General features: G+C 37.6%; 55 protein-coding genes (2 of these 55 running past the window's edge). 39 read left to right on the forward strand and 16 right to left on the reverse strand.

What is annotated here, in order from left to right; translation table 11 throughout:
• Positions 1-292 carry the beginning of a hypothetical protein gene (locus NYP54_RS10840; protein WP_283156514.1) on the reverse strand. The gene continues 380 nt to the left of window position 1, outside the view, so 292 of the gene's 672 nt are visible here — the first part of the coding sequence; it begins with the start codon at positions 290-292; its stop codon lies off the left edge, out of view.
• Positions 293-572: 280 nt separating this feature from the next.
• Between NYP54_RS10840 and tssC the strand changes: the two genes are divergently transcribed.
• The 25 genes from tssC to NYP54_RS10965 all read left to right on the forward strand — a co-directional run bounded on the left by tssC (position 573) and on the right by NYP54_RS10965 (position 31858).
• Positions 573-2159 (forward strand): type VI secretion system contractile sheath large subunit, encoded by a 1587-nt coding sequence (gene tssC / locus NYP54_RS10845; RefSeq protein WP_283156515.1) that lies wholly within the window; start codon positions 573-575, stop codon positions 2157-2159.
• Positions 2160-2222: 63 nt separating this feature from the next.
• Positions 2223-2837, forward strand: coding sequence for a hypothetical protein (locus NYP54_RS10850; RefSeq protein WP_283156516.1), 615 nt, complete (start codon positions 2223-2225; stop codon positions 2835-2837).
• A gap of 21 nt (positions 2838-2858) precedes the next feature.
• The gene (tssB, locus tag NYP54_RS10855; RefSeq protein ID WP_117001627.1) at positions 2859-3383 is read left to right on the forward strand and encodes a type VI secretion system contractile sheath small subunit; all 525 of its coding nucleotides are present in this window, start codon (positions 2859-2861) and stop codon (positions 3381-3383) included.
• Between the two features lie 191 nt (positions 3384-3574).
• On the forward strand, positions 3575-4267 hold the full coding sequence (locus NYP54_RS10860; protein WP_283156517.1) for a DotU family type IV/VI secretion system protein: 693 nt from the start codon (positions 3575-3577) through the stop codon (positions 4265-4267).
• A gap of 1 nt (position 4268) precedes the next feature.
• Positions 4269-6143 (forward strand): hypothetical protein, encoded by a 1875-nt coding sequence (locus NYP54_RS10865; protein ID WP_283156518.1) that lies wholly within the window; start codon positions 4269-4271, stop codon positions 6141-6143.
• Positions 6144-6154: 11 nt separating this feature from the next.
• On the forward strand, positions 6155-9400 hold the full coding sequence (locus NYP54_RS10870) for a hypothetical protein (protein WP_283156519.1): 3246 nt from the start codon (positions 6155-6157) through the stop codon (positions 9398-9400).
• Between the two features lie 8 nt (positions 9401-9408).
• A complete protein-coding gene (locus tag NYP54_RS10875) occupies positions 9409-9861 on the forward strand; it encodes a hypothetical protein (RefSeq protein WP_117001623.1) in 453 nt (150 codons plus the stop codon).
• Positions 9858-12185, forward strand: a complete 2328-nt coding sequence (locus NYP54_RS10880) for a PAAR-like protein (RefSeq protein WP_283156520.1) — start codon at positions 9858-9860, stop codon at positions 12183-12185. The genes NYP54_RS10875 and NYP54_RS10880 overlap by 4 nt, the downstream gene beginning before the upstream one ends.
• A gap of 4 nt (positions 12186-12189) precedes the next feature.
• Positions 12190-12642: a hypothetical protein gene (locus NYP54_RS10885; protein ID WP_283156521.1), complete on the forward strand. Its 453-nt coding sequence runs from the start codon at positions 12190-12192 to the stop codon at positions 12640-12642.
• 30 nt (positions 12643-12672) lie between these two features.
• A complete protein-coding gene (locus tag NYP54_RS10890; RefSeq protein WP_283156522.1) occupies positions 12673-13779 on the forward strand; it encodes a type VI secretion system protein IglI family protein in 1107 nt (368 codons plus the stop codon).
• A 20-nt stretch (positions 13780-13799) separates the two neighbouring features.
• Complete coding sequence (locus tag NYP54_RS10895; protein ID WP_283156523.1) at positions 13800-14273, forward strand: hypothetical protein; 474 nt, start codon at positions 13800-13802, stop codon at positions 14271-14273.
• Entirely contained in the window at positions 14213-14761 is a 549-nt protein-coding gene (locus NYP54_RS10900) for a hypothetical protein (protein WP_283156524.1), read from the forward strand. The genes NYP54_RS10895 and NYP54_RS10900 overlap by 61 nt, the downstream gene beginning before the upstream one ends.
• A gap of 10 nt (positions 14762-14771) precedes the next feature.
• Positions 14772-16262: a hypothetical protein gene (locus tag NYP54_RS10905; protein WP_283156525.1), complete on the forward strand. Its 1491-nt coding sequence runs from the start codon at positions 14772-14774 to the stop codon at positions 16260-16262.
• Positions 16259-17911, forward strand: coding sequence for a hypothetical protein (locus NYP54_RS10910; RefSeq protein WP_283156526.1), 1653 nt, complete (start codon positions 16259-16261; stop codon positions 17909-17911). The genes NYP54_RS10905 and NYP54_RS10910 overlap by 4 nt, the downstream gene beginning before the upstream one ends.
• A gap of 42 nt (positions 17912-17953) precedes the next feature.
• Entirely contained in the window at positions 17954-19507 is a 1554-nt protein-coding gene (locus NYP54_RS10915) for a hypothetical protein (protein WP_283156527.1), read from the forward strand.
• Positions 19497-20774: a type VI secretion system baseplate subunit TssK gene (tssK, locus tag NYP54_RS10920; RefSeq protein ID WP_157968170.1), complete on the forward strand. Its 1278-nt coding sequence runs from the start codon at positions 19497-19499 to the stop codon at positions 20772-20774. The genes NYP54_RS10915 and tssK overlap by 11 nt, the downstream gene beginning before the upstream one ends.
• Position 20775: 1 nt before the next feature.
• Positions 20776-22230, forward strand: coding sequence for a type VI secretion system baseplate subunit TssF/IglH (iglH, locus tag NYP54_RS10925; RefSeq protein ID WP_117001614.1), 1455 nt, complete (start codon positions 20776-20778; stop codon positions 22228-22230).
• 3 nt (positions 22231-22233) lie between these two features.
• Positions 22234-23001, forward strand: a complete 768-nt coding sequence (locus NYP54_RS10930; protein WP_283156528.1) for a hypothetical protein — start codon at positions 22234-22236, stop codon at positions 22999-23001.
• A gap of 30 nt (positions 23002-23031) precedes the next feature.
• Positions 23032-24081 (forward strand): hypothetical protein, encoded by a 1050-nt coding sequence (locus NYP54_RS10935; protein WP_283156529.1) that lies wholly within the window; start codon positions 23032-23034, stop codon positions 24079-24081.
• A 66-nt stretch (positions 24082-24147) separates the two neighbouring features.
• Complete coding sequence (locus tag NYP54_RS10940) at positions 24148-24864, forward strand: hypothetical protein (RefSeq protein ID WP_283156530.1); 717 nt, start codon at positions 24148-24150, stop codon at positions 24862-24864.
• A 287-nt stretch (positions 24865-25151) separates the two neighbouring features.
• On the forward strand, positions 25152-25862 hold the full coding sequence (locus NYP54_RS10945) for a response regulator transcription factor (protein WP_283156531.1): 711 nt from the start codon (positions 25152-25154) through the stop codon (positions 25860-25862).
• Entirely contained in the window at positions 25856-27442 is a 1587-nt protein-coding gene (locus NYP54_RS10950; protein WP_283156532.1) for a HAMP domain-containing sensor histidine kinase, read from the forward strand. Before NYP54_RS10945 ends, NYP54_RS10950 begins: the two co-directional genes overlap by 7 nt.
• A gap of 287 nt (positions 27443-27729) precedes the next feature.
• The gene (locus NYP54_RS10955) at positions 27730-29130 is read left to right on the forward strand and encodes a S41 family peptidase (RefSeq protein WP_283156533.1); all 1401 of its coding nucleotides are present in this window, start codon (positions 27730-27732) and stop codon (positions 29128-29130) included.
• A gap of 293 nt (positions 29131-29423) precedes the next feature.
• On the forward strand, positions 29424-30689 hold the full coding sequence (locus NYP54_RS10960) for an FAD-dependent monooxygenase (RefSeq protein ID WP_283156534.1): 1266 nt from the start codon (positions 29424-29426) through the stop codon (positions 30687-30689).
• Positions 30686-31858 carry a UbiH/UbiF/VisC/COQ6 family ubiquinone biosynthesis hydroxylase gene (locus NYP54_RS10965; protein ID WP_283156535.1) on the forward strand — a complete coding sequence of 391 codons (1173 nt, stop codon included), beginning with the start codon at positions 30686-30688 and terminating at the stop codon, positions 31856-31858. The genes NYP54_RS10960 and NYP54_RS10965 overlap by 4 nt, the downstream gene beginning before the upstream one ends.
• Here NYP54_RS10965 and fabG read toward each other — a convergent pair whose 3' ends face one another.
• The 3 genes from fabG to NYP54_RS10980 all read right to left on the reverse strand — a co-directional run bounded on the left by fabG (position 31859) and on the right by NYP54_RS10980 (position 34797).
• On the reverse strand, positions 31859-32599 hold the full coding sequence (gene fabG, locus NYP54_RS10970) for a 3-oxoacyl-ACP reductase FabG (RefSeq protein WP_283156536.1): 741 nt from the start codon (positions 32597-32599) through the stop codon (positions 31859-31861). It abuts the gene before it with no gap.
• Between the two features lie 217 nt (positions 32600-32816).
• Positions 32817-33752, reverse strand: a complete 936-nt coding sequence (gene fabD, locus NYP54_RS10975; RefSeq protein WP_283156537.1) for an ACP S-malonyltransferase — start codon at positions 33750-33752, stop codon at positions 32817-32819.
• A gap of 187 nt (positions 33753-33939) precedes the next feature.
• Positions 33940-34797 (reverse strand): universal stress protein, encoded by an 858-nt coding sequence (locus tag NYP54_RS10980; protein ID WP_170137170.1) that lies wholly within the window; start codon positions 34795-34797, stop codon positions 33940-33942.
• A gap of 233 nt (positions 34798-35030) precedes the next feature.
• On the opposite strand from NYP54_RS10980, the gene NYP54_RS10985 reads away from it, so the two are divergent.
• On the forward strand, positions 35031-35165 hold the full coding sequence (locus NYP54_RS10985) for a hypothetical protein (protein WP_263479618.1): 135 nt from the start codon (positions 35031-35033) through the stop codon (positions 35163-35165).
• A gap of 12 nt (positions 35166-35177) precedes the next feature.
• On the opposite strand, the gene NYP54_RS10990 is transcribed toward NYP54_RS10985, so the two are convergent.
• The 3 genes from NYP54_RS10990 to mnmG all read right to left on the reverse strand — a co-directional run bounded on the left by NYP54_RS10990 (position 35178) and on the right by mnmG (position 38015).
• Positions 35178-35444 carry an oxidative damage protection protein gene (locus tag NYP54_RS10990; RefSeq protein ID WP_117001601.1) on the reverse strand — a complete coding sequence of 89 codons (267 nt, stop codon included), beginning with the start codon at positions 35442-35444 and terminating at the stop codon, positions 35178-35180.
• A gap of 237 nt (positions 35445-35681) precedes the next feature.
• Complete coding sequence (locus NYP54_RS10995; RefSeq protein WP_283156538.1) at positions 35682-36101, reverse strand: hypothetical protein; 420 nt, start codon at positions 36099-36101, stop codon at positions 35682-35684.
• A gap of 9 nt (positions 36102-36110) precedes the next feature.
• Positions 36111-38015 carry a tRNA uridine-5-carboxymethylaminomethyl(34) synthesis enzyme MnmG gene (gene mnmG / locus NYP54_RS11000; RefSeq protein ID WP_283157537.1) on the reverse strand — a complete coding sequence of 635 codons (1905 nt, stop codon included), beginning with the start codon at positions 38013-38015 and terminating at the stop codon, positions 36111-36113.
• Positions 38016-38377: 362 nt separating this feature from the next.
• On the opposite strand from mnmG, the gene NYP54_RS11005 reads away from it, so the two are divergent.
• The 3 genes from NYP54_RS11005 (at position 38378) to NYP54_RS11015 (ending at position 39422) form a co-directional block, all read left to right on the forward strand.
• Entirely contained in the window at positions 38378-38707 is a 330-nt protein-coding gene (locus tag NYP54_RS11005) for a hypothetical protein (RefSeq protein ID WP_283156539.1), read from the forward strand.
• A gap of 80 nt (positions 38708-38787) precedes the next feature.
• Complete coding sequence (locus tag NYP54_RS11010; protein ID WP_283156540.1) at positions 38788-39192, forward strand: hypothetical protein; 405 nt, start codon at positions 38788-38790, stop codon at positions 39190-39192.
• 68 nt (positions 39193-39260) lie between these two features.
• A complete protein-coding gene (locus tag NYP54_RS11015) occupies positions 39261-39422 on the forward strand; it encodes a hypothetical protein (protein WP_283156541.1) in 162 nt (53 codons plus the stop codon).
• On the opposite strand, the gene NYP54_RS11020 is transcribed toward NYP54_RS11015, so the two are convergent.
• Together NYP54_RS11020 and NYP54_RS11025 are read right to left on the reverse strand one after the other, a co-directional pair.
• Positions 39403-40662, reverse strand: a complete 1260-nt coding sequence (locus NYP54_RS11020; RefSeq protein ID WP_283156542.1) for a type II toxin-antitoxin system HipA family toxin — start codon at positions 40660-40662, stop codon at positions 39403-39405. The genes NYP54_RS11015 and NYP54_RS11020 overlap by 20 nt on opposite strands.
• A 2-nt stretch (positions 40663-40664) precedes the next feature.
• On the reverse strand, positions 40665-40886 hold the full coding sequence (locus NYP54_RS11025; RefSeq protein ID WP_119329321.1) for a helix-turn-helix transcriptional regulator: 222 nt from the start codon (positions 40884-40886) through the stop codon (positions 40665-40667).
• A 360-nt stretch (positions 40887-41246) separates the two neighbouring features.
• On the opposite strand from NYP54_RS11025, the gene tnpA reads away from it, so the two are divergent.
• The gene (gene tnpA / locus NYP54_RS11030; RefSeq protein ID WP_283156543.1) at positions 41247-41678 is read left to right on the forward strand and encodes an IS200/IS605 family transposase; all 432 of its coding nucleotides are present in this window, start codon (positions 41247-41249) and stop codon (positions 41676-41678) included.
• 141 nt (positions 41679-41819) lie between these two features.
• Here the strand turns inward: tnpA and NYP54_RS11035 are convergent, their stop codons facing one another.
• The 3 genes from NYP54_RS11035 to NYP54_RS11045 form a co-directional block, all read right to left on the reverse strand.
• Complete coding sequence (locus NYP54_RS11035) at positions 41820-42293, reverse strand: IS1595 family transposase (RefSeq protein WP_283156281.1); 474 nt, start codon at positions 42291-42293, stop codon at positions 41820-41822.
• Positions 42290-42778 carry a transposase gene (locus NYP54_RS11040; protein WP_224728298.1) on the reverse strand — a complete coding sequence of 163 codons (489 nt, stop codon included), beginning with the start codon at positions 42776-42778 and terminating at the stop codon, positions 42290-42292. The genes NYP54_RS11035 and NYP54_RS11040 overlap by 4 nt, the downstream gene beginning before the upstream one ends.
• 190 nt (positions 42779-42968) lie before the next feature.
• A complete protein-coding gene (locus NYP54_RS11045; protein ID WP_283155771.1) occupies positions 42969-44378 on the reverse strand; it encodes an IS66 family transposase in 1410 nt (469 codons plus the stop codon).
• Between the two features lie 29 nt (positions 44379-44407).
• Here NYP54_RS11045 and NYP54_RS11050 point away from each other — a divergent pair, with 29 nt between their 5' ends.
• The 7 genes from NYP54_RS11050 (at position 44408) to ald (ending at position 52929) form a co-directional block, all read left to right on the forward strand.
• Complete coding sequence (locus tag NYP54_RS11050; RefSeq protein WP_283156544.1) at positions 44408-46534, forward strand: N-6 DNA methylase; 2127 nt, start codon at positions 44408-44410, stop codon at positions 46532-46534.
• Positions 46531-47751, forward strand: a complete 1221-nt coding sequence (locus tag NYP54_RS11055) for a restriction endonuclease subunit S (RefSeq protein ID WP_283156545.1) — start codon at positions 46531-46533, stop codon at positions 47749-47751. The genes NYP54_RS11050 and NYP54_RS11055 overlap by 4 nt, the downstream gene beginning before the upstream one ends.
• A gap of 153 nt (positions 47752-47904) precedes the next feature.
• Complete coding sequence (gene lptB, locus NYP54_RS11060) at positions 47905-48642, forward strand: LPS export ABC transporter ATP-binding protein (RefSeq protein ID WP_117001598.1); 738 nt, start codon at positions 47905-47907, stop codon at positions 48640-48642.
• A gap of 14 nt (positions 48643-48656) precedes the next feature.
• A complete protein-coding gene (gene rsmH / locus NYP54_RS11065) occupies positions 48657-49583 on the forward strand; it encodes a 16S rRNA (cytosine(1402)-N(4))-methyltransferase RsmH (protein ID WP_283156546.1) in 927 nt (308 codons plus the stop codon).
• A 1-nt stretch (position 49584) separates the two neighbouring features.
• Complete coding sequence (gene ftsL, locus NYP54_RS11070) at positions 49585-49911, forward strand: cell division protein FtsL (RefSeq protein WP_283156547.1); 327 nt, start codon at positions 49585-49587, stop codon at positions 49909-49911.
• Complete coding sequence (locus NYP54_RS11075) at positions 49904-51592, forward strand: penicillin-binding protein 2 (RefSeq protein WP_283156548.1); 1689 nt, start codon at positions 49904-49906, stop codon at positions 51590-51592. Before ftsL ends, NYP54_RS11075 begins: the two co-directional genes overlap by 8 nt.
• Before the next feature lie 197 nt (positions 51593-51789).
• On the forward strand, positions 51790-52929 hold the full coding sequence (gene ald / locus NYP54_RS11080; RefSeq protein ID WP_151192687.1) for an alanine dehydrogenase: 1140 nt from the start codon (positions 51790-51792) through the stop codon (positions 52927-52929).
• Here ald and NYP54_RS11085 read toward each other — a convergent pair.
• The 4 genes from NYP54_RS11085 to NYP54_RS11100 are packed head-to-tail and all read right to left on the reverse strand — an operon-like array spanning position 52897 to position 55900.
• Positions 52897-53376, reverse strand: a complete 480-nt coding sequence (locus NYP54_RS11085; protein WP_283156549.1) for a Fur family transcriptional regulator — start codon at positions 53374-53376, stop codon at positions 52897-52899. The two genes, ald and NYP54_RS11085, sit on opposite strands and share 33 nt — an antisense overlap.
• A gap of 2 nt (positions 53377-53378) precedes the next feature.
• Complete coding sequence (locus NYP54_RS11090; protein WP_151192750.1) at positions 53379-54155, reverse strand: metal ABC transporter permease; 777 nt, start codon at positions 54153-54155, stop codon at positions 53379-53381.
• 4 nt (positions 54156-54159) lie between these two features.
• On the reverse strand, positions 54160-54855 hold the full coding sequence (locus NYP54_RS11095; RefSeq protein ID WP_349293388.1) for an ATP-binding cassette domain-containing protein: 696 nt from the start codon (positions 54853-54855) through the stop codon (positions 54160-54162).
• Positions 54856-54871: 16 nt separating this feature from the next.
• A complete protein-coding gene (locus NYP54_RS11100; protein ID WP_283156551.1) occupies positions 54872-55900 on the reverse strand; it encodes a zinc ABC transporter substrate-binding protein in 1029 nt (342 codons plus the stop codon).
• A gap of 306 nt (positions 55901-56206) precedes the next feature.
• Between NYP54_RS11100 and rpsB the strand changes: the two genes are divergently transcribed.
• Both rpsB and tsf read left to right on the forward strand, forming a co-directional pair.
• Entirely contained in the window at positions 56207-56932 is a 726-nt protein-coding gene (gene rpsB / locus NYP54_RS11105) for a 30S ribosomal protein S2 (RefSeq protein WP_283156552.1), read from the forward strand.
• Positions 56933-57162: 230 nt separating this feature from the next.
• Positions 57163-57671, forward strand: partial view of a translation elongation factor Ts gene (gene tsf, locus NYP54_RS11110; protein WP_283156553.1) — the 5' portion only. It continues 364 nt past the right edge of the window; 509 of the gene's 873 nt are visible here — the first part of the coding sequence; its start codon is at positions 57163-57165; its stop codon lies off the right edge, out of view.

A 57671-nucleotide genomic window follows, 5' to 3' on the forward strand; every position in this document is an offset into this window, starting at 1 on the left:
GTTGATAATACTCCATATTTAAGAATATATGTCCGTAATAGAATTTATAATGTGGTAACTTGTCTTGTTCTTCACATTCCTTTTCAAGGATAGCTATGTGATCGTCAGTTATTTTTTTAAATTTTTTTGATACTTGCCTCATTCGAATATAATCACTTGTAAAATATAAATAGCTAATAACACGCTCTCTTATATTGTCATTCGGGAGTAGATCTTTACTGGATCCTATATCATGTGGGTTTAAATTAAGTTGACTTTGTTTGTTTTTTGATGAGATTTCGAATAAAAACATAAAAAATATCTTATTTCCTTCTATTGCTTTCCTTATTATATTTTGCCTATAGTCTCACTTGAATTTCTATTGCAAAAATGTAAATTAAATGATTGGGGATGTTTGTTATATAACCATATTGTTGTTGAATTGTAACTTGTAATGTTGGGCTATTGCATTGACTTGGAAATACATTCATTATGCGCCCCATCGATTTGAAGAGTTTGTTATGAGTCAATAAAAGACTTTAATTTGATCTTTATCGGTTATCTTCTGGAATAATAGGTAATGGAGAATAAATGTGAGTCAGGTTTTAACGCAATTAGTTGGATTAGTAAATGATAGTAATGCTGAGCAAATCAATGCATTAATGGCGCAATCTGGTGTCAATGAAATTGCGATAACGCGTAATATGGATTCCGCAGAGCAAGAGCTAAAAGAATTTTTGGTTTCGATGACAGCAGTGATGGCAGAAATGCAAGGGCCTGAAAATTTCTCCAAAGAAATTACAGCTCGTATTAAAGCTAAAATTGATGATGTGATTGATAAGCAGCTAAATGAAGTTATCAGTAATGAGGATTTTAAATATCTTGAGTCAATGTGGTTGTCTCTGAATGATGTTTTTGAGGAAGTAGGTGATCATGATGAGGTTGAGGTTGTACTGCACGAAGTATCAAAAGATGAGTTGATTGATGACTTTGAGCTTAATAGTGCTGACTACACTGGATCAGATTTATTTAAGCGAGTGTATACCAGCGAATATGATCAATATGGTGGTGAGCCTTATTCCTTAGTCGTTGGGATGTTTGATATTGGGCGTCAGCATGAAGATTTATTATTGCTTTCAAATATTGGTAAAGTTTGTGCGGCAGCTCATGCGCCGTTTATCACTAACATTGGTCCGCAGTTTTTTGGTTATGATAGCTTTGAATCATTTGATGAGGTGCGCGATCTTAATGGGCTGTTGAATAGCTCTAAATATGCTGCATGGAATCGCTTTAGGCAAACGGAAGAGGCTGCCTACGTTGGATTAACATTCCCGCGCTATTTGTTGCGTCGACCTTATGCGGAAGATTCGCCTGAGCTTTATGCGAGCAATGCAAGACAAAACTATTCGGTGACTTTTTTTAAAGAGCGCCTACATAATTTGTTTGATAATAAATCCTACCTCTGGGGGGGTGCTTCAGTCCTGTTTGCAAAAAATGTGATTAAATCATTTAAGAAAACAGGCTGGAGCCAATATATTCGTGGACCATTGGGTGGTGGTTTGATAGATGACCTATCCAGTTATGAATTTAATATTTCAGGGTATACGCAAAAAACAGGTAGTGTTGAGTATTTTGTCTCAGATTCTCAAGAGTATGAGTTTTCAAGAGCAGGTTTTATTCCTTTTGTTGGTGATAAGCGTGCTGAAGGCGGGTGCTTTTTTAGTGCGCAATCAGCGCGTGCAGTGCTTGAGGATGAAGATAATCCTGATTTGAGTGAAACCGCACAAGCTAATGCAAATTTAGCTTATACTTTATCGGTCTGTCGGATCGCGCATTATGTCAAGTCAATTGTTCGTGATCGTGTTGGATCAAACTATGATCATAACCATGTGCAAAAATTCTTAAGTGATTGGATTGGTAACTTCGTCACCATTGCGGCTAATCCAAGTGATGTCACCTTGGCTTATTATCCATTCAAAGAGGCCAATGTTGCTGTATTGCCACAAACAGGGCGTCTTGGATGGTATAAGTGTCAGATTGATTTGGTGCCACACGTTCAGTTAGAGGGTATCGATGTCTCAATGCGCCTTGCCACAAAGTTACCAATTACCTTGGATGGCTCAGCTAATGAGGCGGAAAGTGATTCAGCAGAGGCTGAAAATGAGGGTGTTGCGGAATAAGAAATTCTGCGGGGGAGTGTAAATAAAAAAAAGAAAGATCAATTATAACTAAGGAGTTAATTTATGGGTACCAGTGCAAATAGTGTGTCAATAGAGAATAGTCATGTGCAAGTACGAGTGGATAGCAGTGTATTTTTTGATGGACATTCTGGCAGTAATAATAATGCCCATGCCGCTAGAGCGTATATCAAAAGCATGAGCTTTGATGGTGAGTCAGTCTCAGAAAAATTAAAAGGCTATAACGGTGGAAGTGAATTAGGTAATACTGAAGAAGCTGCTATGGTCATTGATTATTTAGAGTTGCCGTTATATAAAATTCTTGCTTACGGTCAGGTTACGTTAAACGGTGTGATGACTTATGCTGAAGGTCAAAAACTGAGTAAGAAGAAAGGGAGTAGTACTAATAAGCCAATGATGTCATTTGAATTGTCTGAGTTTAATGATAAGCAGATTATCTTAGATGCTCAGGAGCTTGATTTTACCAATGGTTTAAGTTGCGATGGTGGAAGTATCAAGGTCACTGCTAAAAAAGAAAATATTGAAATTCATCTGGATGGCGAAGGTAAAAAAGCCTATGTGAGAATCTTAGGGTTCTATTCAACTGATTGCGCAACTACTTTGCATGTGCAGTATATGCAAAAAGATAATAAAGAGTCTTATGACATTAAAGATAAGTAGACTTGCTATCTGGAGTAGGTGATGAGTTATAAACAAAAAATACCCAGCTCTCGCGTCAATATCTCTTATGATATGGTTGGTGTGGATAAGAAAAAGGTCAAAAAGAATTTGCCACTTAAGGTATTAATGTTGGGTGATTTTTCTAATGGCTGTTCTAACGAATCGCAGAAGAATTACTATGACAGAAATATTATCAGTGGTAAGTCGGGTATTAACGCAGTGATGTCAAAACTTAATATGAGTAAAACGATTACAGTTGCAAATCATGTTAATCCATCACATGCAGCGACTTTGGATATTGACCTTAAAATGAATAAAATTGATTGTTTTTCACCAGTGGTTTTAGCGAATAAAATTCCTGAGTTAAGGCGCTTATTGCGCCTTAAGGAAATGATTAGTAATTTTGAATCACTGTTTGATAACAATCGTCATTTTCAGGAAAAGATTCGCGCCATCTTGGGGAGTTCTTCAACTAAAGAGGAGCTTAAAAGTCAATTGACTTGTCTTGGTGACTATCAGGAGCTGTTTAAAGTAAAATCCAAATAGCTTGGGTTGAAACTTAATCATCTTTTCTGCAATTAATATTGTAAGTACCTAAACAATAGTTTTTTGGTAACAATGGATATTCGGGTCAAGCCCGAATCTGACGATGCGTTGTCATTCTCGAACTTTATCCGAAGATCCAAAAAACACCCGATAATATTTGCATAGGCACTTAGCATTTAAAGGAGTATTAAATGAATCATCTAAACTATTGGAGTTTATGGCTTGACGTTATGCGTAAGTTAGATGAACTTCAACAGGAGTTTAAAAATCAACTGCAACCAGAGTTGATTATTACTAAACTTTCACAAGTGCGCGATGAAATGGTTGAAGCGATATCGCATCTAAGGAGATTGGTGGCGGAAACTTATCAGGATGACGTTGAGTTTTATGTCATATTTCCTTTGGCGTGTTATTGTGATGAGCAGATTAATGTGAATCTAGAAAAATTACTGGATTCACATAAATGGCATAGTCTTCAAAATCACTATTATCAGCGTGTTGATGGTGGAGTTTATTTCTTTAGCATGATTGATGATGTTTTAAGTGGTGCAAAGAAAGTACCAGAATTTATTGTATTATCGATGATACTCTTATTAAAAGCAGGGTTTAAAGGAAAATATTATCTAACTAATCAGCATGGCACTAAATTTTATATCGATAAATTAAGTAAATATCTGAATGATAGTTGTATTTCGCGTAAGACCAATAGTTATCTTAAGTTACAAGACAAACTGCAAGATAATCCTTTGCGTGAGCAAGGTATATCAGGAAGGCTAAGGTATATGCGCATTCTCAAGCATTTAAACTATCGCTTTGCATATGGCTTTTTAGGTGCGTCGTTGTTGACTTTACTCACTACCTATGGATATCTCTGGTGGTGTTGATATGGCAGATAAAACGCGCAATAACATCGATGAGACATCGCCGCAGTTCAATGAAGCCTACTTATCGATTGCACCTCTGACAAAAAAAGGTCAAAAGGACATTGATAATCAGATTAAAATTAATGTCAACTACATTGACTGGATTGACTTAAGTTTGCATGCACATGGCTATAAAGGCAGTTTAAAACTGTCGTTATCTGCCTTAAACACATTCAATGATAAACTCAAGTTTCTACACGATGGTGCAGGTTTTATTATTGACTTAAAGCTTATTGCTAAGGATTTAAGGCACTGTGAAAATGATGATGATCTTAGCTATGAACAAACACAGATTGATTTGACTGCGTATAATTTTGGCTGTGCTGAGCAAGGTGCAATAAAACATACATTGACAGATCTATCTTTTCATGAGGTTAATCAAGAAATTGAACTTAACACATCGCGACAAACTTTAGAGCTTAGCTTTTATGATCCATTAACTGCTTATGCGCAATGTATTGCACCCATTTGCCTATATCAACGTATGAGCTATGTTGATGTGTTAAAGCGTATATTATCGCCGATGGCATCAACAATAAACATTGAGTTTTCAGATCAGTGGAAGGCATTAAACGTTATAAAAGATGTGATTAATGTTAACTGTTATCAGCGCTATTTTTATGATTATCTTTTGGAAGTTATTGATCTTTATGGCGGAGTCATATTATTTGACTACCAAACAAAAAAATATTATGTGGAATCAGGTTTTGCTGAATATAGTCAAAATCATACACAGAAAGCTTTTCAGTTAGAAAAATATGATCTCGTACGAATGCAAAATGTCGTGATAGATAATATAAGACAGTTGCAAGGAGAAATGACAATGCTTAACACGCATTTTGTATTACCTCTTAAGCAAACAGCGCAAGCAAGTAATCGCTTGCAAATAAAAGAAGCTGTGCGTGTTAATTTATATCACTCAAGTATTGAGCAAGCCTCAACGGCAACGCAGCAGTTTATCAAGTCACAAGACCAAAAGGTCCAGGCTGTCACTCAGCAGATGAAAATAAGCTTACATGGTTTGCCGACGAGATTATCAGCATTACCCAATACCGAGCTTGATTTATCAGGTAAAGTATTTGACAAAGTGAAGCCAAGTTCATTTAAAAGAGCCGTGGTTTCTACAACTAAAATCAGCTTAAAGTTACAAAGTCCCGAGCAAAGAGTGCCTAGATATGATGATCATGATCCATTGCAGTGGGAAATTGATAAAAAGCATATGCCACGCTTTGATAGTATAACGGAAATGATGCTTACAGATGCTGATGCACCTGTGAGCTATTGTTATGACTATAAGCCTCAGCAATATTATCGTGTTGACGCTAGGGTTGTTGCACAAAGTGATTCGTCAAAAAACACACATGCTTTAGCGTTATATCAAGGAGTTGACGAAAAAGGAGCATCCTATTTAGACGCAGCAAGCTCTAAAGACGATTATTATCAGTTGTCTCCAGTTACACAAGATACCCCCTCCTATCACGTCGAAATTTGTAATAAATCATTGGTTGCAGAGGGCTGTAAAAATCTTTTCCCTGTGTCAATACATTTGCATAGTCATTTTGATCAAGCTTATTTACCGCATCGCAATGGTGCTTATGTACAATTATGCTGTTATTCAGAACATCTTGAAATTGAGCATGTCAAGCGTTCACAAGTCAATCCCCGTGTGTTTGATGATTCTGTGTCAGGTCTTAACCTTGGTCAAAAAAATAACTATCATGTCTTATGTCATGATGCAAAAGAGAATGACTATCTGGAAATTAGTCATCGTGATGAGCAAACAGAAAGTATTATCAGTGTTTATCAGTCAAATTTAAGTTTTATCGTTCAGTCATAGTGAGAGAAAACATGCACTATATCCTTCAATTTATCAAAGCATATGCAGTTCATTTTATAATCTTAGCGATTGTGCTTGCTGTATTTATTTATCTAATCAAAAAGAAGCCATTTATATTTAAGTATATCTGGCGCTATATTAGTAACGCATGGCGTGCCCGTCTTAGTAGTATTTTAGTCAATAATGCATATTACCGTTTTTATAAATCATTTTCGGCGAATGCATCAGGAATAAATGCAATTAAACATATTAGTCAACAGCCTTATGTAGTGATTAATCTATGTCAAGATGATTTTGTCGAAGCAGAGACAGGCTTAGGTACGCTAATTTCAGGTGTTCAAGAGTTATCAGCGGATGGTGCTTATCGCTATAGCATAGCTGAGCAATTTTTTGTGCATGAATTATTGGATATTGATCGTTGTAATATCAATGAGCTTGGCCAGTTCTGGCGTTATATGCATAGGAAATATCAAAAGCCACCAGTAGTAGTCATTCACTTTGCTAAAGAGAATATCAGTCAAAAAATGGCGTCGTTGCTATCCTCTATCTTGACGGTAATAGGGAGTCATGCAGTAACTTATTCTTTAAGCACCAAGTCAGTAAGTCATTTTTCAGATTATATGGAGCTATCTTTAAAATCAGGCGCTCACCCAATAGATACACTACTGATAGATTCTGCTGAGCTTGTCCATAATAGTCTTAAAAAACAAATACTTGAGCCACTGGCTAAAGATAGCAATATTTTATCGCGTGCCACGGATAATAGTTATCAAAAACTCAATGATATTATCATTTACTTGTCACAAGTAGAGATGAGTCTAGCAGATGTTGCAGGTTTTTGTTCACAGATTACTAATAACGTACGCCAACGAGATGATATTGTATCAATTTTTTATCTGGCACATTATAGAGCATCTCTGGATCAACATATTTTTATATTGAATTTAGAAAAATCACAGCTAAATAGTGAATATTCAAAAAAGGTATTGGCTGGATTATCCTTAGGTCTTGTTGGCTTTGCTATATCTGGGGCTGCTATTGCCGTAGCTGCTTCATATCAGACAAACCTTAAACAATTTTCTGCTGAAATAAGTTCTGATCCTGATTTAACAATAGCGCAAATAGGGGCGCGCTATCAAGCGTACATGGCGCAAAATACAGAGACATTGGAGTTCTTGTTGCCAGAGCGTTATGAGATGGTTGGCTTAAGTGAAGTCAGTTCCAGATATTATCTTGACCAAGTGCTAGAGAGTATTAAGGCGCAAACTTCATTTAAAAATATTGTGCTGTTGTACTACTTCTTTAATAGCGATGATGGCGTGTCACGTAAGCTTATTGTTGATAATCTTGATCTTTTCTCATCTATGATAAAAGTAGATAAAAGCGTCTTAAAAACGTTGGCGTTATACCCCGTCAAGCTCAATGCATCAGAGCGTGGAATTTTAGCCAATTTATTGACACAAAACACAGAGCATGATGAAGCCACATCTACAAATACGGTATATTTTAATTATCTAATACATGCACATGCAGTGAGTTTAAATGATTGGAAGTCTTACATTGCCAAAGAGTTTTTGCCGATAGAAAAAGAAAATCTAATTGCCAAATTAGTACACTCAGATGGCAAAACAGCTCAAGCGATTGAAGAAATTACAGGTATTAGTTTTGATCATAAAAAGCAGCTGGCATTTTCTGAGTATCAAAGTTCATTGGAGAAGCTCTTTAAATCAGGTGATTTTAGTGATGTGTTTGCAACGCCAGACGAGATCTCTTTAGAGAGTATTACTCAAAGCCTATTGTCAACCGAAAAAGTTGCTGAAGTTTTGTTGAATACAGGGGATCAAAGCGACCATACAATCGGGATGAGTATTATTAAAGCAAAGCTAAATACACTCTCGAGCATGCTAGCACAGGCAAATAGTTATGCAGTAGTAGCTAAAGATGATCACCTTGGAGATATTACATTTGAAGGGATAAAAATTCCTGTGATTTATACTAAGGTCGGTGTTGATAATTATGTAACAAATTTAAACTCAGAGTATACGGCAGCGGTGACTAAGCTTAAAGATATTGCGAATATGAGTGTGTTTACCTCATGGCAAAATGAGGTGATGGCACACTATATTACTGCGTATCAGAACGTCTATAACCATACATTACAGACACTACTATCACCTGATTCCGCATTAGCAACGCTTGGGGGGTTGAAAATATATCTTAATCAAGTAGATAACATGCAGTATTGGCAGTTGATTAGTGAGTTCTTTAGCGAAAATACTAATGCTATTGATACAAAGAATTTGCCGCAATTACAGTTAATTAAATCAAACTTTAGTGGTCTTAATCAATTTATTGGCAATGTGGGGCAGTTACAGGCATATCTAGGTGTGATTAATGCGATGCGTCAGGATATTAGTAGTAATGATCAAAGTATCGTTAAGATTGCAGAGGATATTGTTCATAGTCGACCTGGATCATATAGAGTTTTGCTTGAGAATACACTTGTTAAGGCGAATCTTGATGAGAGCACGCGCCAGAAATTATCGTTACCCGTTAATGTTACATTAAATACCGGCTTACTTACATTAAAGCAAATGTTGGCAGATCAATGGCAGGACTTTGTTAGTAATGATCTCTTAAGCTTACAAAACAGTTTTCCGTTTGCAATACATGCAAGCTCAGTCATTAGCACTGCACAGCTATATAACCTTTTGATTAATCCATCAAGTAATTATCAGCAGTATATTAAAGCGTTAAGTGCGATTATGGCAGCAAAAGATGGGCAATTTAATTGTGATAACAGTAATGATTCAGTATGTGTTTTAAGTAAACAGCAGTTGTCAGCCACCAATCAACTGCAGAGCGTCATTGCATTATTATGGCAAAAAGGCAATTATCAGCCGCTTCACCTTAATCTAAAGCTTGGCGATCACCCCGATGACATTGCTTCAGGAGGCAAGGTGAAGTTCTCATTTGTCGCATTAAATGATGCCTATAACTATGGTGTTAATGCTGATATCGGTTGGATTGATACAACAGTACAGTGGTGGAAACCTGTTCGTTTTCAAATTGGTTTGATTCTAACAGATGGCCAGACGGTTAAATATGAGCATACTTATGACAATCTGTTTGCCTTATTATTGGATTATGTCCAAAACGCACAAAGCGGGGTTTGGCAAGTCAATATTCCTCATGCACATGTGCAAGTGGGGTTAAGTGTGGAAGTTAATAGCTTGCTTTCACAGTATCATGTCTAGGAGTAATGATGAAATTGATAAAAAAAGTCAAAAAAATAAAATATTTCCATGTGTTGGCAGTTGTTGTTTCACTGATGGCAATAAATTTATCAGGATGTGCATTTTTTCAAAATGCTGCACTGGTCAAGCCGCTTAAAATAAATGCTGATCAAGGAGCAAATAACGCTCAGAGCTTTTATATGGTCGTGAACCCAAATGAAACACTTGAGAATTATATGGCACAGACCAAGGAGAGCGTTTATCAGAAAATGATTGCGCAAACTTATAAGAGTTATCAGCTTTATCCTAATACAGCGGATAGCGTAGATATCGAGTATCCTGCAACAGCAAAATATATTGGCGTTTATTTTTTAGTCGATCAAGATGGTGATGCGTCAGCAACATGGTCTTTTTTACTGCCTGCTGATACAAAGAAAGCAATGCTTGACGTTGAAAATAATGCCGTGGAGCTGCAAAAGTGATTGAGGCTATCCCAGGTATTCACATGGTTGACTTGGCAAAATTTAAACAATTGTGCGCGCAAAGCAGTACTTTTGATGAGTTGCCATTTGCTAAGTCAACAACTGCATTTGATATGCCACTATATCAATATCTATTTCATGGTCAGAAATTAACTGAGGCGCTTGATAGTGGCAAACTTTATCATTGTCCAGATAGTCAGGTATTTTCAGCTGAGTATAAACATAAGCTATTGCAGATGCCTCCTAAAGAACGTCAAAATTCTGTGCAAGAGTCTATTAAGCAATCAAGTAAATTGCACGCATTGGCGCAGCGAATGCCTGTGGCATTTCATGCTCAAAAAATGCAGCAAGGGTTGAGTCAGTATATTTTATTAATTGGTGGGTTTGCAAAGGCGCCCGAAGTTGCGCCATCGATACAAAAAATGATGCAAAATAGCACATCACTCCATGGGCTTTGTCAGCAGTTTTTGCAAGAAAGAGGGCAAGTGAACCCAAAAGATGCCAACAAGTTTGAGAGCGATTATCTTGCTAAAATTCGTGCTATTCATAGTGATTCTGATCAGTCAGTCAGTAGCTTGCTTCAAGCTGAACATAAGGGGCAGTATACACAACAAGTTGCTAGCTTAAGACAGAATATGCGCTCATTAGATCGTATACATAACACGGGTGAAAAATCTGATTTACCATTACAAAAAAGTGAAAATACAGATGCACAAACTAAGACAAACACACAGGGCGTAAATAATCAGCAAGAGATGGCTAATGGGCATGATCAGAAAGCCAATCAAAGTCATCAAGAGATATCAAATGAGCAGCAAGTATTATATCGTAAAACGATTGTAGGGTTACGTAATATAGCGAGTTTTAGTGGTAACTCAGCACTTATATCAGCACTTGATAAAGCACAGCAAAATTCGCTAAACATGGCAAGTAAACCTTCAAAAACAACGCTACCTTGTCATATTTACAGCAATAGTAACCTTAGCTTACCACTGGCAAACAGTGCTGATTTTAGTGGGGTAGCAACATCTATTACTAAAGCATCAGCAGCAATGAGTAAGGTATGTGCCCAGATCAATTGCTGTCAGGATTTAAATAAATACAAGGTGCAGATGAATTTAGATCAGACTCAAGAGGCATTAAATCAGGCAACGACACAGTTGCAAGCCAGTGGAGTTAATAGAAGCAGTCAACTAGATACGCTTAATGCACAGGCTCAAGGCTTGCCTAATATGTTGTCAACACATTTAGATGATTCAAGTGCAGTATTGGGCTCTGGTTTAAATAATGTAACAACAATATCGAGTTTGAATACGCCACAAATGCCACAAATGACAACATTGCAGAGTCCCAGTACATCTGCGATGACTGGCAGCTTATCTAATGATGATATCATGAATTTGGCACAATCAATTGATAGTGCGGTTTGTGGTATTACGCTACCGCCAGTAATGTTTGCATTTACTGATTTACCGATGATTAATTACAATCTGGATTTATTTGATTTAAATTATCAATATGACTTAGATATCCCTCAGCTACCAACAGTTGGTTTGAATTCTCCAGATATGTTAGGAGCGTTAAAATCGCTTTACCAAAATATGCTTGATTTTTGGAATAAAGTGAAAGATTGTCAGCAAGTGGGCTTAGGTTATATGCAAGACTGCATGCAGTCTTTTAATGCGTTTAGCAATCAGCTGCCCTTAGGCGTTACCACTGAATTACCATCATTGACACCGATGTCATCCAGCATTCCTAGCTGGCAGATGTTAACGACACCAGATATGCCGCAAATGCAACTACAAAGCTTACATGGACTTTTATCTCAAGCATTAAATAGCAGTTTAACTAACTTAAATGTTAGTAATATAGACATGAGTATGGCGCTTGCCGGAAGCCTTGCTTGCCTAGATCAATCAACATTGTTGCAAGAGGCAGCGGGTGAGGAGGCAGCGCATGGTGTAGCAAATGGCGCCATACTGAAATGTCCTTATTCATTGCAGCCAATTACATTAATCAAATTGCCTAATGGTGTAGATTATGGTGTGACTAAAACCGTGGTGACACAACAAGATCAAAAACCTGTGGTAAACATATTGCCTAGTATTTCTTGTTTGCATCCGCAAAGGGTAGCAGAAAGCAATGGTATCTCGCCTACTTTGTGCCCCGCATTATTTGCACCATTTAATGCAACCAGTAATCGAGTGACTGTCTATGATCAAGAAGTCGTGACAGCCAATAGTAAGCTTAGTTGTTCCTCTTGTGAGGGAGTTGAGTTGGAAATTATTGATGCTAATCAGTCAACTTCAAAAATAAAGGGTTAATAGCGTGAGTCAAAATAAAGCTAAGAGCAAAATTAATCAAAGTGCCGATGAGATTATGATTGAGCTATTCCAAAATGGCGAGAAGAGCGCTGCTGTAGGCAGCTATTATGATCTTAAAAAGGATAAAATAACACATAAGGCAGCAAGCATTGCACACGAGGCGACTAAGGGCATTAGTCAAACCATTACGAATGATAAGAAAATCTATTCATTTAGTCTGGATCAAACAGGTAAAGGGGTGCTAGAGTTAGAAAATTTTAAGATCAAAGCAGATGAAATTGAGTTTGCAGTTGGTGATAATCGCGTAATTTTAGATAAGAAATCTTTTGTGATAAACATCAATAATAAGAGTCATATTATTCTAGACGATAATGGTATTCAGATCAAAACCAAAGATGATTGTGAAATCTCAACCAATAAATATATTGTTGATGCGAATTTTATTGAGAATAAATAGACCTTAGTGTGATAAAAAAGGAAGATGATTATGTTAATTGATCAATTAAAATCTATTGAATTTGAAAGTGGTAGTGTCGATGTTTTATTAAAATCACGAGCATCAGCAATGGTTGAAGCAGGAGAGTATGAAGCACTTGCGCATTTTTGTATGGAGTGTTTTGAATCAGAGCGCATACTTGACCCCATGCTTTGGTTTTATCTATTCTATAGTGAGATAGACACTGCAAAAAAAAATATAACCACAGTGCTTGAAGTGATTAAAACCTATGGTGAATATTTTGGGAAAAATGAACATTTGGCAGGCAATGACAATGCACTATTTTCAAAACAATTATTTGCGTCATTAAGATGGTTTTATAGCCAACTTAAGGAACTTGTTACTCGAGATATAAAAAAACTATTAGAAAATGAAAAAGCACAGTTAGTTACAGTGCTTAGTGAACATGCGCAGATATTTCATGCGCGATTGCCTGAAACACTCAAAACTAAGATAAACGAAGATTTGAGTCAATGCTTGGATAAAGTGGCAAAGATCAAAGTGATTGCAGAGAAAGAAAAGGCGGTAGCAATGCTAATGAAGGACGAGATTAGCCGTTCGTTAGTTATAGAATCTGAAGCCACGGAAGAAACCGTAAAGGATGCCTTAACCAATCAGCTGCAAGGCTTGCCATTTGATGTACATGGAAAGGTCAATAGTAAATGGTATCAACTGACTGAACGCATTAGTTTATTGGTCAAGTTACTTAAAAATGAAAAGATATTAGAATCAGCCGTTGTCTATGCCGATTTACAACAAAAGCTTGAGCAGTTTGATCCGATGGAATACTTCCCTGAATGCTTTGTTACATTGTATGAGCATCTTGATGGTGAGAAATTGCAGGAGATTAGTGATTGCATTGATCAATATCGAGATAGTACGCAATGGCAGGTATTGAATACGCGATTAAGACTTATTCCGCATAAGTTTGATCAATATAAGCTTGAGAAGATACAAAAACGAGAGATTTCTACACAAAATAACAATCGTTTTGATGGGGAGCATGATATGCAGCATGAGTTAGCAGATAGTGATCAGCATAGCTTTGATCAGTATGATAATTTTGAATCTGAAAATAGTCTTAGTCGCTATCGCTAGTAATAAAAGGAAAATAAATAATGCGTTTTATAAACCCTTATGCATTGATATATAACCTGAAAAATCATAAGCACATGGTTAATGAAGTTTGTATAAATAATGATTACCAGAATATTTGCTGCTTATCTGATACCTGTCATGTGAATCAAGAGTTAAAGAAAATACCAGGTTTAGATCAATCAATAGCGGTTGAACTTGAACAATTACTAGATAAATATTATTCATATAGGATAACTCAATGTTCTTGGGAGAGATTTATTAATCCACAAGAGGATGCTAAAGAATATTTTAAATTAGTGAATGAAAGGTATGAAAAATATGTGATACCCTTACAGAAACGATTTGTTGATCCACAAGATGATGCCAAAGAAGATTGTAAATTAGTGAATGAATTGTATATAAATCATATGATGTTTCACATTTGCCGCAAAAAATGTTTAATATTCGTCGAGAATATAGAACAGTTGATAATCAAGAAATACAGAAAGATTTAATGGCAGGTAATGACCTTATCTTGGCGCGTGGCGTCCTATGCTCATGTGTGTCATATGACAACAACGATACTAATGAGACCTGTGGTGGATTGGGAACGAGAAATATGCAACCAATCGTAACGTTTTTGAGTGATATTGCTAAGAAACTTAACCATCTTAACGAGTATTCATGCGCTATTATTTCAGGTAGTAGTCATAACAACCGGAATAACTTAGAGAAATATAACAATGCAGTAAACTGTTGTTTGCAGGCAGTGGATTCGTTTAATTCGAGCAATAAAGCTTTACGAGCCTATGCAGTTCACCAGGAATATGCATTTAGCGAATGCACCGTTTTAAAACTTGGGCAAAATGTATATAAGCCATTTTTTGTTGTTATTTTAAATCCTCAATATTTAACACTGCAGGATCCTTATAAATACGCAAGAGAAAGAAGAATATCAGATCAAAAGAGATCTAAAAGCTCATTCACAGCATTTAAAAAATAAGGGATTAGATATGACAGACTATGAATTTAATATGTGGTTCACCTATATGCTTGAGCAATTTATAAAAATGCTTATGGAATATAAACCAAGCAGCAAACGAAGTGAAAATCTGTATCAATGTAAAATGTCATATGCTCTTGCCTTAAAAGATAAGCTTAATAATGTCAAGGGTGATAGGGATGGCGAGTATAGCATTAGTCATTTATTAGAGCTGGTGAATTTTTTACGAGTCAACATAAATAATGAGGCATTAGCAAATTCAAATACTATTGCTAATTACTTGGGATATTCTAGTAATCTCAATAAATTGCACAATGAAATTAAGCATGTAATCATTCCGTATATTTCTCGCGAATTAATGCTAAATAATGATAGTTTGCAAATGGCTGTGAATAGAGCATTTTTATCGACCTCAGACGCTGTGGTTTTGAATAAAGTAACTATGCATGATAATGCAATAAGGGTATTAATTAGTTATTTTACAATCAATAATTATGGTGAATTTAGAAAATTATGCAAAGGAACTTTTTATAAATTACCTTATTTACTGAATGTAAAAGATCAATATATTGGTTTTTTTGCAACTCACAGATATTCGTGTTATTTTGCTAATAGGTTTGTTCCTGTTGCACATGGATTTAGCATGCGCCATGATGGCAAGTTTATAGGGCACCACTGGAATAAAATCTTTATTTTTTCATTAAGCAGGAAAGGATATATTTCTTTAGAAAAGACAATAGAAATTCCTGAAGTTACCAGTGTTCAACATATGAAACAGGCTGTTTGGGGTGATCGATTTATTATGATTGGCAATACAAATGGGCGATCTAAAATTTTCAGTTTGGAGCAAAATGGGAGAGTCATAATAATTGGTAGATTGACAAATGATTTATCGTATGATGCATTTTTACCCATTACAAACAATATGCTCGTTGTAACAACCAATACTCATCAGGTTGGTGTTGTCACTATAATTAATAATCAGAAAGAGATGCGGCTTGGTGAGCCGCTTAATAGTATGATTATGGAGATTGCGCGACTAGATGTTGAAAGAATAGTATTCAGTCTTCTTGATGATGCTAATTTATATCTTTGCAGACTTGATGATCTTAATAATCCTATCTCAATAGGTTATATAGAAGATCAGGAGTACCCTACTGCAATTTGTGTGTTAAGAAATGGCAATATAGTCATTGGCAGCGATAAGGGGACGATAAGTTTGTGGAAACCATCATCGAATAAAGAGGATAGGATTGATAAGATACAAAGCGTAGAATCACATGTGAGGAAAATAATTGAACTACCTAATGGCAGAATTGTAGCTCAGTACGCGTGGACAAAAATCAAAATTTTGTCACTCAGCAATAAAGATGACTGGATGTATCTTTGTAGTGACTGTTTTGAGCTTATTGTTTCTCCGGTTGGTGATATTATCGTATGTACTAATGATGGCGTATTTAAAGTATGGTTATTATCCCTAAAGCATGGGGGAACTATATGAATCAATATGCATTTACTTTTTTTTATGAAAGCTTTAGTGATCTTGTGTCTTGTCTGACTACCTTACACAATGATCTTAAGAGCATATTCGATAACATAAACTTGAAAGATAAATCTGGTTCAATTGCGGATGATTTATCAAGATCTGGAGAAATTATTACTTGTTTAAATGCCATTAAGAGTAAGGATAAAAATTTTTGGGGTTATCCAGAGGTTAAGCAAATGATAGAACTATTGCATGTCTATCCTTATTACTTTATAGACAGGGTTACTACTGGGTATGCACATTTGAAGGATAATGCTCGCACGATTAAAAAGCGTATGAGTGAAGAATATGTTTCACTAAAGTTTTTAATTATAAGGAACTTCTCAAGTAACGCTTCAAGTAACACTATCTATAGCTATCAAGATTATTGCAAAACGATACCAATTAATAGATTAGAGCTAGGTAAGATTAGTGGTGATGCTAATATAGTGCGTGAGTATTTACTTCCATATATGAACTTGGAAGATTATCAAAATCTACGACATTTAAATAGAAAGAGCTATTTTGAGTCAATTCCTTACATACCAAGGGTGAAAAATACTAAAATACATGTAAGTCACTCGTATCGAGAATTCATTCCTGAACATGAGATTGCCATATATCTAAACTATGTCGTAGGTATAGGAGATAAGAACTCTAATATATGTAATTACAGACCTTATTCTGATAATTTATCTAACATAGGCTCGTGTAGAGAGATTTTTTTGGAGAAAAAAATTTTAGATAAAGCTTGTATTTCACATATAAAGCAAGGTGTAGTTTATGGGGAGATTAGGCTGATTGCCTTGTTGAGCATTGATAATGATCTAGGGTTTTCTTATCTTGTTAGCATAGATCCGCGAGAGCAAAAATCAGATATTAAGTTATTATGTGCTCTACAGAATCAATTCGTTTGTGATATTTTGCCTATGGCAGATCGCTGTGTTTTGATGATTCTAGATAGGGGACGTATTGGATTATGGAAGGAAGGCGAGTTTAGTGTCTTGGAAATAAATATAGCCAGACTTTATCCATATATTACGCGTATTAATGAACATACATTTGCTATTGTTGATCGAAATAAGCGCTGTATATCGGTTTATAATCTAGAGAGGCCAAAAGAGCGTATCGAGCTATATCCAATAGGAGCGCCTCAACAGAGCTATATTATTGTTACTGCATCAGATAGTGGTGATTTGATTGCCATAACCAGTCAAGGTAGTGTTGATTTGTGGTGTCGCGAGCGTAGTAATAAATATACTTGCAACCGTATCTATCAATTCAATCTTCCACATAATAATCATGGACAGATCAGTATTGATTGGATAACACCTAGCTGTGTTGCTTGGTGCTATGAGTATGGTAATCTTTTGAATATTTTAAACTTTTCAAATCGCCAAAAGCCTTTGTTTCAACAGCATTATTATGAGGGAAAATTCATATGTAGTAGTGTTTCTATAGCAATAACTTCATCTGGTTATATTGTGATTAGCGGATTTCGTAAGTATTCAGAAATGGCATATGATCAAGATAGTGATGAGGATGATAGTAATTTTCCTACAGATTTTATTAGAATATGGAAAGTTTTATTTAATGAGAGTGTAGACTCTTATCATGCTGACTAAGTGTGAAAAATGGTTCAAATATCGAGGTGTAAGAGTATAAATATGACAGATAATGAGTTTAATATTTATTGGGCAAACATGCTTGAGGCATTGGTGAGAATGCTTGAAGCTTATCAGCCATCGTTTAAATTTCTAGATAAAGAGTACTATAAAGCTAAGGAGAAACATGCTTTAGAACTTAGAACTTCTCTGGCTAGCCTTCGTGACAATTTTGATCAACTAGATCATTTTGTGCAGTTGCTAGAATTGATAGACTGGTTGCGCGTTCATGCAAATGATAACACGCTTCAATATCCATGGTATAAGCTAGAGTGGCTAAGCTCATCCAATAGTCTTAATCATATTCATCGTAAAATTAAAACCTTGATAGTGCGTTATTATCTAAGTCGACCGATGGTACGAAGTATGGGGTATAAAAATAATGATCTTTTGATCACATCAATATCCCAAAGGAAGCTTCAGCAAATTCAATTAAATAGGATTAATATACATCCTGAGATTTTAAGAAGATTAATAACCTATTTCAACATGGATGATTGGTTTAACTTTAAACTATTATGTCGAGAAACATACCGAGCTTTGCCTTATATAATGTTGAATAAAGATTTAACTCACACTTATAGTGATCATCCACAAGTAACAAGGGGATATAGATCTTTTGAAAGTCTTGCAATTTGTGCTAATGGTCAGTTGATGACAAGTAATTCAAATAAGATTGATTTTTGGTTGTTAAAGGATAGTAGGTGTACCTTTCAGAACAGCATAATTTTAACGTCTGATCCTGAAGATGTTCATGACCCTTTTAAACTAGGGCTTGGTGAGATGGTCGAAGGTGTGTGGAGTAATCACCGAGCGATTATCGGAACCAATACCCTAGGAGAGATTATCTTTGTGTTAAATCAAGCAAATGATACTTTTAAGATAATAAATTTAGTTGAGTATGATACTTTATGCACAATCTTTTTGCCGGTAGCAAATAATACCGTACTACTCGAAACATGTGACAATCGAATTGCCGTTCTTCGCGACGATAAATTGACAATCTCAGTAGAACAATTAATATCAAGTATTGTAGAGTTTGTACGTCTAAATGATGGAAGTGTAGCTTTTGTTACAGAAGAGGAACCTAGTTTATTTATTGTTGATCTTAGCAATCTTGATGAGATTAATAGTACAGATGACCAAGGACTAATAGGTTATACAGCAATATGTCAATTGCATGATGGCTCAATTATTGCCGGTAATAAGTATGGCAAGATATTTTTATGGTCTGAAAACAATCATTTTCAGGGTGTCAATAATCGATTCACAAAAAGACGTCAAATATATGACATAGGTGATTATAGAGTAGATATGTTAAAACTATTACCTGATGGACGTATTGTCATTCTATATGGCAATAAAAACTTAGGGATTTTAAAGATTAATAAAAATAAAAATGAAAATGTTGTTTTAACAAAGCTATACCAACTGCAATGTAGTCAGAAGCTAAAAGTTATTATTTCGCCACTTGGTGATATTGTGGCTTGTGACGAACTTGGCAACTTCTATGTTTGGTCATCAACACTTAAGTTAAGGGAGTATGATGAAAATTAAATGGCATAATGGTCTTATTCTTTCAGATGAGTTATTTATTGAGCAGGATAAGATCGCACAAAACATCCGTACAGAAGCATTGAGTTTGATATATGCTGAATCAGTGCCGTGTATTGTATCAATTGATTTTGATCAGCAGTATTGGGCTGAAGCAAAGCTTAAATTAACGCATATCAGTTTTATTGATGCAGAAGGTAATATTCAATATTATAGCGATATGCACAATCGACTGAATCTACTGGATTTAAATCACTATGACAGTGAGTCAGATTTAGCAGTGCATGTTAACTTTAAGCATATTGAACAAACACTGGGAAAAGATGCACCATTTCAGGTGATGCAACTGATGCCTGAGCTCGGTACTTTCGCATGTCCAGATGCTGCGCTGTCAATAAAGTTAATTGAGCTTAAGCGTAATGATCAGCGTATATGGCAGTTAACAGCAAATTATTTAGCAAATACGTATTTTGTTGATAAATTTTTGCAGCGAATTTTGCTTAAAAAGCTAAATGAATTATGTGATGAAATATTACAGTTTATCAATAGTGAGATAAGTTATTTGCCGGTGTCGCAAAGTCATATTTATTTACAGTTATTAACGATTAAAAAACTCACTTTTCAACTCGCAACATTACTTGCCAAGATCAAAAGTGGTCAAATGAAAGTTACGCTGTCTGCCTTATATGACACCCTCTATCAGCTATATATTGATAGTTGGCTCATTAAAAACGCTGAAGAACCAAGTGTTATTTTGTTGGATAAACATAATATTGCGGTATCTTTTGGCACTTTGATTGATCATATTCAAGGACTGTTCTCTTTAAAGCTTACGGGCAATGCGTATACACGAATGTTACCACGCTCGGATTATGCAATGATTTATGAGTGTGGTTTATCAGCTGAAACACAATATGCCGAGGCGATTTATTTAATCATTCGTAAACAGGATGCTAGCACTTATTTCAAATCAGAGGAGATTTTTGTTGCTCCCTCTAGTAGTATCAAGCGCATGATGCAGTTGTATCTGCCTGGAATAAAGCTTAAAAAATATCATGGAAAAATTGCTGACCAAAGCTTTAATAAACTCAACTGTGAGATTTATCAGTTAGAGCCAGATCATGATTGGCAGACTGCAATAAATGAAGAAAAACTAAGTGTTTTTATCAATAGCCCGCATCACAATTTGGCTGATTATTATCTCTATATCGATATTCCAAGAAAGTTTGCTAAAAAACAGCAAAATGTAGCAAGTCAGGCGAGTATGTAATATGGGGTTAGCTAGAAATAATGAAATAAAGCGCTTATCCAGCGAGCTTGATGAGCATGTGCTTGAGCTGGTTAAAGCACTCTCAGGAATGCTTGACGATATGGAATCTAAGCTACACAAGAGTTTTAGTCAGCAGTTGCAACAACAGCAAGAGGCGCGTTTGCTTGCATCATATCCATGGTTTTTCAAGCATCGTCCATTGCGTATTTTAACAAAAATCATGCCAGCTATGGGGGTGAAAGAAACGCTACCTCTTAATAAAACGGATGGTTTTAGTTTAAAGCATAAGGAAAAAACTATACAACTTCATCCAATAGGCGATATTGAGATTCATAGCTTTGTGCTAGATAAAGTGGCGATTGAACGCAATGAGCTGGTATTGGTATTCAAAAGCCCGCATCTAGCTGATATTCCTAAGTATTTAGCATTAGATATTACTGATTTGCAACAAATCGATGAGAATCTTAAGTATTCAGCGCATGCTGCTAATATCAATGAGTTTATGCGCTTGAATCACCCTTATGTATCAATTGCCGAATTAAAGCAAACTTATATAGCACAAGTATATGATGCTGAATTTACAAATTTGCATCAATATGAAGCAGTAAGAATATGTTTTGAACGACCAATGTGGCTTAATCGGCTTAATATTTCTATGGTTAAAGATGGTGAAGATACTAAATCCTGTCAGCAATTTAGCTTACATTTCCCCAACGCCAGTATGTTGCTAGATCAAGTACCAATCAATCAGTTAACTAGATTAATACATACTAATATCGCTGTATTGGAGAACAAATATAATGAGTATTTACCAAGCTTTGCAGTGGATTGTAATCGTGTTGATTATCCTTTATCACAAACCACAAAGCGTAGCAGCTACATTAATCAAGTGCTCAATATCTTTGATAGTGAGGGAAGTCCTGTGCTACAAAGCTATTATGATCTGCATTTTAACGATGGCTCAGATTATATTCTCAAACTTAAAGGAGAATATATTTTAGCAATGGGCGAGGAAAGTATTAATGAACAAGCACGTTGGCAAGCTTTGGTTAATTACTCAGATGATATTGAGATTGAGTTAAAACACTATCCGCATATCTTAATTATTAGTCAAAGTATTGATGCTAATGCATTAGCGATTGAATTGATGCAACATACTGAATTTAATGCTTTTACTAAAAAGGAAATTGCATTATTAGAAGCGTTGATAAGTTTAATAGATAAACCGATAACGATTGCCGAGATCATGATATTGTTAAAGCATTTTTACGCTTCGGTCTATATTGAATATTGTGTTCTTGAGCTTGGCAAACTGCCGAGTGAGTTAGGATGGCTAGAGTTAATCAAAAATCTTGATAGCTATAGTAAAAAGATACAGTTTCCAGTGCTTTTTAGGCAGACAATGATGCTGTTTCATCAGTTTATTTGCGCATTTAAACCGTTACTTCAAGGGTGATTTATGCCGAAGCATTCAAATAAGATACAAAATATCAAGCAGTTTTTGATATTTAACCATCAGACGTCAGGACGTATTCATCCTGCACTTATTTTTGAGGCAGTGGCTAAACTTAAGTTTATACCCAAAGAGATCGCTTTTAATCGTCAAATAGCGACATCAGATCTAGTGGGTGATGAAAGCATAAGCGATTTAATATTGGGCTATCTACCACCAATATGTCCTAAAGCGTTATATGAAACTATCGATGGGTTAGCGCGGTTGTATCCGGCGATGGAGACTTTTTTAAAGTACTGGCTTGCAGATTTGCATGATTTGCTAGTGCGTTTTATTCATCCGGTACTTCATGTAAAGTTGAGCAAAGTGTCATTACCAAAACTAGCACCACAGTACATAAACAGCTTGCAACTAAAATCGATGATTTTAAAGGCGCTGTCTGTACCTGCAGATATTGTGATATTGCCACAGAGGGTTTCGACTCAACAGCGTGTTAGCAAGTACAGATGCTCATCCACGAGTATATCAAAAACACAGGTGACAAACGCATATCTTTGTCAGCTTAAAGTATATCTTATTGATTGCCATGAGATCGTTAGAATTAAGCAAGAGGTTGATGCATTAAGAAAAATGTGCCATGAACATTTGAAAGTATGTTGTATATGGCAAATAAAATTTGCTATTGCGGGGGTAAATAGCAAATTAAGTAGTATAAAGCTAGGGCAGCGTCATTTGGGTAAAAACCAATGGCAATGTCTTGGAGAGTTTGTTTAAAAAATCATACTATGGGGGTATGAAAAAAATATGACAAAAGAATTGATTATATTAGCTAAATTAAGGCCGCGGTTTTATCAGGACTTCATGGGTTTTTGTGGATCTTCAATAGATAATAATCTAAGGGATTATGAGCAATCTCGTTTAAATAAACTGATATCGAAAAATAATACAAATCATTTTCGATACCTTGAACAAGTCGATATTCATCCCGCAACCAAAAGCTTTTCTAATTTAAACATTCTGATAAATAAAATTCAGAGCTATGGGCAGTTAGATAAAGTCAAAATTATTATTTTGGGGCATGGTCTTAGAGGTAGAGATAGTATGAGTAGTATCGTTGGTGGTGCCATTAAAGTAGCTGATATCGTATTGGGTGTAGAAAAGATATATCAACAAATAAGTAGGCAACTTAAATTACTAAATGAACTTAATTTTATTATTGAATTAGAATCATGTGAAGCTGCTCATGAAATAAATGGTATAAGCATTCATAAAACTTTCATTGCTGAGCTTCTTAAGAATAAGAGTTTTGTTGGTATGGTTTTATCAGCTTTTAGCACTATTTTGATACAGAATGATTCTAGATACAAAAAAACAAACGATGATATCAGTGTTGATTTAAACTACGTTACCTATCTTAGGGATGGAGGCGAGAAATCCGTTGTTTCTTGCTCAGATGATGTGCATCCGAGTCCATTAAAAATAGATGAGTCAGAGAAGATAAAAGAAATAATAATACGTTTGATTGAACGTAGTGAAAATGACTTACGTAAATATAAAAATCATACTGATAAATTTTATGAAGTTAGTAATGTTTTTATACGCGCCTTTTATATTTTGCATATGATTGTACACACCTGGGTTGAAAAATCTTGTCTCCAAGAACTTCTTATTAGTCTCAATACTCTTAAGAAGTTTTTTGGATTTGACTATGGTCAACAAGGTTGTGAAATAAAAGAGATGATTACTAATGCGTTAATGTATGTTAATAGAGAAAATCTTGGTAAATCTGGTGATTTTTTGAACCACAAAGTGGCGGTTTGGCAGATCCAACAATATTGGCAATTTTCAATCTAGGTGCAATTATTGCTGTGATGATAATCATTCGTGCGTAGTTTACCTACTACAATAATGGGGAAAAAAATGAATAGTGAGACTGATACCTTTATTAGGGATATTCGAACAACATTAATGTGCAAAATGACGAAGGGGAACTACAGTCATGCGCTAGCAGGATTATGCACCTCTTTATTTATTAGCGAAGTGTCTCGCTGTAAGCAAATGATGACTATAGGCTTAATGCTATTAGATCTTATGGAATATAGATCAGATTCATATTCTCACGAAGATGTATTTATTGAACTCCTTCATCCATTAATGGCTAATCAGGCTACGAAAGATATGAACTCAACAAGGAAAGTATATACCGATGATAAGGATTTTGGTTTTGTTTTTGGAAAAAAAAAGATTAGCAGAATTAATTTGGAATCAGTGGATATGAGCTCTCAATTCATGTCAAAATCTTTGAATATTATAGGTGATTGGATATCCATGATTTTTGATGAAAATAAATGGAGTATAAGTGTCACAAAGTATGGTGAAAAAATTAACAAGCAGAAATTAACGGATAAACAGACCTTTATCGAAATGGATAAAGTGACTGGGAGTGATATCTTTAAAAAGCTTTCGATGAATCATACTATGAGAGGGGAGGTAGCCAGTAATAATGAAATACTCAAGGATTGTATCAATAGCAATGTTGGCATTAGGTCATTAGACGATGCATATCATATAGTATATAAGGCTTTGCAAATTCGAAATAGTAACTTTGATGGGTGGTTTGAGAAGAGAGCCAAGTAAAATATGTTACGCTAGCAGATGAGCACCCTAAGCGGCTTTGCTGCAACTAAACTATTCGGTAGTGTGCTACTATTCTACCCCAAAGTGTCAATACAGTTTTTTAAAAATTCTACAATGGGTAACTGCTATTATGATTTAATGAGTCACTTTTTGATCAGAACAATTTTTAGTTCGGTAACTTTTAATTTGATCCAATTCGTATGAAATATTCTGGATATTATTTAATTGAAAACACACCAATGTCTGACTATTATTTGATGTGTCTGAAATATAAAAAGAGCAGAAAAATGCAAGTCAGAAAAATATTAGTCATTGATGATAATGTCAAGCTTAATGAGCTGATCACACATTTCCTAGCGGATAACGGTTTTACTGTCCGCTCGGCATATAATGGCGAGGATGGGATTTTTTTTGCTAAAAGCTTTGCGCCTGATTTGATTATTTTGGATGTTGAAATGCCTGATTTGTCAGGTTATGAGGTGTGTCAGCTATTACGCGTAGAATATCAAGGCGTGATTTTGTTTTTAACTTGTCATACAGACCCTGGCGATGAGTTAAAAGGATTACAACTCGGTGCGGATGATTATCTTAAGAAGCCTGTATTGCCAGAGGTTTTACTGATGCGTGTTAATAAAATTTTGGAGACTACTTTCAACTCATATGAAACTGCTACAAAAATTGTCTTTGGAATGCTCGAGGTTGATTTAAATAACTACACAGTGAGTTATGCAAATAAGCAGTTGGACTTAAGTGCTAAGGAGTTCGAGTTGATCAAAATTTTTGTTCTAAACCCGAATAAGCTCTTAAAGAGAGAGCATCTTTATTTAATGCTAAAAGGCGTTGAGTATGACGGTGTGGATCGTTTTATTGATGTGATGGTGTCAAGGTTGCGTCAGTATGTGGAGGATGATGCTAAAAACCCTAGTAAGATAAAGACTGTTTGGGGTAAAGGTTATATTTTCTGCACGGATGCATGGGGAGTAGAGAGATTATGTTGAAATTTATTTTGCGGCAATTATTGGTATATCTGTCTGTGATGGTTGTGATGACCATTTTTGTGGTTGCATCAAGTACCTATGTTGGCTTTAGAATCAATCAACAAAATGCACAGATGAATGCAGCAGGTGTCTTTAGAGCATTGGAGGCTGAGTTTCAAAAAGTGCCTCAAAATCAATGGGCAGAAATCATTGATAAACTAAAAAGCCAATACACACGACCACTGTATTTACGCCACTTTGATCAACTACCAGAGGATATACAAGGACAAAAAAAAGCATTGTACTCAGGTGAAATGTTGTTTGATTATAATAACCATGACTATACAGATAGTTTTGATATGTTTAAGCCAAGCATGATTTATCAGCGCGTGCTTAATAGTGATTTGTTTTTTGCATTAGAAAAACGCGCACCCGAGATCATAGAGTATCAGAAAAATAATGCATGGATTCACCAGTTGGCCTATAGCAGATTTAAAAATACGCCAGAAGGTCAGTGGAATAAAGTGATTGAATATATTAAAAAACAATATCAAGTTGGCGTGGTGGTGAGAGACTTGTCAAATTATACCGATAAAGAACAGCAAGATATTAAAAAATGGGGATATTTCCCAACGGAGCCTTTTCATGGCGTAGAAGGATATATTCAGTTTCTATCACCAAATCCCAATAAAGTAATTATTATTGGTCCTTATCGAGATAACTGGATTAAGCTGCACCCGCACGTTTATGCAGTGATTATTGATGCGATTTTATTGGTGTTTTTGACACTTATTATTGCTTACCCACTTTATCGAGATTTGATTAAATTAAAATCTCTGGCACAAAGCTATGGCAAGAATGACTTTGATAGCGATATTCGATTATCCACTAAGTCTGTACTATGGTCAGTCTATCAGACACTTAAGGGAATGGGTGAAAGCATACAATCTTTAATAAAAAAACAAACGGTTTTTGCCAATATGGTTGCGCATGAAGTTAAAACCCCTCTTGCTCAGGTGCATTTTACGCTAAGACTATTAGAGAATGCTAAAAGCGATGAGGAAAGAGCAAAGCATATCTTGTCGATCAAAGAAGACATTATGCAAATCGATCATTTAGTGAATCAACAGCTTGATTACTCCAAGTATAGCTATGTGAAATTACCATTAAACCTAGAGAAGATACCACTGTCTTTATTCGTCGAGGAAATCGTTGTGGCATATAGCAATAGTTATATAAGCAAGATATGGCATTTTAGCTCTGAGTCTTCAAATATAACGGTTTTGTTAGATAAGTCTGCTATGCACAAAGTATTAAATAACCTTTTGATCAATGCGTATAAATACGGAGGCGATGTGATCGATGTATCCGTTGCTATGTCTGATGACGATGCAGTGATTAAAATTACCGATAATGGTCAAGGATTTGCTTTTGATATTGAAAGCGCCTTAAATCAGCCATTTACACCTGAGTCAAAGCAAAGTAGTGGCTTGGGTTTGGCAATTGTCTGGCGTATTATTGAAGCGCATCATGGTCGTATTGCGCTTAGTAATATCCCTCACGCAGTAACATTTGAAATCAGATTACCCATAGCAAAGTGAGGCTATGACTATATTCCTGATCACTTTGATTGTGTAAGCGTTGGCTGAGCGTAAGTCGAAGCCTCTATGAAGTGTGATTACCCACTTCGACTGATGCTCAGTGCATCGCTTCGACTTACGCTCAGGATACGGTGAGCACTTGTGGGTGAATATTTAGTCTTAGCCCAAAGTGATCATGCCAATTTCAATCTTTATTTGAAAATATATAAATACTTTCTACACTTAAGAATGAAAAGGAACCGAAGTAAACGGATGTCTTCTTATCAGCTAAAGTAGAGGTACAGGCTATGAAAAAAATAAATTTGACACTTTATATATCACTGTTTGGTTTTCTTTGTATGCCAGTATTTTCGCAAGGTGATCAGGTAAAACAAGTCAATCAAGTTGGACAAAGTCCAGACACACAAAAACACATTGATAAGTTATCACGTAGCATTGGTTTAGTAAAACAGGCTTATGTTGATGAGTTAAGTGATGAGGAAATTCTTGAAGGGGCTATTGATGGCATGTTGCAGTCGTTGGATCCGCATTCACGATTTTTAGATGATGATGATTTTGAAGATTTGCAAATGTCAGTGCATGGCGAGTTTGCTGGTCTTGGTATGCATGTTAGTGCTGAAAATGAGCGCATCAAGGTCATCTCACCGATTGATGACACGCCAGCACAGCGCGCGGGCGTCAAGGCGGGGGATTATATTATTAAAATCAACGATGTCAGTGTTGCCGGTTTAACCTTGGATGAGGCAGTGAAGAAAATGCGTGGACAACCCGGAACTGAAGTTTCAATCACCTTGTTGCGACCTAAAGCCCCTAAGCCGATTAAATTGTCATTAATACGTGAAAATATCAAACTAGACTCGGTTAAATCTGAGATTATCGCAGAAGACTATGGTTATTTACGAATTAGCCAATTTCAAGGCAATACTGCTGAGGAGTTGAAGAAAAATATTGATAAACTGGTTAAGGAAAATGCACATTTAAAAGGCTATGTATTGGATTTACGCAATAATCCTGGTGGACTGTTGGATGCGGCTGTAGCAGTCAGTGATACTTTTTTGCAAGTGACACCTGCAAATCCTAAAAAGATTGTTTTTACCAAATCACGTAATCCATTGGAGTCGATTACAAGTTATGCCGTGAGTGATGATTATACCCATGGTCTACCTATGGTTGTTCTGGTGAATATGGGCTCAGCGTCAGCGTCGGAAATTGTTGCAGGAGCGTTGCAAGATCACCAAAGGGCGGTGATTGTGGGGGTTAAAACATTTGGTAAGGGATCTGTACAAACAGTTATCCCTATTTCAGAAACTAATGCGGTGAAGTTGACAACGGCACGATATTACACCCCTAATGGTATCGCAATTCAATCAAGAGGGGTTATTCCTGATGTCATTATTGAGGAAGAAGAAATTGATTTATTAGTAGATAATACCAAAGGGGATAAAAACGATAGCGATAATCTAGATTTGGTCTTTGATGAAAGTAGTTTCGAGCATGCGATTGTCTCAAATAATGATATTCAAAAGGATAAAGCAACAAAAGAAGCATTGGCAAACTATAAGAAAGACTATAAAAATGCGCAAAGTCTATTGCATAAAGATAAGCAGCTAGCGCAAGCCATTAGTATATTGAAAGTCCTAAATGCGATGAATAAAATGCCGCCAAATAATGCACTAGCGAATGCATAAATCAAAAAATCTAAAAGAATTCAAATGAATTAAGAATAAATAATGTCGATCAGCCATTCTAAAGTCCAACAACTATCGTTAAACTATCTTCAGTTAACAACTAAAGTTACGCACTTTATAAACACCCCGTCAGCCTACGGCTGCCACCCCTCTTGAAAAGAGGGGAATTAGGCAACGATGATTTTATATTCCCCTCTTTGCAAGAGGGGTGCCAAGCTTGCGAGGCGGGGTGTTGATATAGAAATAGTGCGTACCGCCAATTAATAAGGGCATATACATAATTGTTATTGAAAATGACAGAAGATAATAAAAAGAATAAAAAGAACAATCTAGATAACATTCATCACGACATCGTGATCGTTGGTGGTGGTGCTGTTGGCATGTTGATGGCATTGAGCCTAGCAAAGCAAGATAAGCAGATCACACTCATTGAAAAACTCGCCAATACTGAGTTAAGTAAAAGTGACAACAGATCGATCGCCTTGTCGTATAGCTCGGTTTGTGTGCTAAATACTTTAGGTATTTGGCAGAAGATCAAAGACGATGTTGAATATATCAAGCAAGTGCATGTATCGGATAAGGGGCAATATGCTCAAACCAATCTGTATGCCAAAGATGAGGGCTTAGCATTTTTGGGTATTGTTGTTAAGATGAAGCACTTATTGCCAGCGTTATATCAAGAGCTTATGGATGAAAATCATATAACACTCTATCAAGACTGTCAGGTGCTTGATTTGTTGGAGCAGGACGAGTGTTTTAGTTTAGTGATTGAAAAAGATGGCAATGCTTACGAAATAACGGCAGATTTAATTATTGCCGCGGATGGTGCAGAGTCTAAACTACGTGAAAAAGCGGGTATTTCGGCGCACAAACATGACTATCAGCAAAGTGCGCTAGTATTTGATCTTGACCTGCAAAGAGCTCATAACAATGTTGCTTATGAACGTTTTATTAATAATGGCGTATTGGCACTCTTACCTGCCGATGATCGACAAATGGCGTGCGTGTGGAGTGTTGATCACGATAAAGTTGACTACTGGAAGGCTCAATCAAAACCAACTATTTTAAAAGAAATCCAGCGCCTTGTTGGCTATCGCTTAGGGCGCTTTGTTGATGTAAGCGAGCTTAAAAGTTTTCCGTTGTCACTGATTCGCGCGCAAACGCTTTATCACAAAAATGTATTATTATTTGGCAATGCCTCGCATTTCTTGCATCCGATTTCAGGGCAAGGGTTAAATCTCAGCATTCGTGATATTGGTATAGTCTATGATTTACTTGCCAGTGATGATCCCGCATTTACAACACAAAATATTGCCAATATGTTAGCGAAATATCAAGAAACTAGAGTGTTTGATCATAAGCGCACAGCGCTATTGACACACTCTATGATTAATGTCTTTAGCCAAGATGCGCTACCGGTTAAACTTGTCAGAGGGTTTGCCCTTCATTGCTTGGAGCGTGATCAGCATTTGAAGAAATCTTTTAGCAAATTAATGATGGGTAAATATAATCACGGCTCAAGCTTAATGCGCTCAAAGCATGGAAAAAGTATCTTATGAAATATGATGTAATAATTGTCGGTGGTGGCATGGCAGGTTTGTCTTTAAGTTTAGGCTTAGTGCAAAACGGCTTTAAAGTTGCTGTGGTTGAAGTAGGACATATTGTGAAGTCGTTTGATGAGGCGACAGCACCAAAACGCGTCAGTGCAATTAATGCCGCCTCCCAAGGTTTATTAAACGAGCTTGGTGTTTGGCGTGACATTGTCAATATGCGAATAAACCCTTATGTTGCCATGGAGGTTTGGGATCAAAATTCAAGTGCGCAATTAAGCCTAAAAGCCGAGGAGTGTTCGCTACAGAGTCTTGGGGCAATTGTTGAGAATGATTTAATCGTTGCGCAATTATATCAAGCACTCAAAAAGCGAGATGTTGCTATTTTTGAGCATTCAAAAATTACAACGTTGACGTCGCATACGTCACATACTGCGATAACACTTGATCATGGCAAAGAGCTTAAGGCAACATTGATTGTTGGTGCAGATGGCGCTAATTCGTTTATTCGTCAGCAATATAACTTTGACTGCAGCGTTAAACCCTATCAGCAACATGCTATCGTTGCCAATGTTAAAGCGATAAAGCCGCATCAAGATATTGCTTATCAGCGCTTTTTGAAGAATGGTGTGTTAGCACTTTTGCCGCTTTGTGATCCTTATTTATGTTCTATTGTTTTTTCAGTCGCCAGTGATGAGCTTACAAAGTTTAACGAAATGGATGATAAGACCTTTAATGAATATCTCAGCATGACTGCAGAAGGCAAATTAGGTGAGCTGCAATTACAGAGTAAGCGCATGAGCTTTGAATTGATTGAACGCCATGTTGATAATTACTATAAATACGGTGTGGTATTGATTGCCGATGCTGCGCACACGATTCATCCGTTAGCAGGACAAGGCATTAACTTAGGCTTTGCCGATGTGCACGCGTTGATTGAGGTATTAACTGAAGCAAAGCAGCTGCGGCGCAATATTGCAGATGTTAGTACCTTGGCAAAATATGCGCGTAAACGCCAATTTGATAATCAGTTGATGATTCATACAATGCAAGGGCTAAAACAGCTTTTTTGTAATGATCACCCGCTAATTAAGCCTTTAAGAGCATTAGGTGTTAATGCAGTAAATAATAGTAAGATATTAAAACGATTTTTTATCGAGCAAGCTGCAGGTGGCTGATTATGCCATATACATGCCGCCATTGACATGTATTGTTTGTCCGGTGATGTAACGTGCACCTTCAGATGCTAAGAAAGTAACCGCATGGGCGATATCCTCGGGTTGTCCCAAGGTTTGTGCCGGCACCTGTGTGATAATGGCTTGCTTTTGCTCATCCGTTAATTTATCGGTCATATCTGTTTGGATAAAGCCAGGTGCAACCACATTAACGGTGATATTGCGTGAGGCAATTTCTTGTGCTAATGACTTAGAAAAACCAATAACACCGGCTTTACTTGCACAGTAGTTTGCTTGCCCTGGGTTACCAGATGTGCCAACCACTGAACCAATTGTAATGATGCGACCCCAGCGCTTTTTCATCATATGACGAATCGCTGCTTTAGAAATATTAAAAACAGAATCTAAGTTGGTGTGAATAACACTTAGCCAGTCTTCTTCGCTTAAACGCATCATTAGATTATCTTTAGTGATGCCTGCATTGTTAACGATAACATCAGGATAGCCTGTGTTATCTTTCATCCAAGTGAAAGCTGCTTCGATACTTTGTGCTTCAGTCACATTAAGCTTAATGCCATGCCCTTTGCCATAGCTTTGTAATGTTTGAGTGATTTTCTCAGCCCCTGCTTCAGAGGTGGCCGTACCAATGACGGTTGCACCTTTTTCAACGAAATCTTTAGCAATAGCGGCACCAATTCCACGGCTTGCACCCGTTACAAAAACTACTTTATTCTCAAAATTCATTTTCTATCCTTTATATCTATATATTACTCATTAAAATTACGCAATTTATTATTTTAACACCCCGCCTCGCAAGCTCAAGCACCCCTCTTGAAAAGAGGGGAATATTACAAAAGACACCTATCAATTCCCCTCTTTTCAAGAGGGGTGTCAGCCGAAGGCTGACGGGGTGTTTTAAAATTAGGGCTTTTTTCTAATGGTGTATAACTCCAACTTCTTTCTATGCTTTAACTTGCTCAAGCAGTTTATCCATCGTTTCAACACTTGCGGTATCTTGATAGTTAAGCTCTTTAACAATGCGCTTATTTAGACCTGTTAATACCTTATTCGCACCGCATTCGATAACGTTAGTAATACCAAGCTCAGCCATCTTTTCAATGGTTTGCGTCCATTTGACAGGCGAGTAAAGCTGTTTAACCAACGCTGTTTTAATCTCATTGATGTCAGTATGTGATTGGATGTCATAGTTGTGAATCACTTTAATGGCTGGCACTTTGATCGTGATTTTATCTAAAGCCGTGGCAAATTTATCAGCTGCCTCTTTCATTAATGAGCAATGCGATGGCACGCTAACAGGTAAGAGTTGCGCGCGTTTTGCCCCCATTTCTTTGGCAATTTCATTGGCTTTCTCAACGGCTTTTAACTCGCCTGAGATCACAACTTGCCCGTGTGAGTTAAAATTAGCAGGTTCAACAATACCTGCTGATCTTGCTGCATCACAGCACTTGATCACTTCTTCATTGCTTAATGCCAAAATAGCACTCATGGCGCATGCTTTATCGGTAATAGCAGATTGCATCAGTTGCCCGCGTAAACGCACCAAACGTAGCGCATCAGCAAAATCAATGCTACCTGCGGCGCAAAGTGCCGAATACTCACCAAGGCTGTGTCCTGCAAGTATTTCAGGGGTGATATTACTGTGATTATTAAGCACGCGCCAAATGGCAATGCTTGCAGCTAGTAACGCGGGTTGTGTATATTCTGTTTGGTTAAGCTTATCTTCATTTTCTTGAGTGATCTGCCAAAGATCAAAACCTAAAGCATCATTGGCTTCAGTAAAGGTTTGTTTAACCTCATTAAAACGTGCGTAATAATCATCTAACATCCCAAGCTTTTGTGAGCCTTGTCCTGGAAAAACGATGGCTGTTTTCGTCATATCAATATTCCTAATTTCTTAATACTGTAATCATCGCTAATTATTTGCTTATAAATAGCAGCAAATAATTAGCGATAGATATGGGGTTTTAAAGATGGCACTATCCTAGTGAATTTTGCGCCAATCTTCAAAAGGTTTGTTATTGATTAAGGTAAATTATTACAGAGATTGAAGAATTTTTTGGGGATTATGCTTTAAGCTTGGTTACAAGCACATCCTGTTTGGCGTGGTGAAGTACCGCATTGGCAGTTGATCCTAGGAAAAAGCGACCAAAGGCGCCGCGCTGATGACTACCAATGACGATAAGACCATAGCCGTGTGAGTTAGCCGTTTCAGTAATCTCATCTGCAGCACTGCCTGCTTGGAGATAACGGTGACCTTTAAATTGATATTTGTTTGACCAATCATTAAGTTTTTGCTGCATATCTTCGGTAAGTTGCGATTGTACTTCAGGTACGATGCCATAAATACCGGTAACAACCGTTGGATCGCCTTGAACACAAATCGTTGAAACCGATGAGTCAAAAGTATGTGCGATCTCTTTTGCAAGACTCGCAACTTGGGCGCTGTCATCTTCAAGATCGGTAGCCAGTAGAATCTTGCCATAATTCATGACTTGATTGGGGTTGTTCTCACGAATACGTACGGTTAGGACATCACATTTGGCTTTATGCAAGACACTATTGGCTGTAGAACCTAATAGCAGGTTTAAGCCATGACGTGCATGTGAGCCGATGATAATAAGATCACAATCATGGGCTTCAGCATAATGTGTGATTTCATAGTTTGGATTGCCTTGAGCAATATGAAACTCGGCATTAATGCCATCAAATTGTGGCTTGATCTCTTTTAATTTTTGCTTGGCATTCTCTTGTAAGCTTTTTTGAAAATCCATTGCCGCAGGCACAAATTCAGCGGCATTATCAATAACCGTCATGACATCAAGCTTAAGTTTTAGCTTGTGAGCAATCGCTTTAGCTGATGCGATAACGTGTTCTGTGTCTTCATAAATATTGACGGCAACAAGTGCTTTTTTGTATGTCATGGTGAGCTCCCTTATAAATGTTAACCATGGGTAAATGTTCCTTGAACCTAGTTTATACCCATCACAAGCCATTTTACAGAATTTTTTGCTTTGTATTTTGCGTGCTTTTGGCGAACCGCTAGCAGGTTTACGGTTATTCGTTTTGTTAATGGAGGTATAAGTTTATATGATTTTTGTTTAGAAATGGTACACGCTAGAATGCCTGTAGTGAAAATGATCAATGAGAGTAAATAATGAAAACAGTAATGGCTTTAGTGATTGCGATGGTGAGTATTGCTGGTGTTTTGGCTTTGGCATCACTTAAGACTGAGGCGCTGTTGCAACAAAAGTATATTGAGCGTGTTGTTTTTCAGAGTGACTTTGTGTGATGAAGAAGATAACTATTCAGGAGTAGAGAAAGCATCCGGCTTTTCAGAACCTTCGCCAAATAAGAATTTTTCCATTTCAGTCATTAAGAATTTTTTAGCTTCAGGCTCTAATAGATTAAGGCGATATTCATTGATTAAAATCGTTTGATGATCAAGCCATTTGCTCCAAGCTTCTTGCGAGATCGATTTGAAAATGCGCTGCCCAAGCTCTCCTGGGATTGGCGCGTACTGCATGGCAGTGCCTTGTTGTTTCAGTTTTTCACAAAAAATATCAGTCATGGTTTATCTCTTTTCTTGTTTAGTTTATATTTAGTTCAAGTTGCGCACTTAATATTAAAGTTATGCACTTTATCTTATTTCAACACCCCGCCTCGCAAGCTTGGCACCCCTCTTGAAAAGAGGGGAATATAAAAAAATCAACCTTCGCCCAATTCCCCTCTTTTCAAGAGGGGTGGCAGCCGTAGGCTGACGGGGTGTTTAAAAATATTATAATTTTTCTACAGCTTGTAATTCTAGTTAATAAGAAACGCAGTTATTACCGCGAAATGTGGTGTTAACAATTTTTCTTGTTTTGTTGTCAAAGACAATCCACGTTGTACAAGATAATGAATAAGTCTGACCACCTACAATCGTGCCAGGTGTTGAGATTACCGTCGTGTTATTGCCATTTTGCACGGTGGTAATGTTTGTTGGCATCTGTGTGATTGGTGTGCTTACGATTTGGCGATCACTATAGACATAAGCGGTTTGGTTATTATCAAGCTTCAATGTTTTATTCGGATATCCCCACATCTGCACAAAATTATCAATTGTTTGACCATGCCATTGATCTAAAATTGCACGATATTTTGCAGTGGTCGCGCATGCGCTCATCACAAGGCTTAATACGCTAAAAAGCAATGTTTTAAGTAAAGGAGATGTTTTGTTTAGTCTCATCAACGGCTCCTATTGGTCATTGATATTATTTTGTTTCTTGAGAAAGCCTAACTTCTTCATATAAATAGTCAATAAGGAAATAGCTGCAGGTGTAACCCCTTGGATGCGTGAGGCCTCGCCCAAGCTTGATGGACGCTGTGTCATAAGCTTTTGGCGGACCTCATTAGAAAGCCCTGAAACCTTGCTATAGTCAAAATCTTGAGGGATTTGCGCATTTTCAAGGGTTTGGTTGGCAAGAATTTCTTCGTTCTGACGCTCGATATATCCTGCATATTTGGCAGAGATTTCAATTTGCTCAATGGCTTGTGTGTGATCGATAAATTCACCAAGCTCTGCGATATTGGCAAGGCTTTGATAATCAACTTCAGGGCGCTTTAATAAGTCAAATAGATTACTTTCTTTACTCATGGCTTTACCAAGCAATGACTCTAACTTATCGGCTTTAACACTTTTGGGTGAAACCCATGTGGATTTTAAACGTGAGGTTTCATTTGATATCAATGCTGCCTTAGCAAGATATGCCTCTTTGTCTTTATTGTTTAATAATCCTAGCTCAATAGCCTTTGGGCATAGACGTGCATCGGCATTATCTTCTCTTAAAATCAATCGATATTCGGCGCGTGAAGTAAACATACGATAAGGCTCTTGTGTCCCCTTGGTGATTAAATCATCGATGAGTACACCGATATACGCTTCATTACGCTTAGGTGACCAAGTCGGTTTATCTTGTGCTTTTAATGCTGCATTTAATCCGGCAATAAGACCCTGAGCACCGGCTTCTTCATAGCCGGTTGTGCCATTGATTTGTCCAGCAAAGAAGAGATTCCCAACGTGCTTGGTTTCCAAGCTTGGATATAAACCACGCGGATCAAAGAAATCATATTCAATCGCATAACCAGGACGCGTGATATAGGCATTTTCAAAACCTTCGATACTGCGAATAAACTGCAGTTGCACATCAAATGGCAAAGAAGTCGACATGCCATTAGGATAAAGTTCAATACTATCCAAGCCTTCGGGTTCAACAAAAATCTGATGGCGATCTTTATCAGCAAAGCGCACGATTTTATCCTCAATGGATGGGCAATAACGTGGTCCAATGCCATCGATCATGCCACCATACATCGCTGAGCGATCAAGGTTTTTAAGAATAATCTCATGGGTTTTAAGATTGGTGTAGGTGATGTGACATGGTACTTGCAGTGGATGCTCATGTGCTTCAGTGAAAAATGAAAAACAAGGTGTCGGGTCATCACCAGGTTGGACACCCATTGCCGCGAAGTTAACCGTACGCTTGTCAATACGCGGTGGTGTACCTGTTTTTAAACGCGCGACATCAAAAGGAAGTGCACGCAGTTTCTGTGCTAAGGCATTAGCTGGCTGATCACCGGCACGCCCACCTTGGTAATTATTAAAGCCGATATGAATTTTGCCGGCAAGAAACGTCCCAACTGTTAAAACAACTGTTTTGGCACGAAAGCTTAGTCCCATTTGCGTGACAACACCAGTGACGCGATCATTTTCGATCAACAGGTCATCAACCCCTTGTTGGAAAATCGATAAGTTTTCTTGATTCTCTAGTGCGTGGCGTACAGCGATTTTGTAAAGTGTGCGATCAGCTTGTGCGCGTGTCGCGCGTACCGCAGGTCCTTTTCTGGCATTAAGTGTGCGAAATTGAATACCTGCCTTATCAATCGCTTTTGCCATAATGCCGCCTAGGGCATCAATTTCTTTAACCAAGTGACCTTTGCCAATGCCGCCTATAGCAGGATTACAAGACATCTGTCCCAAAGTGTCGATATTGTGCGTTAAGAGTAGGGTGTTGGCACCCATACGTGCAGCTGCCGCTGCGGCTTCTGTTCCAGCATGACCACCGCCAACAACGATAACATCAAAGTCTTGAGGATAAAACATCATAATAATAGATCTACTTGTTAATTTATGGTTATTACAACTACTTTAGTTTATTTAAAACCGATTAATTAGGCTGCAAAATTTCATTAATTTTACTAACTTTACTGATGCGCATCATATAAAAAAAACAAGGGTATGTCTATGAACTTTGAGTTGTGTCCTTAAGCCTTTGTGTGTGATGATTTTCCCACTTTTAAGTTATTTGAGACTTACGCATTGAAAGGGGCGTAGGTATTTAGCAACCTTATGATATTGCGCTGTTTCTAGCAGTGCACTTATTTGTTACACTAAGCGGCAGTAATGATTTGACTGAGAGTTAAGATCTGTATGAAAAATATGGCAAGTAATTGCAGCACTGATTTATGTGCTCATTAAGAGTTGATGTTATGCGTTTAAGCAAAGAAAATATATCAATCATAAAATCATGCGTTCATCAGGTGTTTGGTGATGATATGCGAGTGTTTTTATTTGGTAGTCGCACGGATTGCTCGAAGCGTGGAGGGGATATAGATCTATATCTTTTACCTAAAAAAGATGAGGTAATCGTCAATGGGTTTAACAAAAAAATTGAGTTACTGGTGGCATTAGAAAAAGCCATTGGTGAGCAAAAAATTGATGTTGTGCTTGCAAAAACTGGCGCTGATAAACGATTAATAGATAATGTGGCGTTAAAAGAGGGGATAGAGTTATGACACCTTTAGAGGATAAGCTGGTCAAAATTTTATATGAATGTAATCAACATAAAAAAAGAATAGACTATGCGTATAACAATATGAAACATAGGCTTCCCTTTGATGCAGAAAATTATGAACAATTTCAAGATGAGGAAATTGAGCATATTGATCAATTCTTATTTCGTTTTTCTAAATTACAGGATGTGATGGGGGAAAAACTATTCCCAACGATACTTAGCCTTCTAGCAGAGGATATTAAGCGCAAATCATTTATTGACATCTTAAACCGCTTAGAGGCGTTAGAGTTGTTAGAGACGGATAATTGGTTGCGATTAAGGAAAATCAGAAATAGTGTTGCGCATGAATATGGCTTTAATGTGGTTGATATGGTGGAAAGTTTGAATGCTATTTATGCATCATGTAATAATTTGCTCGATATCTATGATGTAATCTATGCATTTTGTTTACAGCGTTTTGGTGGATTTATTACAGATTATTCATAGGTCATAATGATCTGAGCGACATTTTCAAGCTGTCCTTTATCTAAAATACGTAATTTTTGTGTCAGTTCATGAATAATATTTTGCACTTTAATGGTGATAGTAATAATGGCAATGGTTTTGCGGTATATAACCCAACTAGCAATACTTGGGTAAAAACCTTAGGGCTACCGAATCAAGGCAGCTGGATTAAAACAGCATTATCAGCTGAGATTACGATTGAGAAAGTTTAAGTAGTCTTTGCTGATGCTTTTGAATCGTGGCAATAATATCTTGATATACATTGGATTGATAATGTTTGTCATCATTCAGTTTATCTGCTAACACAATCGCCTTATCTACAATCGTATTAAGCATTGGTTCTAGGATGTTTGATAGCGTAAATACTTGTTTAAAACCAATCGCTTCTGCTAATTGCAGAAAGTGTCTTAAGTAAACTTCCTGAAATTTATATTTACTGGCAATTTTCATTGCCATTTTTACCTTGAGTGATTTGTCGTAAATTGTCGTACTCAACAAATCATAACGCGGCGCCAGTATCATGCCGCTTTGATGATATAAAATGGAGAAGTTTTTGCCATGCGCATCACCATTGCCAATAAGGAAATTAAAAACAACCGTTTTAAATAGTTCAATCTTGTCTTGTGTGCGCATTTTCCCTTTTTTAATTTGTATATCAAGCAGTTTAAAACAATCAATCAATGAGGGACCGCCTTCGTTCTCATATTTGATTTCTGGCGGAATATGTAAAGCCTGACAAAAATCCTCTTGATGTAGACGCTGAATTTGTCCTTTTACAATCACTCGGTCATAGCGCTCAACAATATAGTAAGGCGTGTTCTCAAGCCATAAAATATCAGCGTTTGCAACATTTAATCCGCAGGATTTAGCAAGTTTCATGCAAAATAGCTCATTGAAAACAGTGTCGGTTAATCCGTGGATTGCTGGCTTAATAATGTGACTGGAGGGAGCGTTTTCAAGCGGTATAGCTAGCTTGTTATTGGCAAAAGCAATAACAAGCTTATCCTGTGCTCCTGCCTGAGATAGTTTGATGCCGTCATCACCCGCTAGAAGGGGGTGTTTGTGTAGTGTCTTTAGAATATCATTGGCATCATGATCATTAAGAATTTTGTATTGATACTCTGAGTCTGTTTCAGGGGGGTAGAATGATACAGAACCAGCACACTCTCCACCGATAGCCTTGAGTAATGCAAAAGTATTCTTAGGTGAAATATGTAAGTGCTTAGCTAAGCGAGATCGTAACGGCTCATCAGGAAGTAAGCCAGAGAAATAAGCCAAGGTAAGCTCATGACCAAATGCTTCATTTTGTAACGGTAGTGACATTGACAAAGGAGGATTGTTATTGTCAGAAGTATATGCTGGTAAATAGCTGAAGCTCAATTTTCCATCACTTAAAGAGATGGTTCCAATACAGATGCTATTGAAGTAAACGGTTAAGGTTTCAACTGCCATAGTCACATCCACTCACAATGCAGATCTAGTGCAATGCCAATGGCTCCAAGCAGGTGGATGACCTTGCCAATTTCTGCAGTTTCTTTACCATTTTCAATGTCACTAATAAAGCGGATGCCAACACCGCTAATACCTGAAAGATCTGATTGAGTAAACTTTTGTGCTTTCCGTGCTTTGCGAATAATATCACCAATATCTTGGGTGTTGATTATATTAACTCTCATTTATCAAGTGCCCTTTTATTCCCGATCAGGCATAATTTTAGGCAAGCTTGATATGTGTTGTCAATATTTTCCCTAGCGGGAATGTTTTATAGATACTCTAAGCGTTGGCTGAGTATTAGTCGAAGCCATGAATTTTGATACCTCCTGTGACTTCGCTCGGGGAAAGGTCGATATTGCCAACCCCAAGAAGCGGGTTAGATCAGTTCAGCTTGCTAGGGCAAAATTGCTTGATCATTTGGGTAACTCTTAATTAAATATGGTAAACCCCCAGCTATGCTGGGGTGACTCTCAAAGGTTTGACCGTTGAGGCGGTCGTAATATCCTTTTGTTTGGATCAACAGACAAAAGGAAAAAGAACCAATGAGAGACTACAAAAGTTTGTCGCATACGAAATGGGATTGCAAGTACCATATTGTATTCATTCCGAAGCGACGCAAGAAGGTTATTTATGGGTCATTAAGAAAATATTTGGGCAAACTACTGCATGAGTTAGCTCAAATGAAAGGTGTTGAAATAGTGGAGGGTCATTTGATGCGTGATCATGTGCATATGTGTTTAAGTATTCCGCCAAAATATTCAGTTTCTAATGTTGTTGGTTTTATGAAGGGCAAAAGTGCTATTCAAATAGCAAGACAGTATATGGGCAAAAAGAGGAATTTTACGGGCGAGAATTTTTGGGCACGAGGCTATTTTGTATCAACAGTTGGTTTGGATGAGGAAGTTGTAAAGCAGTACATCCGAAACCAAGAAAAAGAGGATGAACACTATGAGCAACTGACACTTGGTCTATAGCGCTTTGAGCGCTTCATCTTTATCAGTCCCTTAGAGGGGCTAACAAAAATAAGCCCCCAGCTCTGCCGGTGGTAATTTAACTTGACTTGTTTCATGTGATTTAAGGCTCTATTTGTGTTGTAAGGAGATTATAATTCATACTTATTGCATCGTTAGTTTTTTACAAAGGACGTTTTCTAACAACGAGAAAATTAATGCTTTTCCTCGCTTCTTTGCATTATGAACAAACTCAAAAAATGCCAAATACTTTGGTAGCTTTTCTTGAGAAATCCCTCGATGTGGTCTTAACCATGATCTTAATAGCGACCAACAACCCTCCTGAGTATTAACGTGGACTTCATAAAACCCATCACCATCCTCATCGCGTGCATATTCCCCAGAACCATGATTCACTGTTTTATGCTTATAGCCTAATTGCGTCAAATTGGCGTAAATGACATACTCATCCGTATAGACGGTACTGCCTGGCTGTATGCAAGATTCAATATAGGGTTTTATCGTCTTCTGTTTAACATCAGGTAGCATTTGCACCACAACATCTCCTCCACGTTGAATCATACCAAATACTGGCGGCTTTTCTTTTTCCAAAGTGCCTCGTCCTCGAGCTCCTTTCAATCGATTACGCCTTGCCTTACGCCCTTTTTTTTAACCGCTGTTGGATTACCCTTATGCCCTGCAACCACATACACTTCATCGCACTCGACCTCACCTGATAATACGGTAGGTTCTCGTCTTTGCTCGACACCTTCGCGTAATTGCATAGTCATGGTGTACACGTCAGTCTCATTCAGCTCCAACTCCTTTGCAATCTGCGCATTTGAGAGGTTTAGCCCCATGAAATAAAGGCATAGAATCCATGTCTTCAAAGGTTGGTGCCGATTGGTGAAAATCGTATGTGTTAAGTCGTCAAAATCTTTATCGCATTGTTTGCAATGGTAACGTTGGCAAAACTCTGCTTTACTTGAGGCTCCTCGCTTGATGATTTTGTCTGCCGACGCCATACAATGCGGACAAGTTACTCCATTTGACCAGCGCAATTTACGCACTGTTTCATAGCACTGCTGCTCATCTATTAAGTGTTGAATATTAATCATTGCCATATCTAATCACATAAAAACGTCATAAAACTACAGGATTTATCACTATTGCACAACACTTTATTTAACTCCCTGAAACACAAATAGAGCCTGATTTAATACTGCTAGTCGATTGTGCGAGAAATTTTATAGGTTATAATTACGCAACTGAATTTCATAGATTATTAAATATGGGTAACTACCCAGCAGCTTGTTAATTGAACTGTGGAACTTTGCCATTAAAGACATCCGCAATGGTATCAATAATCTTCCAACCCTGTTTGCGTGCAGTTGATAATAATGTGCGAATACGCACAAACTTTTGAGCGCCAGTTTCACTACGAAAGCAGCCTGATACCTTTTGTTTTACCTTCATCATACGCAAGTCATTCTCAGCCTGGTTATTAGTAAAAGGCACTTCTGAATCATAGATAAATCTAAGCACGTCATTCTTGTAATCACGCAATCGTAATAATAAGTTGTGCCCCGTTCGTCGCTTTTTTCTACCTCGTTTACCAGTGCTTCCTAAAGGCATCAAAATTTCATGGTATTTAAGACCATCCGCTACAATCCGATCATAAATTTTGCTGATTAAAACTTGCTTATTAGGCAATAGTACTGATTGATCAGATATATTCACCAAATGACAGCTTTTCCTCAGTAATCTCATCATACGTTTTGCCCAAATTTCGCCATCTTCAGCTAAAGATCTTAACTCACGCAAGTGATGAGCATTGCATAATGCATGACTTATACCTTCAAGGGTAAAATAGGATTTCCAATGATCATGAACCACGATACCTGTTAGACCAGTCAGTAGAGATTTACGCTTAGGACTCACGTGATAATAAGTATAGTTAGCATTTGAGCAAACATGTAACCATTGGGTTTTTGAGCATATGCGATAACCAGTTTCATCTAAATGTTTAACTGGAGCATTTTTAAGCTGATCAAGAACCATTTGCTCGAATTCAATCAATTGATCAGCACATGTTTGACTAAACTCTGCAATACTGGCTTTTGCCACACTAACACCAAATAAATCTTCTAACAACTGCTGAATGCGTTGCTCAGGAATAAAGTGTTGATTTTGCAAATACGTTGTATAGCTTTTTAGCTTATTACCATACTGCACTGGCGCATTAATACCTTCTGGAAAACTTGCCGTCGTATATTTCTGACAGTTCGGACAACACTTTTTCTCATGACAATATTCAATCACCTTAAGCTTTGGCATTTCAGGTAGATCATGTAACTGGCGTCTTACATAGCCTTGTGCTTTTGTGTCACTTAAATCGCTCTGGCAATGATCGCAACTCGTTACAGATTTAGTCACGACTTCATCTGGTTTAGCTTGCCAAAGATTGCTACCATTATGATCTTTTTGACCACCTGATTTCTTCTTGGTAGCCTTGGATTTAAGTTTACCTTTTTCGCTGACACTGTTATTTTTGTTAGGACGTGACAAACCATCGCTTGAAGGCGGTTTTGAGCTGTTACGACTATTCTTGGAAAGCCGCTTCTTAAGTTGCTCAATCTCCTCTTTTAATCGAGCATTTTCACGCTCAAGCGTGTCGATTCTAGCCAATAGCTCTTGAATCATTTTTTCTAGTTTCATATCCATCGATCAAATTACGCCATATTTATTTGCAAATGAAAACATCAAATCTGGAAAAATTGCCAAAAATTACTGTTTATCAAAATCTAACCTGCTGGGTAGTTACAAATATGGCAAAATCAATAGAACCAAAAATTGCAGAATTAGGCAATGGGTGGCTTAAAAAATATAATTTAGATTATAGATTAGAACAAGAAGAGTTAACTACTGAGATAGACAAAGCGCTCAATGATTATCATACAAAGAGTGGTGGTAAAGGTGGAAACCGCCCTGATGCAAAGCTTTTGTTGGAAGATAAGTTCTTAAAACAATTTCCTGTATTGATTGAGTACAAAGGCTATAAAACCAAGCTAGAAAAGCTTAATGCTTATGGTGAAGTTGAAAATAGAAACTCTAAAAATGAAGCAAATCTAAAAAACATTAATTCTTATGCAGTTAATGGTGCAATACATTATTCGAATGCTTTATTACATTATACTTCCTATACAGATATTATTGCTATTGGGATGACTGGTTATAAAGATGACTCTGGTAATATTAGGCATGAAATTGGTGTTTATTATGTTTCAAAGAGCAATCTTGGGGTGGGTCAGAAGGTTGGGAATTTCTCAGATTTTTCATTTTTATCACCTGATAATTTTGATGCGTTTATAGAGAAAATTAAGACATTAAATTTATCGCAAGATGATATAAATAGGTTAAAAGAGCAGCGAGAGAAAGAAATCGATGTAGCTTTAGTTAGGCTTAATAACGACATATACCAAAATGAAAAGGGATTAGGTGAGAATGACCGTGTTTATCTTGTCGCTTCTTCAATTATTGCAACGCTTGGAGTGTCAGGTGAGGTGACACCTCTTGAAAAATCTGACTTAACGTCTTCCTCAGAAATCGGGAACACGGATGGTGATATTATTCTAAGAAAAATAAAAGCATTTTTAAGCCATAAAAAAATACCAGAAGATAAGATGAACTTAATTTTAAGGACATTAGAAAACACTCTAACTACTGATAATATTAATAAGGCGGAAAAGAATAAGGATGGTAAGAAAGAAAGTCAGCTTAAAAGAGTTTTCTGTAAAATTGTAGATGATTTAGGTATTTATTATAAAATTGGTTTAACTACTGATTTTACAGGTAAGCTTTTTAATGAAATGTATGGTTGGTTGGGGTTCTCGCAGGATAAACTAAATGATGTTGTTCTGACACCATCTTACGTTGCTAATCTTTTAGTTAAATTAGCACGTGTGAATAAAGATTCTTATGTATGGGATTTTGCGACAGGTTCAGCAGGGCTTTTGGTTGCTGCTATGAATGAAATGTTAAATGATGCTAAAAACACAATTACCTCTTCAACTGAGCTGAAAGAAAAAGAATTAAAAATAAAAGCAGAACAATTACTTGGTTTAGAGCTTCTTTCAAGTGTATATATGCTGGCAGTGTTAAATATGATTTTAATGGGTGACGGAAGTTCAAATATTTTGAATCAAGACTCACTAAAAGACTTTAATGGTAATTATGGTTTTAAACAAAAAGATAACGCTTTCCCAGCAGATGCTTTTGTTCTTAATCCTCCATATTCAGCTAATGGTAATGGGATGAACTTTGTTGAGAAAGCACTTGGAATGATGACAAGGGGTTATGCTGCCATTATTATTCAAAACTCAGCAGGGTCTGGGAAAGCTAAGGATTACAATAAAAAAATATTGCAAAAAAATACGCTATTAGCCAGTATTAAAATGCCAATAGACATTTTCATTGGTAAATCTAGTGTGCAAACCAATATATATGTTTTTAAGGTTGGTGAGCCACACCATAAAGAGGAAACTGTTAAATTTGTTGATTTTTCTAATGATGGATACACTCGAAGCAATAGGAAAAAAGCGAGTAACAATTTAAAAGACACTAATCAAGCTAAAGAAAGGTACGAAGAAGTAGTAAATTTAGTTCGCTTTGGTAAGCGTCAATTAAATATATTTACAGAAAAAGAGTATTATGAGGGATTTATTGATCCAAAAAATGGCGCTGACTGGAATCAGAGTGCGCCAATAGATACTAAGCCAACATTAGAAGATTTCAAAAAAACTGTGAGTGATTATTTGGCATGGGAAGTTAGTAGTTTGCTGAAAAATAAAAATGATTGTGGTGATGAGTTGGGAAAGTGAGTTCCCTGCTCAGTGAAAAATTGAAAAATACTGAGTGGGGTGAATTTAACCTTGAGAGGCTATTTGGGAAATCTACTCGTGGCAAGCGTCTAAAAAGTGCGGATAGAATATCTGGCCAACTACCATTTGTAACAGCTGGAGAGACAAATGAAGGTATTTCGGCATTTATAGGTAATGATGTTACTATTTTTTCGGCAAACACTGTGACAATAGATATGTTTGGTTCCGCTAAATATCGGAGCTATAAATATGGTGCTGATGACCATGTTGCGGTTGTACACACTGATAATCTTTCAGAATCTGCTTCTATTTTCATAGCAGCGGCAATAAATAAATCATCCTACACTGATAAATTTCACTACGGTAGAAATTTTTATGCTAAAGATGCTGATGAATTAAACATTAAGCTGCCAATAAAAGATGGTAAAATAGATTTTGAATTTATGGAGAACTTCATATCTGAATTGGAAGCTGACAGAGTATCTGAATTGGAAGCTGACAGAGTATCTGAATTGGAAGCTTATTTGTCAGTTACAGGGCTAAGAAATTATATTTTAACATCACAAGAGCAACAGGCTTTGCATGATTTTGAGAGTGGAACAGTTGATTGGGGCTTGTTTAAAATGAAAGATTTATTTTTTAGATTAAAAACAATTAAACTACCTTTTAAAGCAAGTGATTTGTCAGCAGAACCAATAGGTAAGTATACCTTACCTTGTCTCACTTCGAGTTTTAGAAATCAAGGGTTAAATTACTATGCTCCAAGAGATAATGTAACAATTCTAAAAAATGTAATTTCAATACCATCCAATAGTGATGTATACAGAGCTTACTATCAGTCAAGAGACTTTACAGTCCTATCTGATGCTTATACTGTTAGTTGGATTTATGATGATGTTAAGTTATCTCGTAATCAATACTTATTTGCTGTATCTTGTATTAATCAAGTTACAGATTTAGCAATATACTCATATAAAAATAAATTAGGCGGGTGGAATGTTGTAAAAAATAAACAAATAATGTTGCCCACAAAAAATAACAAGCCAAACTATGAAATTATGGAAACTTTTATATCCGCAATTCAAAAGCTCGTTATAAAAGATGTTGTTTTATACACAGATAGAAAAATAACAGCACATAAAGAAATCATTTTAGCTAAGCAACGACATACTGCATTTCGAAAATCAAAAGAGGTCTGTGACTCCTCTGAGGTTTAAGTTGATTCAGTTCAGATTCCTCGTAAGCTGGTAAAAAAACTTGAATATAACAGCCTATATGATTAGGATGTCTAGCAGATTGTGGGCTTATTAAAATAATCTCTTTTTAAAGTGACCCCATATAACCTAATCATCATAAGTTAAGAAAGCAATATGACAGAACAAAAACATAAGCTGGTGGCAACACATTTGGGCAAAGCATATCGCTCGCGTTGGGTTGTGGTCGATGTGTCTATGGAGGTCAATACTGGTGAAATTGTCGGGCTTTTGGGGCCAAATGGTGCGGGTAAAACAACGTCATTTTATATGATTGTCGGGTTGGTGCGCCCAAATCGTGGTACGGTTTTTTTGGATGGTCAGGATATTACGAAGTTACCGATCCATTGGCGTGCACGTCAGGGTATTGGCTATTTGCCACAAGAGGCTTCGGTTTTTAGAAAGTTAAGCGTTGAGAAAAATATCATGGCGATTCTGGAAACCAGAAAAGAGCTTTCCAAAGAGCAGCGCCAAGATGAACTTGAATCATTGTTAGATGAGTTTAGTATTCAACATATTCGCAATAGTCTAGGGATGAGTTTATCCGGTGGTGAGCGTCGTCGTGTTGAGATTGCGCGTGCTTTGGCGATGTCGCCACGCTTTATCTTGTTGGATGAACCCTTTGCTGGTGTTGATCCAATTTCAGTAATTGATATCAAGAAGATTATTACCCACCTGAAAAACCGTGGTATTGGTGTGTTGATTACCGATCACAATGTGCGTGAAACCTTGGATATTTGTGAGCGTGCTTATATTGTTAATGCCGGTAAGATGATTGCATCAGGCAAACCACGTGAGATTTTAAGTAATGAGCAGGTGCGTAAGGTCTATCTTGGTGAACAATTTAGAATGTAAATGGAAACAAATTAATGCACTATTCCGTATTACTTAATGAATCGATTGCCGCACTTGCGATTAAGGTGGATGGTATCTATGTTGATGGCACATTCGGTCGCGGTGGACATTCACGTCAAATTTTAGCAGGCTTAACAACTGGTAAATTAATTGCATTTGATCGCGATCTTGAGGCAATAGAGTATGCCAAAGTGCATTTTAAAGCTGAGATTGAGAGTGGTAAACTGATTCTTGTGCATGCCCCATTTTCAACCATGGCTCATGCGTTAACTGAGCTTGGATTTGCAGGCAAAGTCGATGGTGTGCTGTTGGACTTAGGCGTGTCATCACCGCAATTAGATGTGGCAGAACGTGGCTTTAGCTTTATGAAAGATGGTCCGCTAGATATGCGCATGGATCAAACCAAAGGACTTTCGGCAGAGGATATTCTGATAAATTATGATGCTGAAGAATTAGCCCATATTTTTCGTGAATATGGTGAGGAAAAGCATGCTTGGCGCATCGCTCAAGCGATAAAAGCGGCACTTGCGAAAGGAGATATTCTTGATCGCACTTTAAAGCTCGCCTCATTGATTGAGAAAACAATTGGTAAAAAGGAAAAAAAACATCCTGCGACACGTTGTTTTCAGGCGCTTAGAATCTGTGTTAATGCGGAGCTTGATGAAGTAAGCACAACATTGAATGACGCTTTTGAAGTGCTTAAACCATCAGGGCATTTAGCCGTGATTAGTTTTCATTCATTAGAAGATAGAATTGTGAAGCAGTTTATGACCAAATTGGTCAAGGGTGAGGATAAAAAATTGCCGCGAGGTATGCCAATCTTGGAAGAGTTTGTGCCCAAAGCGAAGTGGTGTGTCAAGCAAGGTAAAGCTTCTAGCAAAGAGCTTGAAGAAAACGTGCGCTCACGTAGTGCGATATTGCGTGCTGTTGAGAGGTTGTGATATGACACGCTCTGAAGTACGCAGCAAGCTATTTACATCTTTTGTCAAAAGTACGTTTAATGCGCGAGTGCTCATTGCTTTTTTGCTGTGTATGACGCTTATTATCTCGGCATTTATGGTGGTAATCGTGAAATATCATTATAAAGTGGCATTGGATAAAGAACAGAAATTGATGTACCAGCAAGAGGATTTACGCGATCAATGGACGCAGATTTTGATTGAGCATAGTACCTTGGCATCGCCCTCACATGTTGAGGAAGTTGCCAAGAAAAATGATATGCGCCTACCCAGTGTCAAAGAAACAAAAGTGATTCAAAGTAATGCGTAAGATCAAACTAAGTTGGCGCTACTATTTTATTTTGTTGGTGATCGTGTGTGTGTTGGGTTTGCTTGTTTATAAGCTCACCCATATGCAAACGGTAGAATATGCCAAGCTTAAAAAAGAAGGCGATAATCGCTCGGAGCGTACCTTAACGACAACGGCCTATCGCGGCATGATCAGTGATCGCAATGGTAAACCGCTGGCGATTAGTACACCTGTAGATTCGATTTGGGTCAATCCGTTTTATATTACAAGTGATGACCCGAGTTTGCGTAAAATTCTTAATCTGTTGGAGTTGGATAAAGCGCAACAAGATGCAATCATTGCGCGTATTAAAGCGCGTGAAGGGCGCCATGGTTTTGTTTATCTTAAACGTCAGGTCTCACCATTTATCGCGCAGAAAATCAAAACATTGGATGTGAAAGGGGTTAAAATCGAGCGCGAATTCAAGCGTTTTTATCCTGATACTGAGGTGATGGCGCATGTCGTTGGATTTACTAATATCGATGATCAAGGGCAAGAAGGCATTGAGCTGGAATACAATAAATATCTCACGGGTAAAGACGGCACCCGTTCAATTCATAAAGATTTGAAAGGTGGTGTTGCACGTAAAAATGCCGATGATACTGAAGTCAAACATGGGTCTGATATTACTTTAAGCATTGATCGCAAGCTGCAATATATCGCTTATAAGTACATAAAAGAGGGTGTAATCAATAATCATGCGGAAGCCGGATCTGCAATAGTGATGGATGTTAAAACTGGTGAAGTTTTAGCAATGGTTAATTACCCCTCATATAATCCCAACAATATGCAAGATGCGACACCTGAGAAACGTCGTAATCGGGTGGTAACAGATGTCTATGAACCAGGCTCAGTGATGAAACCATTTGCCGCTATTGCGGGGATGGAATCAGGGCAATACGATGTTGATACGATCGTTGATACCTCGCCGGGGTTTTACAAGCTTAATGGGCGCACGGTCAGGGATTTTCGTAATTATGGCGAGATGGATTTGCGTCACATTTTAATGAAATCATCAAATGTCGGTATTTCGCGTATTATCTTGTCAATTGATGCTAATGCCTTGGGTGATACCTTGCGCAAATTTGGTTTTGGACAAGTCACTAAAATTGGCTTTCCTGGTGAGCGCTCAGGCTATGTGCCCAGTCCGCGCAAGTGGGGTGAGTTTCCATTGGCAACCTTATCATTTGGTTATGGTATGAATGCGACAGCTTTACAGATTGCGACAGCTTATAGCGCCATTGCCAATGGTGGTAAGTTAATTCCACCAACCTTGTTAAAGCGTAATAAAAAAGAAGATGTTGAAGCTTTTCAGATTATTAATAGTGAGATTGCGGAAAAGGTGGTTGATATGTTAACTTCTGTGGTTGAAGGGCTGGGTGGGACGGCTTCTAAAGCGCGCGTGCCACGCTATCATGTTGCCGGTAAAACGGGCACGGTGCGTAAAGCAATAGCAGGAGGCTATGCATCCGATAGTTATATGGCAACATTTGTTGGTATTGCACCATCGTCGAATCCACGTATTGTTACTGTGGTGGTGATTGATGACCCGAAAGGGGAAGCGTATGGCGGGGGCTCTGCAGCAGCGCCAATTTTTGCGCAAATTACCGAGCATATTTTAAGAGTGATGGGTGTGCCTGCCGATAAACTCAAAAAAGCGTGATTATTCAGTTTGTTGTAAAATTTATTCAAAACTGCTAGTTAATGTTTGGTTTTTGCTGCCTTGCTTGTTATATTTCGCCTGAATTATTTTTAGATGCTGTAAAAGCGGCTGCAAAACTAAAAACTGAAAAAAAACTGAAAAAACTGAAAAGATTAAAAACGAGCAAAACTAAAAAATAATCGTGGAGGAAATAGCCAATGATCGTCGGAATCCCTAAAGAGATTAAAAATCATGAATACCGTGTTGGTTTAACACCAGGTAATGTTGCTGAATTTGTCCATCATGGGCATACAGTGCTTGTTGAACATCACGCAGGGGAAGCGATTGGTTTTACCAATGAAGATTATGTTGAAGCAGGTGCAAAAATTATTCAAACACCCGCAGAGATTTTTTCTAAAGCGGATATGATTATTAAAGTCAAAGAGCCACAACCAAATGAGTGCAAGATGTTGCGCCAAGGGCAGTTGTTATTTACTTATTTGCATTTAGCGCCAGATCCATTGCAAACTCAGCTACTTTTAGAGTCTAAGTGTACAGCGATTGCTTATGAGATGGTAACAGATAGAAATGGGCGTTTGCCATTATTGACACCGATGAGTGAGGTGGCTGGTCGCTTATCAGTGCAAGCTGGTGCGCATTGCTTAGAGAAAGCGCAAGGCGGTAGCGGATTACTACTTGGTGGTGTGCCAGGTGTCCCTGCAGCAAATGTTGTTGTTATTGGCGGTGGTGTTGTTGGTTTAAATGCAATTCGTATGGCGATTGGTATGGAGGCGCATGTCACGGTACTTGATAAGTCTTTAGATCGTTTGCGTGAACTAGATGATTATTTTGGACCAAAATTAAACTGTATCTATGCAACCAAAGATAACTTGCAAAAGTATGTACAGGAAGCTGATTTGGTTATCGGTGCGGTGCTCGTGCCAGGGGCTGCGGCACCTAAACTTGTGACTAAAGAGATGATTAAGTCGATGAAAAAAGGCTCAGTTGTTGTTGATGTCGCGATTGATCAAGGTGGCTGCTTTGAAACTTCTAAGCCAACGACACATCAAGATCCAACGTATGTTGTTGATGGTGTGGTGCATTATTGTGTCGCGAATATGCCTGGCGCTGTAGCGAGAACGTCAACTGTGGCATTAAATAATGCTACATTAACCTTCGCTTTAGAGTTGGCAAATAAAGGCTATCAAAAAGCGGTTACTGATAATATTCATCTTGAGAATGGACTAAGTGTACATAACGGTATGCTTACTTCACTGCCGGTGGCTGAGGCGCTTAATATCGCATATGTTGCACCAAAAGAAGCGCTAGCTAAGGGTGCTCACGCAGTTACGGCATAAGCCTGTTATCTCAATGGTATGAGCGGCAATCTGAAAGCCGCATTTTTGCGCTAATTCTTCTAAAGTTTTATCAAGTAACTCATGATGGAGCTCAGTTTTCTGACCGCAAGTAGTGCAAATCAAAAGTTGACACATTTTTTTCTCAGGATGGCAGCATAAACTATAGCGATTACTGGTATGCAGTTTATGGATGAGTGCCGATTGTTGCAGGAAGTCCAAGACACGATAAATCGACATAATGTTATAGTGTTTACTCGCTTTTTCTTCTGTCGCCGTTTTTTCAATTGTCTGTGCTTTGTTTATGAGATCAAGTAGCTCATAGGCGCTAATTGGTGATGATTGATCAATGAAAAGAGTAAGCACTTCTTTGCGTAAGCGCGTAAGCTTAATATTATGCTTTAGGCAGAAACTTTCGATTGTAGCTAAAGAATTTTTGCTTGAGCTCATGATTATCTCACCATTAACTGTTTAATAAGACCAATGGCATAAACTGCGCAAATAATCATGGTAATACAGAAGCTTGCCGGTAAGTTGGCATAAAACGCAAGACAAAGGGCACCCCAAACACTGCCAAGGGAGATCATAATGCTCAGCAGCATGCCCTGATAAAAACCATCACTCCATTGAAATGCACAAGCAGCAGGACCAATCAGTAATGCAAAGACTAATAGCACCCCAACAATTTGGCATGCCATAGTCACGGTTAGTGCAAGAATGATAAAGAAGATAACAGAGAGCAGTTTATTAGGGATGTTTTTAGCACGCGCCAGAAGCGGATCAATCGAGGTGAAAAAGAGTGCTCTTGAGATAAAGAGTAATATGGCAATGATAATAAGCGCCATGATGATCAGTGTGATGATTTGCTCCATTGACACCGTTAAGATGTTGCCAAACAAGATCGACATAATCGAGCCTGAGTAACCGGTTTGATAGAGATACAGGAAGTAAGCACCAAGACCTAAGAAGAAGGTGAGTACAATACCAACGGCAAGATCATTCTTTTTGATCTTATCACCCATAGCACCCATGATGCTTGCGGCAATAATGTTAGCAATCAGTTGCCCGTTCATCGCTGAGATGCCGATTAATACAGCGCCTGCAGCCCCTGTGAGGCTGATGTGCCCCAAACCATGCGCAGCAAAGGCGGCTTTGCGTAGTACAACAAAGAAGCTCACAATACCGCAGATGATGGCAATTAAGGTGCCAGCGATAAAAGCGTTTTGCATAAAGCTATAAGATAACACTGCGATCCTCCTTTAAGCATGGCAGTTTTTGGCAAAGGTGCACGTGTTGATTTTTGAAGTGAATAAAGTTATCCAGTTCATGCGCAATCTCATGCATATCATGTGAGATGATCAAAAGGGTGATGTTTTGTTTGGCATGAATGGTTTTAAGTGCCTGGATAAAGTCTTGTTTGGCTTGAGGGTCAAGATCTGACAAAGGCTCATCAAGTAGTAATATTTTGGGATTATTAATTAAGGCTTGCGCAAGGTAAATGCGTTTTTTCTGCCCACCTGAAAGGGTTTCAAAGGGTTTCTTCGCATAATGTAGCGCCCCAACAAGTTCTAAAATATCATGTGCTTTTTGCTCAATCCCTTTACCAAAAGCAGGTAATCCAAGTCTATTGGCATTAAAACTAGACTTGATCAACGTTAAAGCTGAGATGTTGGGGTTCAGATTAAGCTCACGCTCTTGCGGGATATAGCTAATCAATTGATTGTTTTTGCCTACTGCCTGCGAGAAAAGTGTCAGATTGCCAGAAATAGGTGATTCAAAACCTAAAATAGTTTTAAGAAAAGTGGATTTGCCTGTGCCATTTTCACCAACGATACCTAACCATTGATTTTGATAAATCGTTAGATTGAAAGGCTTGCATAAAGGTGCTTGTGCTGAGTGACCAATGACAAGATCATTGCATTGGATGATGATTGTGTCACGCATATTATTGCTGAAGGTTTGTCAAAGGGTTGTCTTCTTTAACTGTTTCTTTGGTCTCTTTGACCTCTTTGGCGCTTGCCTTTGCTGTGTCGCTACTTACTTGAGGCGTTGCTTTCACAGTAGATGGTTTACTGCTGTTGTGTTCTGTGGCAGTTGCTTGCTCCAGTGCTTTCTGTGTATCACTAAGATTGGCTTTAAGCCAAGTGATCACATTATCATTTTGCGGCATGGTTTCACTAACGCCAACGTAAGGGATATTATTATCTTTGGCGAGATTTAGAATGTTTTCAGTGACATTGTCATGTACTTGCTGGTTATAAAAAAGTACTTTAACGGTGCGCTTTTTAAATAGGTTTTGATAGTCAGCGAGCATTTTTGGTGAAGCTTCAGCATCGTTCATTACCGTCCATTGGAATTTTTGTCCAAGCATGGTTAGTCCTAATGCATCTGCCATATAGCCAAACACAGGCTCTGTGGCAGTTACCTTGGTGCCGGCAAAGCGTGATTTGATGTCATTGATTTGGCTGTAAACAGTTTGATAGCGCTTATCAAAGGTTTGATAGTTTAAGTCAAAGGTTTTCTTATGTTCAGGTTCGATTTGGCTGAAGACTTCAGTAAGCTTTTTAGCAAGTGCTGGGAAGGTGGCTGGGTTATACCATAGGTGTGGGTTGTCACCACTTTTGGCATTCATTAAAGTTGCCACATCAATAATAGCCACTTTGTTATTGCTTGATTGTGCGTTTAATAACTGTTTCATCCATGGATCATAATCGGCACCATTATAAATAATGACTTGCGCATCATTTATAGCGACAGCTGTACTGGCAGAGGTGGTAAATAAATGCGGATCGGCATCAGGATTGTTGATGATGCTGTTGGTTTTTACATAGTCACCGCCAATTAAGCTTGCGACATTGGCATAGAAGTTTTCAGCAGCCACGACTTTGATATCAGCGTGTGAGCTGCTGATAAGTGTAAGAAATCCTGTCGCAATTAATATGATTTGTTTGCTATTTCTGTAGAGGGTAGACATACAATAGTTCCTTAAGATGATCAGTGTGTCAGTATTAATGTTATCCTGCAAAACGATATAATATATCATTTTTTATTTTTGGCAATGCTTAAGTTTTTATCTGGCAGAGATCATTGATTTGTGCTAGAATCCGCCTCGCATTTTGTCAGTAATATCTGTTTGCAATCACTTTTGCTTTTAGTTTTGGCTTAATGCTTATGTAAAACAATAAGAAACCACACGTTGCTCGACACGCTTTTAGGGTGCCTTTTAAAAGGGTTTAAAAGTGGGAGTAATGGCGGAATAACCCATTAATTGGAGAAAAATATGTCTTTAATGAAAGAAATGTTACAAGCTGGTGTTCACTACGGTCACCAAAAGAGATTCTGGAACCCAAAAATGAGCGAATTCATTTTTGGTATTAATCACGGTATTCATATTATCAACTTAGAAAAGACAGTGCCTTTGTTTCAAGATGCTGTTAATTTCGTTGGTAAAGCAGCGTCTAAAAACGGCAAGATTTTATTCGTTGGTACTAAGCGTCAAGCACAAGAAGTGATTGCTGAAGAAGCATCACGTTGTGGTATGCCATATGTTAATCACCGTTGGTTAGGTGGTATGTTGACGAACTATAAAACAATTCGTCAATCAATCAAGCGTTTACGTGATCTTGAAAAAATGCAAGAAGATGGTACGTTTGAGCGTATGACAAAGAAAGAAGCGTTACAAAATTCGCGTGAAATCGAGAAGCTAGAAAAAGCACTAGGCGGCATCAAAGAAATGGGTGGTTTGCCAGATGTTTTAGTCATTATCGACAGTAAAGAAGAGCATATTGCGATTGAAGAAGCTAAGCGCTTGGGCATTCCTGTTGTTGCGGTTGTTGATAGTAACTCAAGTCCTGATGATATTGATTATGTTATCCCTGGTAATGATGATGCAGTTAAAGCAATTCGTTTTTACTTAAGCAAATTTGCTGATACGATTATTGATGCAAAACAGGCGTCACATATCGCAGAAGAAAAAACAGCAGACGTTTCTGAAGAAGAAGCTTAATTAACTGAAGTTACGCACTTTAGAAAAAGCTATGATTTTATAAACACCCCGTCAGCCTGCGGCTGCCACCCCTCTTGCAAAGAGGGGAATTGGGCAACGGTGATTTTAATTCCCCTCTTTGCAAGAGGGGTGCCGAGCCTGCGAGGCGGGGTGTTGAAGTAGTAAAAGGTCGTAACTCAGCAATTAATAAGTTTATATTTTAAAAGTATTAACAAGAAGGAATCTAATCAATGGCGACTATTAGCGCACAATTAGTAAAAGAGCTTCGTGAGCGCACAGGCGCGGGCATGATGGAGTGTAAAAAAGCATTAACTCAAACTGATGGTGATATCGAAAAAGCAGTTGAAGAGATGCGCAAATCAGGTGCGGCAAAAGCAGACAAGAAAGCATCTCGTGTTGCTGCTGAAGGCGTTATCGTAATGTCACAATCTGCAAACAAAGCGGTAATCGTTGAGATTAACTCTGAGACTGACTTCGTTGCACGTGATGAGAACTTTAAGAAGTTTGCTGACGCAGTGGTTACTGCAGTTGCTAACTCAAATGCAAAAACACTTGAAGAAGTACTTGCTTTGACTTTAGCAAGTGGCGAGAGCATCGAAGAAGCACGTAAGAACTTGATCGCTAAAATCGGTGAAAATATCAATGTTCGTCGTATTGATGCGCTTGAAGGCGAAACGGTTGGCGTTTACAGCCATGGTGGTCGCATTGGTGTGATCGTTGCAATGAACGGTGGCAATGA

Origin of the sequence: Cysteiniphilum sp. QT6929 (assembly GCF_030035755.1) — a bacterium.
Lineage (GTDB): Bacteria > Pseudomonadota > Gammaproteobacteria > Francisellales > Francisellaceae > Caedibacter > Caedibacter litoralis.

Bases quoted from the DNA above. Each gene is read 5' to 3' on its own strand.
- NYP54_RS10930 (WP_283156528.1), top strand. From the start codon at position 22,234: ATGCCGAAGCATTCAAATAAGATACAAAATATCAAGCAGTTTTTGATA.
- NYP54_RS11020 (WP_283156542.1), bottom strand. From the start codon at position 40,662: ATGGCAGTTGAAACCTTAACCGTTTACTTCAATAGCATCTGTATTGGA.
- tssB (WP_117001627.1), top strand. From the start codon at position 2,859: ATGAGTTATAAACAAAAAATACCCAGCTCTCGCGTCAATATCTCTTAT.
- NYP54_RS10900 (WP_283156524.1), top strand. From the start codon at position 14,213: ATGTTTAATATTCGTCGAGAATATAGAACAGTTGATAATCAAGAAATA.
- NYP54_RS10870 (WP_283156519.1), top strand. From the start codon at position 6,155: ATGCACTATATCCTTCAATTTATCAAAGCATATGCAGTTCATTTTATA.
- NYP54_RS10940 (WP_283156530.1), top strand. From the start codon at position 24,148: ATGAATAGTGAGACTGATACCTTTATTAGGGATATTCGAACAACATTA.
- tnpA (WP_283156543.1), top strand. From the start codon at position 41,247: ATGAGAGACTACAAAAGTTTGTCGCATACGAAATGGGATTGCAAGTAC.
- NYP54_RS10850 (WP_283156516.1), top strand. From the start codon at position 2,223: ATGGGTACCAGTGCAAATAGTGTGTCAATAGAGAATAGTCATGTGCAA.
- NYP54_RS10875 (WP_117001623.1), top strand. From the start codon at position 9,409: ATGAAATTGATAAAAAAAGTCAAAAAAATAAAATATTTCCATGTGTTG.
- NYP54_RS11045 (WP_283155771.1), bottom strand. From the start codon at position 44,378: ATGGATATGAAACTAGAAAAAATGATTCAAGAGCTATTGGCTAGAATC.
- NYP54_RS11040 (WP_224728298.1), bottom strand. From the start codon at position 42,778: ATGGCAATGATTAATATTCAACACTTAATAGATGAGCAGCAGTGCTAT.
- fabD (WP_283156537.1), bottom strand. From the start codon at position 33,752: ATGACGAAAACAGCCATCGTTTTTCCAGGACAAGGCTCACAAAAGCTT.
- NYP54_RS10995 (WP_283156538.1), bottom strand. From the start codon at position 36,101: ATGAGACTAAACAAAACATCTCCTTTACTTAAAACATTGCTTTTTAGC.
- rsmH (WP_283156546.1), top strand. From the start codon at position 48,657: ATGCACTATTCCGTATTACTTAATGAATCGATTGCCGCACTTGCGATT.
- iglH (WP_117001614.1), top strand. From the start codon at position 20,776: ATGGGGTTAGCTAGAAATAATGAAATAAAGCGCTTATCCAGCGAGCTT.
- NYP54_RS11025 (WP_119329321.1), bottom strand. From the start codon at position 40,886: ATGAGAGTTAATATAATCAACACCCAAGATATTGGTGATATTATTCGC.
- NYP54_RS11085 (WP_283156549.1), bottom strand. From the start codon at position 53,376: ATGAGCTCAAGCAAAAATTCTTTAGCTACAATCGAAAGTTTCTGCCTA.
- NYP54_RS11075 (WP_283156548.1), top strand. From the start codon at position 49,904: ATGCGTAAGATCAAACTAAGTTGGCGCTACTATTTTATTTTGTTGGTG.
- NYP54_RS11100 (WP_283156551.1), bottom strand. From the start codon at position 55,900: ATGTCTACCCTCTACAGAAATAGCAAACAAATCATATTAATTGCGACA.
- rpsB (WP_283156552.1), top strand. From the start codon at position 56,207: ATGTCTTTAATGAAAGAAATGTTACAAGCTGGTGTTCACTACGGTCAC.
- NYP54_RS10955 (WP_283156533.1), top strand. From the start codon at position 27,730: ATGAAAAAAATAAATTTGACACTTTATATATCACTGTTTGGTTTTCTT.
- ald (WP_151192687.1), top strand. From the start codon at position 51,790: ATGATCGTCGGAATCCCTAAAGAGATTAAAAATCATGAATACCGTGTT.
- NYP54_RS10990 (WP_117001601.1), bottom strand. From the start codon at position 35,444: ATGACTGATATTTTTTGTGAAAAACTGAAACAACAAGGCACTGCCATG.
- NYP54_RS11015 (WP_283156541.1), top strand. From the start codon at position 39,261: ATGAATAATATTTTGCACTTTAATGGTGATAGTAATAATGGCAATGGT.
- NYP54_RS10915 (WP_283156527.1), top strand. From the start codon at position 17,954: ATGACAGATAATGAGTTTAATATTTATTGGGCAAACATGCTTGAGGCA.
- mnmG (WP_283157537.1), bottom strand. From the start codon at position 38,015: ATGTTTTATCCTCAAGACTTTGATGTTATCGTTGTTGGCGGTGGTCAT.
- NYP54_RS10910 (WP_283156526.1), top strand. From the start codon at position 16,259: ATGAATCAATATGCATTTACTTTTTTTTATGAAAGCTTTAGTGATCTT.
- NYP54_RS11005 (WP_283156539.1), top strand. From the start codon at position 38,378: ATGTGCTCATTAAGAGTTGATGTTATGCGTTTAAGCAAAGAAAATATA.
- fabG (WP_283156536.1), bottom strand. From the start codon at position 32,599: ATGAATTTTGAGAATAAAGTAGTTTTTGTAACGGGTGCAAGCCGTGGA.
- NYP54_RS11090 (WP_151192750.1), bottom strand. From the start codon at position 54,155: ATGCAAAACGCTTTTATCGCTGGCACCTTAATTGCCATCATCTGCGGT.
- NYP54_RS10980 (WP_170137170.1), bottom strand. From the start codon at position 34,797: ATGACATACAAAAAAGCACTTGTTGCCGTCAATATTTATGAAGACACA.
- NYP54_RS10935 (WP_283156529.1), top strand. From the start codon at position 23,032: ATGACAAAAGAATTGATTATATTAGCTAAATTAAGGCCGCGGTTTTAT.
- NYP54_RS10895 (WP_283156523.1), top strand. From the start codon at position 13,800: ATGCGTTTTATAAACCCTTATGCATTGATATATAACCTGAAAAATCAT.
- lptB (WP_117001598.1), top strand. From the start codon at position 47,905: ATGACAGAACAAAAACATAAGCTGGTGGCAACACATTTGGGCAAAGCA.
- NYP54_RS10865 (WP_283156518.1), top strand. From the start codon at position 4,269: ATGGCAGATAAAACGCGCAATAACATCGATGAGACATCGCCGCAGTTC.
- NYP54_RS10950 (WP_283156532.1), top strand. From the start codon at position 25,856: ATGTTGAAATTTATTTTGCGGCAATTATTGGTATATCTGTCTGTGATG.
- ftsL (WP_283156547.1), top strand. From the start codon at position 49,585: ATGACACGCTCTGAAGTACGCAGCAAGCTATTTACATCTTTTGTCAAA.
- NYP54_RS11010 (WP_283156540.1), top strand. From the start codon at position 38,788: ATGAAACATAGGCTTCCCTTTGATGCAGAAAATTATGAACAATTTCAA.
- NYP54_RS10905 (WP_283156525.1), top strand. From the start codon at position 14,772: ATGACAGACTATGAATTTAATATGTGGTTCACCTATATGCTTGAGCAA.
- NYP54_RS10965 (WP_283156535.1), top strand. From the start codon at position 30,686: ATGAAATATGATGTAATAATTGTCGGTGGTGGCATGGCAGGTTTGTCT.
- NYP54_RS10890 (WP_283156522.1), top strand. From the start codon at position 12,673: ATGTTAATTGATCAATTAAAATCTATTGAATTTGAAAGTGGTAGTGTC.
- NYP54_RS10985 (WP_263479618.1), top strand. From the start codon at position 35,031: ATGAAAACAGTAATGGCTTTAGTGATTGCGATGGTGAGTATTGCTGGT.
- NYP54_RS10960 (WP_283156534.1), top strand. From the start codon at position 29,424: ATGACAGAAGATAATAAAAAGAATAAAAAGAACAATCTAGATAACATT.
- tssK (WP_157968170.1), top strand. From the start codon at position 19,497: ATGAAAATTAAATGGCATAATGGTCTTATTCTTTCAGATGAGTTATTT.
- NYP54_RS10945 (WP_283156531.1), top strand. From the start codon at position 25,152: ATGCAAGTCAGAAAAATATTAGTCATTGATGATAATGTCAAGCTTAAT.
- NYP54_RS10860 (WP_283156517.1), top strand. From the start codon at position 3,575: ATGAATCATCTAAACTATTGGAGTTTATGGCTTGACGTTATGCGTAAG.
- NYP54_RS11050 (WP_283156544.1), top strand. From the start codon at position 44,408: ATGAAAACATCAAATCTGGAAAAATTGCCAAAAATTACTGTTTATCAA.